The organism is Arthrobacter sp. GAS37 (assembly GCF_044908325.1).
Taxonomy (GTDB): domain Bacteria; phylum Actinomycetota; class Actinomycetes; order Actinomycetales; family Micrococcaceae; genus Arthrobacter; species Arthrobacter ramosus.
Window position 1 is genome coordinate 1 of sequence record NZ_JBIYDB010000035.1, and the last position, 46,687, is coordinate 46,687.

General features: G+C 64.1%; 46 protein-coding genes and 2 riboswitches. Of the genes, 24 read left to right on the top strand and 22 right to left on the bottom strand.

The window, feature by feature from the left end:
* Nucleotides 1-250: 250 nt before the first annotated feature.
* A riboswitch (glycine riboswitch) is annotated at nucleotides 251-349 on the bottom strand.
* A gap of 107 nt (nucleotides 350-456) precedes the next feature.
* Nucleotides 457-1,215, bottom strand: coding sequence for an IclR family transcriptional regulator (locus ABH924_RS19875; RefSeq protein ID WP_404501610.1), 759 nt, complete (start codon nucleotides 1,213-1,215; stop codon nucleotides 457-459).
* A gap of 169 nt (nucleotides 1,216-1,384) precedes the next feature.
* Between ABH924_RS19875 and ABH924_RS19880 the strand changes: the two genes are divergently transcribed.
* The 6 genes from ABH924_RS19880 (at nucleotide 1,385) to dhaL (ABH924_RS19905) (ending at nucleotide 6,310) form a co-directional block, all read left to right on the top strand.
* On the top strand, nucleotides 1,385-2,140 hold the full coding sequence (locus ABH924_RS19880; RefSeq protein WP_234754662.1) for an MIP/aquaporin family protein: 756 nt from the start codon (nucleotides 1,385-1,387) through the stop codon (nucleotides 2,138-2,140).
* Entirely contained in the window at nucleotides 2,137-3,129 is a 993-nt protein-coding gene (gene dhaK, locus ABH924_RS19885) for a dihydroxyacetone kinase subunit DhaK (protein ID WP_404501612.1), read from the top strand. Before ABH924_RS19880 ends, dhaK begins: the two co-directional genes overlap by 4 nt.
* Nucleotide 3,130: 1 nt before the next feature.
* Complete coding sequence (dhaL, locus tag ABH924_RS19890) at nucleotides 3,131-3,778, top strand: dihydroxyacetone kinase subunit DhaL (protein WP_404501614.1); 648 nt, start codon at nucleotides 3,131-3,133, stop codon at nucleotides 3,776-3,778.
* On the top strand, nucleotides 3,775-4,494 hold the full coding sequence (locus tag ABH924_RS19895) for an HPr family phosphocarrier protein (protein WP_404501616.1): 720 nt from the start codon (nucleotides 3,775-3,777) through the stop codon (nucleotides 4,492-4,494). Before dhaL (ABH924_RS19890) ends, ABH924_RS19895 begins: the two co-directional genes overlap by 4 nt.
* Before the next feature lie 65 nt (nucleotides 4,495-4,559).
* Entirely contained in the window at nucleotides 4,560-5,567 is a 1,008-nt protein-coding gene (locus ABH924_RS19900) for a dihydroxyacetone kinase subunit DhaK (protein WP_234754669.1), read from the top strand.
* Nucleotides 5,568-5,593: 26 nt separating this feature from the next.
* Nucleotides 5,594-6,310, top strand: a complete 717-nt coding sequence (gene dhaL / locus ABH924_RS19905) for a dihydroxyacetone kinase subunit DhaL (protein WP_404501618.1) — start codon at nucleotides 5,594-5,596, stop codon at nucleotides 6,308-6,310.
* On the opposite strand, the gene trmB is transcribed toward dhaL (ABH924_RS19905), so the two are convergent.
* Nucleotides 6,291-7,214 carry a tRNA (guanosine(46)-N7)-methyltransferase TrmB gene (gene trmB / locus ABH924_RS19910; RefSeq protein WP_404501620.1) on the bottom strand — a complete coding sequence of 308 codons (924 nt, stop codon included), beginning with the start codon at nucleotides 7,212-7,214 and terminating at the stop codon, nucleotides 6,291-6,293. The genes dhaL (ABH924_RS19905) and trmB overlap by 20 nt on opposite strands.
* Before the next feature lie 77 nt (nucleotides 7,215-7,291).
* Between trmB and ABH924_RS19915 the strand changes: the two genes are divergently transcribed.
* The 7 genes from ABH924_RS19915 (at nucleotide 7,292) to ABH924_RS19945 (ending at nucleotide 15,777) form a co-directional block, all read left to right on the top strand.
* Nucleotides 7,292-8,578, top strand: coding sequence for an MFS transporter (locus ABH924_RS19915; protein WP_404501622.1), 1,287 nt, complete (start codon nucleotides 7,292-7,294; stop codon nucleotides 8,576-8,578).
* Nucleotides 8,579-8,677: 99 nt separating this feature from the next.
* The gene (locus ABH924_RS19920; protein WP_234754676.1) at nucleotides 8,678-9,649 is read left to right on the top strand and encodes an Lrp/AsnC family transcriptional regulator; all 972 of its coding nucleotides are present in this window, start codon (nucleotides 8,678-8,680) and stop codon (nucleotides 9,647-9,649) included.
* 183 nt (nucleotides 9,650-9,832) lie between these two features.
* On the top strand, nucleotides 9,833-11,272 hold the full coding sequence (locus ABH924_RS19925) for an amidase family protein (RefSeq protein WP_404501624.1): 1,440 nt from the start codon (nucleotides 9,833-9,835) through the stop codon (nucleotides 11,270-11,272).
* Nucleotides 11,269-11,586, top strand: a complete 318-nt coding sequence (locus ABH924_RS19930; RefSeq protein ID WP_404501626.1) for a hypothetical protein — start codon at nucleotides 11,269-11,271, stop codon at nucleotides 11,584-11,586. The genes ABH924_RS19925 and ABH924_RS19930 overlap by 4 nt, the downstream gene beginning before the upstream one ends.
* Entirely contained in the window at nucleotides 11,586-13,073 is a 1,488-nt protein-coding gene (locus ABH924_RS19935) for a sodium:solute symporter (RefSeq protein ID WP_404501628.1), read from the top strand. The genes ABH924_RS19930 and ABH924_RS19935 overlap by 1 nt, the downstream gene beginning before the upstream one ends.
* Nucleotides 13,070-14,314, top strand: coding sequence for a CaiB/BaiF CoA transferase family protein (locus ABH924_RS19940; protein ID WP_404501630.1), 1,245 nt, complete (start codon nucleotides 13,070-13,072; stop codon nucleotides 14,312-14,314). Before ABH924_RS19935 ends, ABH924_RS19940 begins: the two co-directional genes overlap by 4 nt.
* Nucleotides 14,311-15,777, top strand: a complete 1,467-nt coding sequence (locus ABH924_RS19945; protein WP_404501632.1) for a carboxyl transferase domain-containing protein — start codon at nucleotides 14,311-14,313, stop codon at nucleotides 15,775-15,777. Before ABH924_RS19940 ends, ABH924_RS19945 begins: the two co-directional genes overlap by 4 nt.
* Nucleotides 15,778-15,857: 80 nt before the next feature.
* On the opposite strand, the gene ABH924_RS19950 is transcribed toward ABH924_RS19945, so the two are convergent.
* Nucleotides 15,858-17,150 (bottom strand): MFS transporter, encoded by a 1,293-nt coding sequence (locus ABH924_RS19950; RefSeq protein ID WP_404501634.1) that lies wholly within the window; start codon nucleotides 17,148-17,150, stop codon nucleotides 15,858-15,860.
* A 26-nt stretch (nucleotides 17,151-17,176) separates the two neighbouring features.
* Complete coding sequence (locus tag ABH924_RS19955; RefSeq protein ID WP_404501636.1) at nucleotides 17,177-18,397, bottom strand: M20 family metallopeptidase; 1,221 nt, start codon at nucleotides 18,395-18,397, stop codon at nucleotides 17,177-17,179.
* Between the two features lie 143 nt (nucleotides 18,398-18,540).
* Here ABH924_RS19955 and ABH924_RS19960 point away from each other — a divergent pair, with 143 nt between their 5' ends.
* Entirely contained in the window at nucleotides 18,541-19,596 is a 1,056-nt protein-coding gene (locus tag ABH924_RS19960; RefSeq protein WP_404501638.1) for an Lrp/AsnC family transcriptional regulator, read from the top strand.
* A gap of 35 nt (nucleotides 19,597-19,631) precedes the next feature.
* Here ABH924_RS19960 and ABH924_RS19965 read toward each other — a convergent pair whose 3' ends face one another.
* From ABH924_RS19965 to ABH924_RS19980, 4 genes are read right to left on the bottom strand one after another with little or no spacing between them, the layout of a single operon-like run.
* The gene (locus tag ABH924_RS19965) at nucleotides 19,632-21,062 is read right to left on the bottom strand and encodes an amidase (protein WP_404501640.1); all 1,431 of its coding nucleotides are present in this window, start codon (nucleotides 21,060-21,062) and stop codon (nucleotides 19,632-19,634) included.
* Nucleotides 21,059-22,465: a dihydroorotase family protein gene (locus ABH924_RS19970; protein ID WP_404501642.1), complete on the bottom strand. Its 1,407-nt coding sequence runs from the start codon at nucleotides 22,463-22,465 to the stop codon at nucleotides 21,059-21,061. The genes ABH924_RS19965 and ABH924_RS19970 overlap by 4 nt, the downstream gene beginning before the upstream one ends.
* A gap of 8 nt (nucleotides 22,466-22,473) precedes the next feature.
* Nucleotides 22,474-24,105, bottom strand: a complete 1,632-nt coding sequence (locus tag ABH924_RS19975; RefSeq protein ID WP_404501644.1) for an amidase — start codon at nucleotides 24,103-24,105, stop codon at nucleotides 22,474-22,476.
* 40 nt (nucleotides 24,106-24,145) lie between these two features.
* Nucleotides 24,146-25,558 (bottom strand): MFS transporter, encoded by a 1,413-nt coding sequence (locus ABH924_RS19980; protein WP_234754708.1) that lies wholly within the window; start codon nucleotides 25,556-25,558, stop codon nucleotides 24,146-24,148.
* A gap of 133 nt (nucleotides 25,559-25,691) precedes the next feature.
* On the opposite strand from ABH924_RS19980, the gene ABH924_RS19985 reads away from it, so the two are divergent.
* Together ABH924_RS19985 and ABH924_RS19990 are read left to right on the top strand one after the other, a co-directional pair.
* Complete coding sequence (locus ABH924_RS19985; protein WP_404501646.1) at nucleotides 25,692-26,594, top strand: LysR family transcriptional regulator; 903 nt, start codon at nucleotides 25,692-25,694, stop codon at nucleotides 26,592-26,594.
* Nucleotides 26,595-26,818: 224 nt separating this feature from the next.
* Nucleotides 26,819-28,318 (top strand): MFS transporter, encoded by a 1,500-nt coding sequence (locus ABH924_RS19990; protein WP_404501648.1) that lies wholly within the window; start codon nucleotides 26,819-26,821, stop codon nucleotides 28,316-28,318.
* Here ABH924_RS19990 and ABH924_RS19995 read toward each other — a convergent pair.
* Nucleotides 28,315-28,989, bottom strand: coding sequence for an SAM-dependent methyltransferase (locus ABH924_RS19995; protein WP_404501650.1), 675 nt, complete (start codon nucleotides 28,987-28,989; stop codon nucleotides 28,315-28,317). The two genes, ABH924_RS19990 and ABH924_RS19995, sit on opposite strands and share 4 nt — an antisense overlap.
* A 329-nt stretch (nucleotides 28,990-29,318) precedes the next feature.
* Here ABH924_RS19995 and ABH924_RS20000 point away from each other — a divergent pair, with 329 nt between their 5' ends.
* The gene (locus tag ABH924_RS20000; RefSeq protein WP_404501652.1) at nucleotides 29,319-31,043 is read left to right on the top strand and encodes a DEAD/DEAH box helicase; all 1,725 of its coding nucleotides are present in this window, start codon (nucleotides 29,319-29,321) and stop codon (nucleotides 31,041-31,043) included.
* Nucleotides 31,044-31,260: 217 nt separating this feature from the next.
* Here the strand turns inward: ABH924_RS20000 and ABH924_RS20005 are convergent, their stop codons facing one another.
* From ABH924_RS20005 to ABH924_RS20025, 5 genes are all read right to left on the bottom strand, one after another.
* Nucleotides 31,261-31,911: an MBL fold metallo-hydrolase gene (locus tag ABH924_RS20005; protein WP_404501654.1), complete on the bottom strand. Its 651-nt coding sequence runs from the start codon at nucleotides 31,909-31,911 to the stop codon at nucleotides 31,261-31,263.
* A gap of 36 nt (nucleotides 31,912-31,947) precedes the next feature.
* Nucleotides 31,948-32,967, bottom strand: coding sequence for an aldo/keto reductase (locus ABH924_RS20010; protein WP_404501656.1), 1,020 nt, complete (start codon nucleotides 32,965-32,967; stop codon nucleotides 31,948-31,950).
* Nucleotides 32,968-33,036: 69 nt separating this feature from the next.
* A complete protein-coding gene (locus tag ABH924_RS20015; RefSeq protein ID WP_404501658.1) occupies nucleotides 33,037-33,399 on the bottom strand; it encodes a DMT family transporter in 363 nt (120 codons plus the stop codon).
* Nucleotides 33,400-33,401: 2 nt separating this feature from the next.
* Nucleotides 33,402-33,716: a multidrug efflux SMR transporter gene (locus ABH924_RS20020; RefSeq protein WP_234754723.1), complete on the bottom strand. Its 315-nt coding sequence runs from the start codon at nucleotides 33,714-33,716 to the stop codon at nucleotides 33,402-33,404.
* Nucleotides 33,717-33,725: 9 nt separating this feature from the next.
* Nucleotides 33,726-33,791: riboswitch (guanidine-III (ykkC-III) riboswitch) on the bottom strand.
* A 147-nt stretch (nucleotides 33,792-33,938) separates the two neighbouring features.
* Nucleotides 33,939-34,583, bottom strand: a complete 645-nt coding sequence (locus ABH924_RS20025; RefSeq protein WP_234754724.1) for a HutD family protein — start codon at nucleotides 34,581-34,583, stop codon at nucleotides 33,939-33,941.
* Nucleotides 34,584-34,716: 133 nt separating this feature from the next.
* Between ABH924_RS20025 and ABH924_RS20030 the strand changes: the two genes are divergently transcribed.
* From ABH924_RS20030 to poxB, 7 genes are all read left to right on the top strand, one after another.
* The gene (locus ABH924_RS20030) at nucleotides 34,717-35,313 is read left to right on the top strand and encodes a phosphoribosylanthranilate isomerase (protein ID WP_404501661.1); all 597 of its coding nucleotides are present in this window, start codon (nucleotides 34,717-34,719) and stop codon (nucleotides 35,311-35,313) included.
* A 151-nt stretch (nucleotides 35,314-35,464) separates the two neighbouring features.
* The gene (locus ABH924_RS20035) at nucleotides 35,465-35,791 is read left to right on the top strand and encodes an ArsR/SmtB family transcription factor (RefSeq protein ID WP_404501685.1); all 327 of its coding nucleotides are present in this window, start codon (nucleotides 35,465-35,467) and stop codon (nucleotides 35,789-35,791) included.
* The gene (locus tag ABH924_RS20040; protein ID WP_404501663.1) at nucleotides 35,788-36,249 is read left to right on the top strand and encodes an SRPBCC domain-containing protein; all 462 of its coding nucleotides are present in this window, start codon (nucleotides 35,788-35,790) and stop codon (nucleotides 36,247-36,249) included. Before ABH924_RS20035 ends, ABH924_RS20040 begins: the two co-directional genes overlap by 4 nt.
* Nucleotides 36,250-36,387: 138 nt before the next feature.
* Nucleotides 36,388-36,864 carry a hypothetical protein gene (locus tag ABH924_RS20045; RefSeq protein ID WP_404501665.1) on the top strand — a complete coding sequence of 159 codons (477 nt, stop codon included), beginning with the start codon at nucleotides 36,388-36,390 and terminating at the stop codon, nucleotides 36,862-36,864.
* 64 nt (nucleotides 36,865-36,928) lie between these two features.
* On the top strand, nucleotides 36,929-38,005 hold the full coding sequence (locus ABH924_RS20050) for an ATP-dependent DNA ligase (protein WP_404501667.1): 1,077 nt from the start codon (nucleotides 36,929-36,931) through the stop codon (nucleotides 38,003-38,005).
* A 64-nt stretch (nucleotides 38,006-38,069) separates the two neighbouring features.
* A complete protein-coding gene (locus tag ABH924_RS20055) occupies nucleotides 38,070-38,471 on the top strand; it encodes a YccF domain-containing protein (protein WP_404501669.1) in 402 nt (133 codons plus the stop codon).
* A gap of 89 nt (nucleotides 38,472-38,560) precedes the next feature.
* Nucleotides 38,561-40,297 carry a ubiquinone-dependent pyruvate dehydrogenase gene (gene poxB / locus ABH924_RS20060; RefSeq protein ID WP_404501671.1) on the top strand — a complete coding sequence of 579 codons (1,737 nt, stop codon included), beginning with the start codon at nucleotides 38,561-38,563 and terminating at the stop codon, nucleotides 40,295-40,297.
* Between the two features lie 22 nt (nucleotides 40,298-40,319).
* Here poxB and ABH924_RS20065 read toward each other — a convergent pair whose 3' ends face one another.
* From ABH924_RS20065 to ABH924_RS20100, 8 genes are all read right to left on the bottom strand, one after another.
* On the bottom strand, nucleotides 40,320-42,029 hold the full coding sequence (locus ABH924_RS20065; RefSeq protein WP_404501673.1) for an exo-alpha-sialidase: 1,710 nt from the start codon (nucleotides 42,027-42,029) through the stop codon (nucleotides 40,320-40,322).
* Between the two features lie 31 nt (nucleotides 42,030-42,060).
* Complete coding sequence (locus ABH924_RS20070; RefSeq protein WP_404501675.1) at nucleotides 42,061-42,822, bottom strand: ABC transporter permease; 762 nt, start codon at nucleotides 42,820-42,822, stop codon at nucleotides 42,061-42,063.
* Nucleotides 42,819-43,619, bottom strand: a complete 801-nt coding sequence (locus tag ABH924_RS20075) for an ABC transporter ATP-binding protein (RefSeq protein ID WP_404501677.1) — start codon at nucleotides 43,617-43,619, stop codon at nucleotides 42,819-42,821. Before ABH924_RS20075 ends, ABH924_RS20070 begins: the two co-directional genes overlap by 4 nt.
* A 2-nt stretch (nucleotides 43,620-43,621) precedes the next feature.
* Nucleotides 43,622-43,996: a DUF1048 domain-containing protein gene (locus ABH924_RS20080; protein ID WP_404501679.1), complete on the bottom strand. Its 375-nt coding sequence runs from the start codon at nucleotides 43,994-43,996 to the stop codon at nucleotides 43,622-43,624.
* A gap of 2 nt (nucleotides 43,997-43,998) precedes the next feature.
* A complete protein-coding gene (locus tag ABH924_RS20085) occupies nucleotides 43,999-44,328 on the bottom strand; it encodes a PadR family transcriptional regulator (RefSeq protein WP_345448401.1) in 330 nt (109 codons plus the stop codon).
* Nucleotides 44,329-44,429: 101 nt separating this feature from the next.
* The gene (locus ABH924_RS20090) at nucleotides 44,430-45,209 is read right to left on the bottom strand and encodes a 2-phosphosulfolactate phosphatase (protein WP_404501681.1); all 780 of its coding nucleotides are present in this window, start codon (nucleotides 45,207-45,209) and stop codon (nucleotides 44,430-44,432) included.
* Nucleotides 45,206-46,075: a DUF4031 domain-containing protein gene (locus ABH924_RS20095; protein WP_404501683.1), complete on the bottom strand. Its 870-nt coding sequence runs from the start codon at nucleotides 46,073-46,075 to the stop codon at nucleotides 45,206-45,208. The genes ABH924_RS20090 and ABH924_RS20095 overlap by 4 nt, the downstream gene beginning before the upstream one ends.
* A gap of 17 nt (nucleotides 46,076-46,092) precedes the next feature.
* Entirely contained in the window at nucleotides 46,093-46,560 is a 468-nt protein-coding gene (locus tag ABH924_RS20100; RefSeq protein WP_234754758.1) for an SRPBCC family protein, read from the bottom strand.
* Nucleotides 46,561-46,687: the final 127 nt, after the last annotated feature.

The window sequence follows — 46,687 nt, forward strand, 5'->3', positions numbered from 1 at the left end:
CTTGGCCTTGATCCACTCGGGCTTGCGTTCGACCGGGACGGCTTTGTTGCGTTGTTCAACGCGCAGCAGCTTACGGCCTTCAGGTGCCAGGGTCATGAGGAACTCCATAATTCAGGTGGCGCGGACGCACCACGATGATTCGGTTCCTCCCCGCTCTGTATTGGACCTGAGAGTTTCCGCGTCTCCGCCTCTCGGCTGGACGCTTGCACCGTCGGTGAGTCCGGTTGCCCGGGCTGCTTTCCAGAGTTGCCTTGCCGCGGCGGTACATGGGCCTGAGAGATTCCTGGGGAGGATTTGCTCCTACGGCGCCTGCTGAAACGTACCGGCAGGGCTCTCCCGCCGCAGATCATAAGCACGTGCCGCCTTTCGGTGACACGTCTCACATGGTATCCGGTGCCTGTGCGGCACGCAAAGGGTGGCTGTCGCAATTGTCGCGGGTTCTGGTTGGCGCAAGGTCTAGCGGGCGCCTTGGGAGGACCATACGGAAGCTCCGAGTTCCCGTGAAATTGTCCACGCGGCGTCGCGGAGTTCGCGGACGGTGGCCTCGCTTGCCGGCCACTCGCTCGCGGGGAGCACAACCGACAAAACGGCGATGACGGTCCCGCTTTCATCGTAGACGGGGGCCGCGATGGAAGCCTCGCCAATCACCGCTTCCTCGTATTCCAACCCGAGCGCGTTTTTGCGCACTTCCTCAAGCTGGGATCGGAGGACGGCAGGGTTGGTGATCGTTTCGCCGGTAAATTCGGCCAGCGGTTTGCTGAGCACGTCATTTTCGAACTCGGGGTTGTAGGCGAGTAGTACTTTTCCGAGAGCAGAGGCGTGGGCGGGTAGGTTGAGTCCTGTTTCCGGCATTTGCTCTGTGCCGTCGGGGCGGCGGTCGTGATGAATGATCAAAACCTCGCCGAGAAGGTTCACACCCAGTCGCGTCGCGTAACCGGTCCGTCGAGACAACTCGTGCATCCACCGCATCGCGCGAGCCCGGACGTCAAGCGTGTCGAGGTACACGCTGGAAAGTTTCAACAGCGCGGGCCCGAGCATGTAACGGTTTCCGGAACTTTCCTGAGCGACCAGCCCGTGTGCCTGCAGCGACTTCACCAGACCGTGGACGGTGGACGGCGGAAGCTCCAACGCGGCGGCCAATTCGGAAATTCCAAGGCGCCTGGCGCCTTGAAGGAGCCCGAGGATCTTCGCGGCACGGTCAATCGACTGGATCACAGCCCCACTCTCCCATCATCAATTGGCTTCTCCGTTCGACATGTCAATTTAACCCCTTGACAACCAGGGATCCTAAACGGCATGATTCGATAATACCGAATCAGAGTCGACAATGTCGAATCCGACTCTTCGGCTAATTTCATCCACCGTTCAAAGGAGAACTTTCGTCATGGACGAAAACCGCATGTGGCAGCGCGTCGCTGCCGAGTTCCTGGGGACCGCGTTCCTCGTGTTCGTAGGAGTAGGATCCGTCCCGGCCCTCGCCATCGCCCGCGGCAATGCGCCGTTTACCGGTTCGGAGCTGGGCTTCATCTCCCTGTCGTTTGGTGCAGTCGTCATTGGCACCGTCTACGTCTTCGGTTACATCTCGGGAAACCACATCAACCCCGCAGTGACCGTGGCGCTGGCCGCCACAGGGAAGTTCCCGTGGCGTGACGTGCCGGGATACCTCGCAGCCCAGGTACTGGGTGCTGTTGCAGGTTCCCTCGCGATCATTGCGGTCCTCGGCCAGAAGGCCAGTGAGCTGGGCCTCGGGGTGGCCGCCTATGGTGACATCCCCGTCTGGCAGGCTTTCACCGCTGAATTCATCGGCACGTTCATTCTGGTCTTCACGGTCTTCGGCGTGATCCACCGCAAGGCCGCACCGGGTTTCGCCGGGATTGTCATCGGCTTCATCGTGTTCGCCGCAATCATCCCCGTCGCGCCCGCCACGGGGGCATCGATCAACCCCGCCAGGACCACCGGGCCGATGCTCGTACAGTTCCTGATGGGCGGAACCGTTCACTGGGAGCAATGGCCTGTTTATGTTGTCGCCGAACTTGCCGCGGGCGTCGCCGCGGGATTGTTGTTCGGGCTCATCTCGCGCACCCAGGCTGACCGCACCTCGCTCACCGAGGCGCTGACCGAGCAGGAGTCCCGGGCGTGAACAAGCTGATCAACTCCCCGCAGACTCTGCTGGCAGACGCCCTGCGCGGTGTCGCCGCCGCGCACGGCCAACTTTCCGTTGATTTCGAGAACCGCATCGTTTTCAGCACCGCACCACGGGAGGGACGCGTCGCACTGGTCTCTGGAGGTGGCTCGGGCCATGAACCGCTGCACAGCGGGTTCGTCGGCGCCGGGATGCTGGATGCCGCGTGCGCCGGTGAGATCTTTACATCACCGACGCCCGACCAGATTCTGGCCGCCGCCACCCGGGTGGACACCGGGGCGGGGGTGCTCTTCGTGGTGAAAAACTACACCGGCGACCTGCTCAACTTTGAAATGGCCGCCGAACTCGCCCGGGAGCAGGGAATCGAGGTGGCCACCGTTGTCGTCGCAGACGACGTCGCGGTGGAGGACTCCACCTGGACAGCGGGCCGGCGCGGTGTCGGCACCACGCTGATTCTGGAAAAAGTTGCCGGCGCAGCAGCTGCCCGCGGCTGGTCCCTTGAGAAAGTACACGGGCTCGCCGAACGGACCGCCCATGCCGGGCGTTCCATGGGGGCAGCACTCACCAGCTGCACTGTTCCTGCCGTCGGCAGGCCCAGCTTCGACCTCCCCGAGGGCGAAATGGAACTCGGCGTCGGCATCCACGGCGAGCCAGGACGCAAGCGTGTGCCGGTGATGTCGGCCGCGGAACTCTCGCACGCGTTTGTCGAGTCGATCACCACCGACTATGACCTCGGCGGCAAACCGGTCATCGCTTTGCTGACCGGCCTGGGAGGAACCCCGCTGATCGAGCTCTACGCAATGTTCGCCGAGGTCTCCGACCGACTCAACGAACGCAATATAAAGGTAGCGCGCTCGTTGGTCGGCAATTACGTCACCAGTCTCGATATGGCGGGCTGCTCGCTGACTCTGGTCGGCGTAGACGACGAAATTCTCGATCTATGGGACGCGCCGGTGAACACCCCTGCCCTCCGCTGGCAGGATTGACATGTCTGAAGCACTTACGATCGGTGCGCTGCAGCAGTGGCTGTACCGCTTCGCGTCCGAAATCACGAGAGAAGCAGACTGGCTGACCGAGCTGGACTCGGCGATTGGAGATGCTGACCACGGGACCAACATGGTCCGCGGCACAGCCGCAGTGGTCACCAAGCTCGATGGCGGGGCGACAGGCACCGTACAGGAACTGCTTAAGGCCGTCGGCATGACCCTGGTGGCCACCGTCGGTGGGGCCAGCGGGTCCTTGTACGGCACCTTCTTCATTGAAATGGCCCGAAACAGCCCCGCGGACGTGCAATTGAACGGATCTGAATTGGAGAACGCACTGCATGCCGGCGTCAACGGCGTGATTGCACGGGGACATGCAACGGTTGGCGACAAGACCATGATTGACGCCCTCGAACCGGCCGTCACGGCACTGTCCCAGTCCCTGGCTGACGGCCAGCAACTGCAGTGCTCAATTGCGGCCGCCGCCGCTGCGGCGACGACCGGCCGGGACTCCACCAAACCGCTCGTCGCACGCAAAGGCCGGGCGTCCTACCTCGGTGAGCGCAGCGCCGGACACATCGATCCGGGAGCCGCGTCAGCGGCCATCCTGCTTGCAGCGCTGGCCGCCAGCATCGGGGAAGGAACCGCATGATCGGCATCGTACTCGTCTCACACAGTGAAGCCCTCGCAAACGCCGCGATGGATCTCGCCCTGCAAATGGTTCACGGCGCGCAACCTCCCATCCGGATCGCCGCGGGCGTGGCCGGAGGTTTCGGCACCGACGCAACAGCAATCGCGTCCGCAATCGATGACCTCGCCACCATTGAGGGTGTGCTCGTGATCACCGACCTGGGATCAGCGATCCTTAGCTCATCCCTGGCCTTGGAGATCCGCAGCAGCACCTACGAGGTCTTGATCAGCGACGGCCCCTTCGTCGAAGCAACTACGGCTGCAGTGGTCAGCGCAACGGCAGGAAGTTCGCTGGCCGACGTTGCCGCTGAAGCGAGCAACGCCCTCAGCGCAAAGAAGACCCAGACCGTCACCGGAGCAGGCGCTTCAGTCGCGGAAGACACCGATCCGGAGAACCCCGCCGCCAGCGCAGAGGAACGTCTGATCAATCCGATGGGCCTGCACACCCGCCCGGCAGCCCTACTCGTGCAGACGGCCGGGGAGTTCAGTGCCGACATCGAACTCACAAACACCACCGCCGGGCGAGGACCGGTCAGCGCATCCAGTGTGATCGGTCTGCTCTCCCTCGCGGCGAGCAAGAACGATCAGCTCCGCATTGATGCCAACGGCCCCGACGCCAGTCGGGCCGTGAACGCCTTAAAGCAACTCGTCCTCCAAGGGTTCGGCGAGCTGTCCTAGCCTCCTTCCCCAACGCCTTCATCCCTCTCTTTCCGCTGTCCTATTTACAGAACCGGAGTACTTCCATGCCCACATCCGTGCGTCGACACATCGTCAACAACCCCCACCGCGTCATCGACGAAGCCCTGGACGGTTTCGCCCTGACCTATCCGGAGCTGGTGACGTTCAACAACGAACACAACCTGATCTCCCGCAAAACCCTGACACCCGGCAAGGCCGGACTTGTCTCAGGAGGAGGCTCCGGCCACGAGCCACTGCACGCCGGATTCGTCGGGAGCGGCATGCTCGACGTCGCCGTCTGCGGCGCAGTGTTTGCCAGCCCCACCGCAGACCAGGTGCATGCGGGCACCAAACTCGCCAACACCGGCGCAGGTGTCGTGCAGATCGTGAAGAACTACACCGGCGACGTCCTCAACTTCCAGATCGCCGCGTCCCTGGCCGATGACGACGGCGTTCCCGTGGAGCAGGTCCTGGTTGACGACGACCTCGCCTCCGACAACGGCAACGACGGTCCCGGACGCCGCGGCACTGCCGCAGTGGTCACCGTCGAAAAGGTATGCGGCGCTCTCGCCGAGCGGGGCGCCGACGTGTCCACGATCGCCGCCCGCGGCCGCGACGTCGTAACCCGTTCACGCAGCCTGGCGATCGCCCTGGACGCAGGTGCGCACCCCGGTGAGTCCGCTGCGGCGTTTGAGCTGGAACCGCACGAGGTCGAATTCGGGGTGGGCATCCACGGTGAACGCGGCACCGGCCGCATCGCCTATGCGCCTGCCGATGATCTGGTCGAACAGCTCGTCACCCCTTTGGTGAACAGTCTGCAGGTCAAGCGCGGCCAGTCGGTGATTGCGATCGTGAACGGCCTCGGCGGGGCCTACCCGCTCGAGCTGTCCATCGCAGCCCGCCACGTACACAACCTTCTGAACGGTCGTGGCATCAGCGTCGCGCGCTCCTTGACCGGCACGTACGTCTCTTCCCTGAACATGCACGGCCTCTCCGTGACCCTGACCGTTGCCGACGACGAACTGATCAGCCTGTGGGACGACACCGTCCGCACACCAGCCCTCACTTGGTAACAACACAACAAACCGAAGGAAACACCATGACCAACTTCATCAACGGCACCGCTGCACTGACGTGGATCACCTCGTTCAGCGAACGATTCGACTCGACACAGGCCTACCTGACAGAGCTGGACAGGCTCGCCGGTGATGGCGACTTCGGCGTGAACATCGCGTCGGCCCTGGAACGCACACGAGCAGGTTTGCCGCCCGCCACGGAGGCGACCTTTACCACCGTGTTCCAAGCCGCAAGCCGTGGCTTCTTGGCCACCGGAGGCACCAGCGGACCGCTGTTCGGGATGTGGTTCCGCGACATCGCCAAAGGGACCAAGAATGACGCAGCAGCCGTCACTGACATCGCCCAAGGCATCGCCGCGGGTCTGTCGACCATCCAGAAACTCGGCGGTGCCCGGGTCGGTGACAACACAATGATCGACGCGCTCGAACCGGCATCCGCTGCCCTCACCGCGGCCGCCGAGCGCGGCAGCATGCCAGGCGAGGCGCTTCTGGAAGCAGCCCTGGCTGCCCGGGCCGGCGCTGAGTCCACCGCCGACCTCATCGCCGCCCGCGGCAGGGCCACCTACGTGGGGGAACTCGCGCGGGGGGTGCTCGATCCCGGCGCGGTCACCATCGCTTTGTTCTTTGAGGCCGGCGCGGACACCGTCGGCGCCGGCGGCGGCCCACCAGCTAACCATCGCAGGGATGATGCGCGCGGGATGTCCCCCGAGCTTACAGCTGCTAGATCCTGCGATAGCTGAGGTCGAAGATCATACGTCCGGCCTCGTGGGCCTTGTTTTCGAAGCTCGTGCGGATGCGGCCATCGAAGCGCGGAGCCCAACCGCCCACGTGGTCCACTCCCTCGTTGGGGCCTGTGTGCTCGGTGCTGACCGGGGCGCGGCCTTCCTTGACAGGTGCCCCGCCAACCATGGTTTCGACTCCGGATTCCCACACCTGGGTGAGGGGGCTGTCAGCGCCGGTCCGTTCGCCGTCGTGCACGTTCTCGAACTCGGTGGAGCCGGCCAGGACCTCGCGGACGTGTATGGCGTAGTTGGACCAGTCGGTGGCGATCCGCCACAGGCCACCCTTCTTGAGGGACCGTGCTGCGAGTTCGGCGAACGCGGGCTGGATGAGGCGGCGTTTGTGGTGCCGGGATTTGTGCCACGGGTCGGGGAAGAAGACCCAGAGCTCGCTCACCGAACCCGCGGGGAGCATGGTGGCCAGGACCTCGGGGGCGTTGGCCTCCACCACGCGGACGTTGCTGAGCTCGCGGCTGTTGATCTTGATCATGGTGTTGGCCAGGCCCGGGGTATATACCTCCACGGCGAGGAAGTCCCTGTCCGGGTTCTCCTCTGCCGCGTGGCATACGGCGTCGCCGAGTCCCGAACCGATTTCAACGATCAGCGGCGCCTTGCGCCCAAACTCCGCTTCGGCGTCGAACACGTAGTCCGGGTGCACGGACGTGTTGGCGACATGCCGCGGAACCTGGATGGCCCAGCGGTCCGAGTGCTCTTCCCACGCGGCCTGGCGGCGGCCCTGAAGGCGTGTCCCGCGGCGCACAAAACTGACCGGCCGGCCGCCATACGTGCCGAAGGAGGCCTGGCTGCCTGGGGTCACGGGGCGCGAAGACTGCGGTGTTTCGGGGGATTCTGGGGTTTCACTCATCCCCTCCAGAATACCGTTGCAGGACCTAACGCCCGCGGCGGAGCTGGCGTATGTGGACAAACTGCCAGAATGGGTTGGTGACCCGTGCCTCAAGCTCCCCCGAGAACACCAAGCCGCACTCCGGCATCCCGGAGACCCTCGTCGACGCCGAGATCGACGAGGTTCCCGCCGCCGAGCCTACCCAGGTCAAGACGCGCGCCGGACTCGTTTTCCTGGGGATCTGCCTGGTGCTCATCGGCCTGAACCTGCGGACGGTGTTTTCGAGCTTTTCGGCGGTTCTTCCGGAAGTCACCGCCGACGCCGGGCTGCCGGGCTGGGCAGTGGTTGTCCTCACCACTGTGCCAGTGACCTTGTTGGGTGTCTTTGCGCCGCTGGCGCCGGTCCTGGCGCGCCGTTTCGGTGCCGAGAGAGTATTGCTTGGCGCGATGGCAGTGCTAACGGCTGGGCTGCTGCTCCGTCCCGTGGACCTCGCCGGCGCCGGGCACTTGCCGGCCCTCCTTGCCGGTACCGCGGCGTGCGGCGCCGCGATCGCGCTGTGCAATGTGCTCCTGCCCGGGGTGGTGAAGCGCGACTTCCCGCATCGGCTTGGGCTCATGGGCGGGCTATATACGACGGCGATTTGCGCGTCCGCCGCGCTTGGCGCCGGTTTCACCTATCCCGTCTTCGCGGCGGCCGGGCACTGGACCTCGGCGCTGTGGTTCTGGGCGCTGCCCGCCGCCGTCGTACTTTTGCTTTTCTTGCCGCTCGCGATCCGCCAGCATCCCGTCCGGCACAACGCCGCCGACGGCGGTGCGAACGTCTGGCGTTCCGCCGTCGCCTGGCAGGTCACCATCTTTATGGCGTTGCAGGCGATGATGTCCTTCAGCGTGTTCGCCTGGTTGGCGCCGATTCTCCGCGATCGCGGGATCGACGGCGGGACGGCCGGCTTCATCGTGTCCGTGTCGATTGTGCTGCAGATGCTTGGTTCTTTCATTGCTCCGGGGCTCGCGGCCCGTTTCAAGGATCAGCGCGTCATCAACGCCGTGGTGGCGCTCATGACCGGCGGCGGCTTCGCCTTGAGCATCTTCGGCCCCACGGATCTGATTTGGGTGTGGACCGGGCTGTTGGGCCTTGGCCAGGGGAGCCTCACGGCCGTGGCGTTGACCATGATCATGCTGCGTACGCGCGATTCGCACACCGCGGCGCATCTTTCCGGCATGATGCAGGGCGTCGGCTATGGCTTGGGCTCCACGGGAACCCTGATGGTCGGCCAGTTGCACCAAGCGACCGGTGGCTTCGCGGCTGCCGGCATCCTGTTCCTCATAGTGGGATCCCTGGCGGCCTTCTTCGGCTTCCGCGCCGGCCGGAACCGGTATGTCGGCTAGCCCAACTGACTCGCAGTTGTTGTCGTTTTCGGGCCTCTAAACGACGTTAACTGCGAGCCAGTTGGGGAGGGAACGCAGCGAGGCGGCATAATCGGGTACATGGTCATGCTGGCACCCTCGCGCGAGCTGGACGGGCTCGATCGGCGGATTGTCGGCGCTCTCCAGGTCAATGGCCGCGCCTCCTGGCGGCGGATCGCCGAAGTTCTGGGCGAGCCGTTCAGCACGGTGACCCGCCGCGGCATCGCCCTGCTGGATTCGAGTATCGTGCGGGTGGCCGGCCTGGTGACCCTTGGCCCCACCCATCTTGTGGAAGTGCACTGTGAACCCTCGCGGTTGGTCGCCATCGCGGAGGAGCTTTCAGGCGATCCGGACGCTATTTTCGTCTATGCGCTCACCGGCCCCACTCGAATCCTGTTCGAGGTTCAAGCCCGTCCGGGACGCCTCTCGAGCCTTGTGCTGGAGGAACTACCAGCCCTCGACGGCGTGGTGCAGGTGAGCGCGTCGCCCGTCATGGAGTACTTCCGCACGGTGGCTGAATGGCACCCGGGCCCGGTCACCGCAGAGGAAACTGCCGCGCTCCAGGAAGTGCCGCCTCCGCCGTCCCGTCCGAGTGCGAGTGGAGTGCTCGACGACGTCGACTCCCACCTCGTGCGGATCCTCGTGGCTGACGGCCGCGTTCCGGTCGCCGAGCTGGGGGAAGCCGTGGGGCTTTCCGCCCCGGCCGTGCGCCGACGGCTCAACACCCTCCTCGAGGACGGCACGCTGAGTGTCCGGGCGATCGTTGAGCCCGCGGACATCGGCCTTCCGATCGAAGCCGTGGTCTGGGTCCGCACTGCCCCCGCCGACGCCGTCGAGGTTGGCAGGCTGCTCGCTGAAGCGCCCGGAGTCCGCTACGCGGTCATGGCGATGGGCGAATTCCAGCTCATGGCCAACGTCACCCTCGCCAGCTTGAACGAACTGCGCGATTTCCTCACGTCATCTCCATGGGCCGAGCGTGCCCTGGCTGTGCGCAGTTCCCTCGTGGTGCGGGCGTACAAGCGCGGCGGCTTGCGCATGCCCGCCCTCGACTGAGTCAGTTAGAAACCAGCTTCCTCCCGTCTGGGTTCGCTCCTGCCCAGAAAAGGGTGCCTTGCGCGCCAAAAATCTCATGCGCACCCCTAGCCAAATGTGATTCACCACACTATCGTGGTTCATTAATTCTACTTTAGGCAAAGAAGTGACTCAAAAGGAAACTAAATGAAAGCAATATGAATCATGACAAACGACTTGATTTACCGTGGGGCAGTGGAGCTCGCCGGGCTCCTGCGTTCCCGGGAGGTGTCTGCCACCGAGGTCCTCGAGGCGCACCTGGAACAGATCGACAAGCTCAACCCGTTGATCAACGCGGTCGTTACCCTCGACGAAGAGGGCGCCAGGGCGGCCGCAGCGGAAGCCGACCGCAAGATCGTGGCCGGAGAGCCAGTGGGACCGCTCCACGGCTTGCCCATCAGCTTCAAGGACACCGCGAATACCGCGGGGATGCGCACCACGTTCGGGCACCCGCACTTCCGGGACCACGTTCCGGAGGAAAATGATCTGCACGTCCAGCGCATCCTCGACGCCGGAGCAATTCGAGTGGGCAAGACCAATGTCCCCGAGTTCGCCGCTGGTTCCCACACCTTCAACCGTGTTTTCGGTGCAACGCGCAACCCCTATGACCCCGGCAAGTCCGCCGGCGGCAGCAGCGGTGGTGCGGCAGCTGCCCTGGCAGCGGGCTTCCAGCCGATCGCCGATGGAAGCGACATGGGCGGCTCCCTCCGCAACCCGGCGTCGTTTTGCAATGTGGTCGGCCTGCGTCCCACCCCCGGCATGGTCCCCAACACGGACGGCAACAACGTCTTTTTCCCGTTGGGCGTGGCCGGACCCATGGGCCGCACGGCGGCGGACGCTGCGCTTTTGTTCGAGGTCATGACCGGCGCTTCGCCTGACGATCCCCATTCCGTTTTCCCGACCGGTCCCGAACGCCGCGATGCCCCCGCCACCGAACTGTCCCCAGCCGATTTTGCCGGCCTGCGTATCGCGTTCGCTCCGAGCCTCGGCGGCCGGATCCCTGTGAGCCGCGAGGTTCTCGACGTCATTGAACCGCAGGCAGCGGCCCTCGCGGCCCTGGGCGCACACGTCGAGCTGGACTGCCCGGACCTCGACGGTTCCGAGCAAGTGTTCCGCGTACTGCGCGCAGCCTCTTTCGACTCGATGTGGGGCGAGCAGCTTGCCACAGAACCCGATGCCTTCAACCATTTCCTGGCCGGCAACATCCGCGAAGGTGGCCTGCTCAGTGGCCGCGACGTAGTTCGCGCCGAGGAAGGAATGACCCGCCTGATTCGCAAGGCGGCCGGATTCTTTGAGCGTTACGACCTGGTTATTGCCCCTGCGTCCCAGGTTGTCCCGTTCGACGTCGATCTCGAATACCCCACCGAGATCGAGGGGCAACGGCTCCAGAACTATCTCGACTGGATGCGTGCCCCGTACCTGTTCACCCCGCTTGGCCTCCCCGCCCTGTCGGTTCCGGCCGGTTTCACCCCCGCCGGACTTCCCGTAGGCCTCCAGATGGTCGGAGCGCGCGGCAGCGACGCCCGTCTCCTCCGCCTGGCTTCCGCCTTCGAGAAGATCTCTTCCTGCTCATCCGTTCGCCCCCAAGGAGCTGCAGTTCTATGAGCACTACCCTGGCATCCCCCAAGAGATTGACCATTGCCTCAGTCCCCATCGTGGGCATGATCATCACACCGTTCCTGCCTTTCGTTTCCACACCAACGCTATGGCTTGGCCTCCCGTCGGCGATCGTCTGGATGGGCCTCATGATCGTCGCCACGATCGTCGCACTGCAGATTATCGAGCGCACGTACCTCCGAGAAGGCGGTGCCGAACTCGACCGTCTTGAAGCCGAGCAAAGCGCCTTGGCAGGCGCCGCTACAACGAATGGCGCCGCTACCTATAGGCCGGCCACCATCACCGAAAGAGAGGCCTACTGATGCTTACAGTCGCCATCATCATCGGAATTGTCGGCATCGGCGCCCTCGGTATCGTGGGCCGCCGACGCCAGACAGAACTCTCCAGCTGGACCGTCGGCAAGCGGGATTTGCCCCGCTGGACCAGCTGGTTCCTCCAGGCGGGCGAGTCGCTGACCACGTTCAGCTTCCTCGGCCTCGCCGGAATCGCGTTCGGTGGCGGCGTCGCCGCACTCTTCGCCGTCGCCTATCTGACCATCAACTGCATCGTCCAGTATTTCGTGATTCCCCGGCAGCGAGCTCTCGGCGCGAACCGCGGCTACCTGACCATGGCGGACTTCTTCCAGGACCGATTCAACAGCAAGGCCCTGGGCAAGACCGTGGCCCTCGTCGGTGCGGTGTTCCTCATCCCGTACCTGCAACTGCAAATCACCGGGCTTGGATTGATCGTCCAGCTCGCTACCGGGAGCGAATCGGCGCGTGGTTACAGCATGGCCGTGGCCAGCGTGCTGGTGGTCGTCTTCGTCATCTGGGCGGGCATCCGGGGACTCGCCAAGGTGGCTGTTTTCAAGGACTTCGCCATGCTGGCCGCCCTGGTCATCGTGTTGGCCGGTGTGGTCGCCGGCATTGGCGGCATCCCGGATATCTTCGCCAAAGTCATGGATACCGCCCCGAGCTACCTCACCATCAGCCGTCCGGGCTTTGACGCCACCTTCTGGGTGACCTCGGTGATCGTGACAAGCATCGGCGCCGGGCTCAACACCTTCCCGCACTTGTGGCCGCCGGTTCTTGCCGCGAAAAGCGGTGCCGTGCTGCGGGACAACGTCAAATGGCTTGCGGTCTACCAGTTCCTCCTGCTCATCCCGATCACAGCCGGAATTGCGGCCACCCTGGTCCTCGATCCGAAGACCAAGAGCAACTTCGTCCTCTTGGGCATCGCCCAGCACACCTTGCCGGAGCCACTGATCGCGATCATTGCCATCGGCGGCGCAGCGGCTGCCATGGTTCCGGCGGGCGCCATCGCGATGGGCATTTCCTCGCTTGTCTCGAACAACCTGCTGTCCGTGAAGAACCCCAAGCTGCGGTTCCGGATCAACCACGTGGTGGTCGCCATCGCCGTCGGACTGGCTCTGGCTTTCGGGCTCGCAAAATCGGACATCGGAGCGCTGCTCCTGCTCACGTACGGGGGCCTCACCCAGCTCGCTCCCGCCGTCGCCATCGCGATCGGCCGCAAGGTGCGCATCGGCGCCGTTCCGGTCAACCTGGGGATCATCGTCGGCACGCTCACAGTAGCTGTCATCACCTTCGGCAACGTCCCCACGGGCGGCGCCGATTCGGGCCTGATCGCCCTCGCCCCGAACCTTGTGGTGCTCGCCGTCGCTGAACTTATCCGCCGTCGTCGCGCGGACGACGTCGGGCCAGTTCCGGAGCATCTTGCGGTTGATGGACACAGTGCGGTTAATGGACATAGCGCGGTTGAAGGGCACAGCACCGTAGGAGTCGAAGCATGACGCAGCCCGGATTCCGCGACCACAAGCAACACCACGAGGGACCGCTCGTCGGCAAGCTCGTCGTCGACCTTTCCCGCGCCCTTGCGGGTCCGCACGCCGGCATGATGCTCGGCGACCTCGGCGCCCGCGTCATCAAGGTGGAGAATCCCGACGTCGGTGATGACAGCCGCGGCTGGGGGCCGCCGTTCGTCGATACTCCTGAGGGTCGCGAGTCCACGTACTTCCTTTCGTGCAACCGGAATAAGGAGTCCATCCGGCTTGACCTCAAGGCGGCAGGCGGCAAGGCCGCGTTGCGGGAACTGCTGCGGCGGGCCGACGTCCTCGTGGAGAACTTCCGTCCGGGAACCCTGGACCGGCTGGGTTTTGATCCCAAGAGCCTCGAAGAGTTGAATCCGAGGCTGGTGGTCCTCGCGATCAGCGGCTTCGGCCACGACGGTCCGGAGGGGCACCGTGCCGGCTACGACCAGATTGCCCAGGGCGAAGCGGGGCTGATGTCCCTCACGGGTTCAGGTCCCGGGGACCCGCAGCGCGTTGGCGTACCGATTGGCGATGTCCTGGCTGGAATCCACGGCGCCTACGGTGTGCTGGCGGCTCTCCTGGAACGTGAGCGGACGGGCCGTGGCCAAGTGGTCCGCACGTCCCTGTTGTCCTCGATCGTCAGCGTTCTTGCTTTCCAGGGCACGCGTTGGACGGTGGGCGGCGAGGTTCCGCAGGCCCAAGGCAACCACCATCCTTCGATCGCGCCATATGGGCTGTTCCGCTGCGCGGGAGGCTCGGTGCAGATTGCCGTGGGATCCGAAGGTTTGTGGCGCCGCTTCGCGGAAGAATTCGGACTGTCCGTTCAGGACGAACGCTGGCGCGACAATCAGTCCCGCGTGGCCCACCGGGACGAGCTGGCCGAAGCCATCGAAGCCGCGTTCTCGGAGTCCGACGCCGAAGAGCTGCTCGCGCGGCTTGAAGCGGCCGGGGTGCCCGGAGGCCGGGTCCGTTCCCTGGACGAAGTCTTTGCCTGGGAACAGGCGCGGAGCCAGCACTTGGCGCTTGAACTCCAGCACCCCACGCTGGGACGCATCGAGGTCCCGGGATCGCCGCTGCGCTTCTTCCAACCGGACGGCACCGAGACCACCAGGTTGCGGCACTCTGCGCCGCCGAGGCTCGGAGAGCACGACGACGCCGTCCGGGCGTGGCTTGACGGCGCAGGGTTGCCCGGCGACGCATTAATTGGTTCGGGGGCGTCGTGACGGCGGTCGCGGAGGCCACGCGCCCGGAACCGGCTTCCATCGGACACCGGCAGCGCCGCCTTAGCGGGGCCGAGTTTCTTGAGCAGCTCCTCGACGCCGGCAGTTTCCGGAGTTGGGGCCGGCCTGCTCCGGCGCCGCCGGGGGCGGATTCTGCCTACCTCGCGGATCTGGCCCGGGCCCGCGATCGTAGCGGTACCGACGAGTCCGTGCTCACGGGCGAAGGGACGCTGGATGGGCAGCCCGTGGCCGTCCTGGCCAGCGAGTTCGCCTTCCTCGGCGGCTCGATCGGGCGGTCCGCCGCCGAGCGGATCGTCGCAGCAATTGAAGAGGCGGGCCGACGTCGGCTGCCCCTCGTGGCCGCTCCTGCGTCAGGCGGCACCCGAATGCAGGAAGGTACCCTAGCCTTCCTGCAGATGGTGCGGATTACCGAGGCGCTCGCGGCATACAAGCGTCTAGGGCTGCCCTATCTGGCATATCTCCGGCACCCCACCACAGGCGGCGTCTTCGCCTCGTGGGGATCGTTGGGGCACATCACCGTCGCGGAACCAGGTGGGCTGGTTGGCTTCCTGGGTCCCAAGGTCTACGCCGGACTCACTGGGCAGGAGTTTCCGGTGGGAATCCAGAGCAGCGAGCATCTTCTCGCTCGTGGAACGGTCGACGCCGTGTTGGACGCACCGGGTTTCAGGAACCTTGCCGCTGAGGTGCTGGGCATCCTCGCTGGCTGCGGGTCCTGGATCGATGCGGGAACCCCGACGGTCACAGCTAACAGCAGCGACGACGCTTCCGCGTGGGATTCGGTCGTACTGACTCGCGACGCCGGGCGTCCCGGGCTGGCGGAACTGCTCGACGCCGGGTTCGGCCGCCTCGTGCGCTTGCACGGCACGGGCCGTGGGGCAGCTTCGGCGAGCACCGCCGTCGTGCTGGCCGAACTCGAGGGGCGGCCCGTCGTCGTCGTTGGCCAGGACCGCGCAGCCCAGCGGGCGGGGAGCGTCCTCGACGCCGCGGGTTTGGCGCAGGCCCGCCGGGGGATGCGCCTCGCGGAGGAACTAGGGCTGCCGCTCGTGACGGTGGTGGATACTCCGGGGGCCGAGCTTTCGGTCCGGGCCGAGGAATCCGCAATCGCGGGCGGAATCGCTGATTGCATCGCGGGAATGCTCGGACTTACGGTGCCAAGCGTTGCCGTGCTCCTCGGCGAGGGGGCCGGTGGGGGTGCGCTCGCTCTTGCGGCTGCCCGCCGCACGGTGGCGGCCGAGCACGCCTGGCTCGCGCCGCTGCCGCCGGAAGGTGCCAGCATCATTGTGCACGGTGACACGTCCCTGGCGGCCGAGCTGAGTGAGCGGCAACGGATCGGAGCACGCGCACTCTTCGAAGGTGGTGCCGTGGACGAGGTGGTAAGCGAGGGCGAGGGTTTCATCAAGCGCCTGGTGGAAGCCGCCTCCCGGCACCTCGCCGCCCAGCTTTAACCCAACTGGCTCGCAGTTGTTGTCGTTTTCAGCGCTCTAAACGACGTTAACTGCGAGTCAGTTGGGTCCGGGCGTGGGAGTCAGTGCGTCAGGTCCTTGCCCTTGGTTTCCGGGATCATGAAGGCGAACGCGATTCCGATGGCCAGCAGGATCACGGCGTAGACGTTGAACATGTTGGCCTGGCCGATGCTGCCGAGCCAGGTCTGCAAGTACGGGGCCGTCCCGCCGAAGACCGCTACGCAGATGGAGTACGGGACGCCGACGCCCACAGTGCGGATCTTGGTCGGGAACAGCTCGGCGTACACGGCAGGGACAATCGAGGCGCTGCCGGCGATGAAGAACAACATCACGGACATCGAAACGGCCAGCTGCCACGGGGAATCCTTCAGGAGCCAGGTCATGGGGAAGTGCAGCAACGCCGCACCTGCAGAACTCATGATCAGCACGGGCTTGCGGCCGATACGGTCGGACAGCTTGCCCCAGAACGGCAGCGACGCGATGAACGCAATGTTGCCGATGACGCCGGCCCACAGGGCTGCGCCGCGGTCCATCTTGAGGGTGCTTGCCGCATAACTCGGCGCAACGACGCCCCAGATGTAGTAGACAACGGTGAGGCCGACGGTCAGCCCGATAACCTGCAGGGCCTGTTTGCGGTACTTGACGATCTGCGGCCACATGGGCTCGCGCTTTTCCTTGGGCACCTCGGCTTCGAATGCCTCGGTCTCCTTCATTTTGGCCCGCATGACCAAGGCGTAGATGCCCAGGGCGCCGCCCACCAGGAACGGCACGCGCCAGCCCCAGGCGTTCATGTCGGCCTTGCTCAGCACGCCGGTCAGGATGGCGCCCAGCAAGGTTCCGGCAAGGATGCCGGCGGTTCCGGAGGTGTAGATGAGGGTCGCCCAGAATCCGCGCTTTTCCTTGGGCGCCATTTCGGACAGGTACGTTTGCGACGACGGCAGCTCGCCACCGTGGGCGAGGCCCTGGATGAGGCGGGCCACCAGCAGCATGACGGATGCCAAGGCCCCGACAGCGTGGAAGGTCGGGGCGATACCGATCAGCAGGCTGCCGACAGCGGCGAGGCCGACGGCGAAGGTCATGGACGTCTTGCGGCCGATCCTGTCGCCGATCCAGCCGAAGACGAAGCCGCCGAACGGTCGGGCCACGAATCCGACGGCGAAGATCGCCAGGGTGGAGAGGACGGCGGACGTGGGGTCGGCACTGCTGAAGAGCGCGCTGGCAATGAAAGGCGAGAACGTGGCGTAGATGGCCCAGTCGTACCATTCGACGGCGTTGCCGATGCCGGTGCCGATGAGGGTTCGCAGATGGGACTTGTGAACCTGGACTGTAGCTGAAGTGCCAACGGTGGCGGTCATGTCTTGCTCCAAGATTGGGGTGGGGGCTAGTTGCCGGCGGCGAGGGTGGCGATGCGGGAGACCGCGAGCTCTGCGTAGAGCGCCGCGCCGTCGGACAGGACGCCGTCGTCGAACGTGGCGTAGGGGGAGTGGTTGAACGGTGAGGTGGTGTGGTCCACGCCCCGCGGTACGGCGCTGAGGCCCACGAAGGTTCCCGGAACTTCGGCCAGGACCCGGGAGAAATCCTCCGAGCCACTGATCGGCGTGGCCCAGCGGGAGAGCCGGGAATCGCCGAACATGTCCGAGATGACGTTCTCGGCGGTGTGGGTCTCGTCCTCGTCAGTGACGGTCATGGGGTATTCGCCGCGGTAATCGACGTCTACTTCCAGGCCATGCGCGGAGGCAATGCCTTTGAGGAGCTGCGGAATCGCGGTCATCATCCGGTCGCGGGAGGCTTCCGAGAACGTGCGGATGGTGGCTTCGAAACGCGCGGACTCGGGGATGACGTTGCGCTTGGTACCTGCCTGCAGTACGCCCACGGTCAGGACTACGGGATCGAACATGTTGAACTGCCGAGTGATCATGACCTGCAGGGCGGTCACCATTTCCGCGGCCGCAGTCACGGGGTCCTTGGCCGCATGCGGCGCTGAGCCGTGACCGCCGGCACCGAGGACCGTGACGAAGAGTCCGTCGGAGGCGCTCATCATGACGCCCGGCTTGGTGCAGAACTGGCCATACGGCTCCAGGGAGGAGAAGACATGCATGCCGTAGGCGGCGTCAACACGGCGGCCGGGGGCGTCGAGGACGCCTTCGCGGATCATGTGGCCCGCGCCGTCGAAGCCTTCTTCGCCCGGCTGGAACATCAGGACGACGTCGCCGGCCAGCTGATCGCGCCGCTCGGCCAACAGGGTTGCGGCTCCGGCGAGCATGGACGTGTGGAGGTCATGGCCGCAGGCGTGCATAGCGCCGTCGATCTTCGAGGAGAACTCGACGCCGGTGCGCTCCTGGACGGGAAGGCCGTCCATGTCGGCGCGGAGCAAGACAGCTGGCTTCCGGGCTGAGGCGTGCGGCGCGCCGCCGCGCAAGACTGCGGTGACCGACGTCGTGCTCTCGCCAAGGGTGATTTCGTACGGGAGCCCGTCGAGCGCCTTGAGCACCTTTTCCTGGGTGCGTGGGAGATCCAGGCCGATTTCCGGTTCCTGGTGGAGCTCGTGACGGAACCGGGCGATTTCTCCCTGCATCTCTTTGGCGTCTGAGGCGATCGACATCTGTTCTCCTGTTTCCTGAACGTTTGGTAGGTATCCATAGCCATTGTGGAGTGATTAGTCTCACAATCTTCTAAAGCCCTGAAAAAATTCAAGATCATGCCAGAATTAACAAGAATCATGCATCACCGAGGAGAGGATCGCTGATGGAACTCAGTGAAGAGGACCTCCGGCTGATCAATGCCCTCCAGATCTCGCCGCGGATCAGTTGGTCCGACGCCGCCGAGGTCCTGGACGTCCACGCAACCACGTTGGCCTCCCGATGGGACCGCCTGCGCGAGTCCGGAGCTGCCTGGACCACGGCGCACCTCATGGGCGACCCCAAGCATGCTTGCCTTGCCCTGTTGGACGTGGACTGCGAAATGCACCTCAGGCCCGAGGTCACGGCCGCGCTCGCGGCGATTCCGGAGATCATCACGGTTGAGGAGGCAGCCAGCAACCGGGACCTCATGCTCACCGTGATCACTCAAGACCTGGGCGAATTCAGCAGCCGGCTATTGCCCCAGCTCAAGGAAATCCGGGGACTCACCAAGTACCGGACCTCGCTCTGCACCCGCATCCACACAAGCGGCTATGCGTGGCGGCTCAACGTCCTGAGCCGGGCCGAGCAGCAGGCCCTGCGCGCCCTCGCCGGGCCGGAAGCGCTCAATCCGTCCGCCCCCTACGCACAGGTCACCCCGCTGCCCGAGAGCCATATGGCACTCTTTCCGTTCCTCGCCCGGGATGGAAGGGCGTCCGCCGCGGAAATCGCACGTGCATTGGGACGTCACCCTGCCACGGTCCAGCGGCAGCTCGGCAGGGTGCTCGCGAGCCGGATGCTGTCCTTCCGCTGCGAAATCGCCCAGCAATTCTCCGGCTATCCCATGACGTGCCAGTGGTTCGCGAATGTTCCAGCAGGCCAGCATGAAGCCGCGGCCGCCGAGCTGCGGGCCGTCAGGAACGTCAGGTTCACCGCCTCCACCACGGGCAGCACCAACTTTGTGATCATCATGTGGCTGCGCTCGCTGGCCGAGGTACTGGAGATGGAACTTGCCATCCAGCAGCGCATTCCCGGCATCGAACTCGTCGAAAGCGTCGTGATGCTGAGCACGGCCAAACGGGTCGGCTGGATGCTGAACCCGGACTCGACGGCGACTGGCGCCGTTGTGCCGACCGCCGCCGGTGAGATGCTGCCCGCAATCGAATGGACGACGACGGCGTGACTCACCGGGCCGGGTAGGTGTGCGGCGTCGGAGCGCTATTCAGGGGCTCCATATTGGAAGCTGTGATCCCAGGGATGCACTTGCTCAAATGCCTGCGCGACGTCCAGCAATGTATCGTCAGCAAAATGCCGGCCACTGACTTGCACACCCACTGGAAGCCCGCTGCGGGTACGTCCCACCGGGATGCTGACCGAAGGCTGCCCTGTGAGGTTGGAGAGAAATGCGAACGGTGACCATTGGCGTCCGTCAGCAATTCCACAGTCTCCATCCTCGGGAAATCGCATCCCGACAGGAAATGCCGGAGTGGCTGTGGTAGGCGTTAGGAGAACGTCGTGGAGTTCACCAAACCTTCGCATGGTGTCATAGACGATCTGTCGATTCCTCCGCGCCCGTGTCAGCTCATCACCGGTCCACTGTCGATCAACAAGCTCCCGGATATCCGGAGAAACAGTCACATGATCTGCGAGTTTGCGAAGTTCCTCAAGGTCCGTGTCCATCGCCACTGTTGCCGCAAATATTTCCCGGAGATCCGGCAATGCCGGCAACTGAGGGGACGCTTCCCGGACGATCCATGACTGCCGCGAAGCCACCGCCCTAACGGCCGCCTCGACTATCTCGGCCACTTCGGAGTCAACCTCCGCCCCGGCAAGACTTGGGCTGTACCCAAGGACGAGATCTCTTTGCCGGGATGTTCCGTGTCCCATGTCCAGCGGTACGGAATGCCGATCCCGAACATCCACCCCGGCAATAACCGACATGACCAGTGCGCTGTCAGCGACTGTGCGCGTGATCGGCCCGATGCATTCAAGCGATTCCCAGCTATTTAGACCAGTTCTGAGTGGCAGGCGCGACGACGGGTACAACGGGACCACGCCGAATGTGGGCTTTAGTGCAAAAACGCCACATATGGCTGCCGGAACCCTCAAAGATCCGCCGCCATCACTACCCAGCGCTATCGATCCCATGCCCGCGGCGACGGCGGCTGCGGCACCCCCCGATGAGCCCGCCGCCGTCATGCCAACATCCCACGGGTTGCGTGTCGGGCCGAACAGCTCGTTATCTGTGACGACGCCGTATCCCAACTCTCGAGTATTCGTCTTGCCGATCAGTATGCCTCCGGCCTCGCGGAGCCTTGCCACCGAGATTTCGTCCTGATCCGGAACCCAGTCCTGATGGGCCAAACTTCCCAGTGTTGTACGCAACCCCTTTGTGGGGATGAGGTCCTTCACCGAAAATGGTACGCCGTGCAGTGGACCGGTCGGCTCCCCCGCCGCTTGCCTGCGGTCTGCGGCCCGGGCCTCATCCAATGCTTGATCATTCATGGTGACATAGGCGTTCAGCCTCGGGTTGACGTCAGCGATCCGCTCCAGGACGGCGGTGGTCAGCATTTCTGCGGACCACCGGCCTTCCCGGACTCCTTCAGCCTGTTCAACCGCCGAGAGCTGCCAAAGGATGGCTTTTCTCACGTGGCCTTCTGCCCCGGAGCCAGCTGCATGAGATTCTCGGCCTTCCTCGGCAGGTAACTGCCGTAGCCAGGTTCCTGAGCCAAAGAACCGTCCACCAAGAGCGCACGCCCACGGAGGAAGGAGTGTGTAGGCCATCCCGTAACTGAGCGGTTCTCGTAAAGGCTGTACGTCGCACCCGTGTGCTGCGTACGAGTCTGAATTGTCTCCGTCCGCTTGGGATCGATAATGACCAAATCAGCGTCGGATCCTACTTGGATTGCCCCCTTCTTGGGGTAGAGCCCATAGATTTTCGCAGGATTACTGCTCAGAACGGCAGCAAGCTCCGCCGGATCCAGGCCCCGGCGACTGACCATCTCATCAAACATGATGGGCAGCAGGGTCTCAGTTCCAGGCGCACCGTAGGGTTCTGCGAAAATGTCTGTCGTCTCCGTCAGGCTTTCACGATCACGCGGTGCATGATCGCTTGCGACCACAGAAAGCGTTGCGTCAGAAAGTGCTTGCCAAAGACTGTCGTTGTCGAAGGCCGTCCGCAAAGGCGGCCCAACTTTCGCCAAAGGACCCCGGGCGATGAGGTCGTCATTAGTCAGGGTGAGATACTTCGGACAAGTCTCCCCCCACGCCCTCTGCCCGGCCTTCTGTGCCTCCCGCAGTGCCCGGATGGCGCCGCTCGTTGTCATATGAAGAACGTAGAGCGGGCAATCCATCACCGCGGCGTAAGTCAACGCCCTGATGGTTCCCAGATCCTCTGCTGCTGCCGGTTCCGCTGCCGCGAAATCGCTGATGGCGGTCTTGCCTGCTGCGCGGCTTCCCGCAATAAGGTGGCCGATCATCTCCCCGTCTTCAGCGTGCACCATGGCAAGGCCACCGGCGTCGCGGATCAAACCCAAGCCGCGGAGCAAAAGATTGTCGGGCATCATGATTCCCATGTCCTTATAGGACATAAAGAACTTGACCGAGGCGCTTCCCAGCACCATCAGCTTGGGAATTTCCTTGTCCAGGTCATGCTCAGGTCGCACAATCGTGTGAAGTCCGAAATCTATAACCGATGTACGGCTGCCTAGGTCGATAAAATGCTCGATGGCATCCGACGGAGCCATGTCGATTGGTGCCCGAATTTGGGTAATGGCCGTTGTTACGCCTCCAAAGGCCGCGGAACGATGACTGTCCCCGATTTCATCTGAGTGATCCGTCCAGGTCCTACAATGCACATGCGAATCAATAGCGCCGGGAAGAACGATTCGATCTACGGCTGACACAACATTCTTCGCTGCCATCTGGCTTAGATCCGGTTCCACCGCGGCGATCGTTTCGCCTCGGATTCCGATATCGGCCCGTCGGGTGCCTTCAGGGGTAACGACAGTTCCGCCGACAATGACGACGTCGAAGGGTTCGATGTTGTTCACGAGCTTGTTCACTTTCCGCCGGGAGTTACAGGGTGGTTCGGATGACGCAGATGCCAAGGCGTCTTGCTTTCGTACGCAGCACCAACGTAGAAGAGCATCGGTTCACTGTGCGGCGGTCCACACAACTGCAGCCCGACAGGGAGCCCTTCCTTCGTGAACCCGCACGGCACCGAGAGCGCAGGTAATCCCAAAGTATTTAGAGGAGCCGCATAGCGCGTGTAAACAGTGTGAGCCGCTTCTTCGCCCCTGGATCCAGTACTGATGGAAAGGGTATCCACCGGAGCTGCGGGGACCGGCGTCGTCGGCGTTACGATGACATCCACGTCCTTCCAGACTTCCGAGAATTGGCGGGCAAAGAACCCTCGCAGCCGAGCGGCCTTGAGATACTCACTTGCCATGACCCCTCTGCCTGCTTCCTGTCGCTGTCGGATGTCCTGGCCATACTCAGTCGCTCGATCCCTGATGAGCTCCTCATGAATACTGGACGCTTCCGAAAAGGCAATAGCGCGGTGAACTGGCGCTATGGCAGCTGCGTCCGGCAATACCACCTCATGAACGGTCGCGCCTAAGCTGGCCAGCTCCGTTAGGGCCTGAAGATAAGCGCGCTGTACCCCGTCGTCCAAGCCCATCTCAAGCCAGTTAGTCGGCACGCCAATGCGTAGATCAATCCGATCCCGGGCAGACCCACGGGCCGACGCTTCTTGACAGGACATTCCATACCTCTGCCGTGCCCGACCATCCAGAAGCATGTCCGCGATACTCGCTGTACCGCTGATTGTCTGTGCCAAAACGCCCATGGTTTCGGTAGTCCACGTAAGGGGAACTACCCCGCTTCGATCCATGACACCAAATGTCGGCTTGAGACCCACGATTCCGCAGTGTGCTGCCGGAACCCTGATTGATCCTCCCGGATCAGTGCCAACCGCAGAAGAGACGAGGCCCGCAGCAACAGCGGCTCCGGCACCGCCCGCTGCCCCTCCGGCCGTGCGTGCCAGGTCCCAGGGGTTGCGCATGCTGCCATAGTGATCGTTCGTTCCGGTCGTTCCTGCTGCGAACTCCTGAGTATTGAGCTTGCCGGCGAGCATCGCTCCCTCGCCTTTCAACCGCTTCCAAGCCGCCGCATCTCTGTCAGGAACGAAATCACGCAGAATACTCGATCCCGCAGTCGTAGGGATCCCGGACGTGCAGACCATGTCCTGCAGTCCTATGGGGATGCCTTTCAAAAGACCGCCCGAATCACCGAAATCAGTCTGGGGATCAAGGGTTACGCGGATAAAGGCGTTGAGGGAAGAGTCCCACGTGTCTATCTGGTAGGAGAAGGCCTTTATCACCTCGGAGCGCGTCAGGACACCCCGCGCCGTAAGGTCGGCCAGCACATGTCCGGGAATCCAGGGAAGGCCGTCGAGATCTGGTTCCCGGGCTTCGTCGGTCCGGGAACCGGGGAGCTCAACCGGATCGGGCCGATAAGCCGATGCTTTCACAGGATCGAAGATCAGCGGTGGCGGGTCATCAAAGAGATTGGTAGGACCATGGCCCTGCAGGCTGGCCGCGACCGCATCCATCAAGTCCCCGGCACCCTCTGCGGTGACGTAGTCGAGATTTGGGTTGAGCCATTGAAGTAATTCCGCTCGTGGTTTCAAGGGTCCTCGTAGTTGTTGGTTTGGCTGCTTCACGGCTGCCTCAGTGCATCGGGACAAGGGACTCCTCGACCTCCTCCTCCGTGTTCTTACCGATCGGCTCCCACTTGACGATCGCAAGAGCAATCAGACCCACCACGGGGGCGATAACAAGAGTGAACAGTGTTCCGTAAAGACCAAACGTTGCGAGAAGAATGGGTACCAGGAACAGTGCGGTAAGGCTTCCCGTGCGGTTGGCCGCTTGGGAAAGACCAGCGCCTGCACCGCGGATTTGCGTGGGGTACGACAAAGCCGAGAAGGATTGGGCAGTCGAGCCGGGGCCGAAGGTGTGGAAGCCAATGAAGAGCGCCAGGAGTGCAACCCCGAGCAGAGCCGGCAGCGACTGACCCCAGATTCCGAGAATGACGAGGATAACGCCGACAGCGCCGAAGCCAACGATAGAGAGCCTCCGCAAGCCCAGACGGTTGACCATCGAGCCGGCGAGTAGCGCTCCTACCAATCCGCATGCGTTGGCAGCAATTGACGCCGTGAGAGAAACGTCGACGCTCTTGGAGATGAAAGAGAAAACGATCAATGGCAGGTAAAAGCCGACAGAGGAGAACTGAACGCTTTGGGCCGCGCTGATGAGGACGATGAGGATACTGCGGTTCCGGTACTGCTTGGCGAACAGCATCTTCATGACCTTGAAGAATCCGGGTGAGTCCTTAGCTTCGATGATGTTGAGTGCAGCATTCTTATCCACGGAATAAGGGCGGTTGTTCATTTTGCTCAGAATTCGTGCCGCCTCGGGAAGATCGCCGCGGTTTGCTGCCCACATGGGGCTTTCCGACATGTACTTGAACCGCAGGGCAAGGATAACGATGGCGGGTACAGCGCCCAGGCCAACTGCCCAGCGCCAGAGTTCAGTTCCGACGCCGGCGTGGTTCATGCCGAGTGCGACGAGGAGCCCGACGATGGTGGCGGCGGACCACATGGCCGCTGCCGATTCAACCCATTTGCCCTTCTTCTTCACGGCCATGAATTCAGCGAGGAATGCCATCGCGACGGGCACGTCCAGCCCGACGCCTATGCCGATGAGGAGGCGGAAAAACACGAGCGTCCCGTAGTTGGGCGATAGAGCTGCACCGATCGTGGCGACGACGAACAGCAGTATATTCACCATGAACATCTTCAGCCGGCCGAAGCGATCGACAAAGTAGCCGCCTGAGAAGGCTCCCAGGATGGCTCCAAAGGCCATGACTGCAGTAACTAGGCCCAAAGTCTGGGCATCGAGATGGAACTCCTGCTGAAGTTGGACAGAACCTGCGCTCAGGCTGGTGAAGTCGTAGGCGTCGATAAAGAAACCGCCAAGTGCGATGGTGCCGATCATCCGCGTTCGGCCTCCCAGCCGGGGGGTCTCATTGACTTCGCGGACAACATCGTCCTTCGAGCGAATGATTGTTGCTTCAGTGGGCATAGCCTCTCCTATGTTGGGCCGGGCACCGTGATCAAAGGGGGAATCTGAACGGTGGCGGCTGTTTGATCTACTGAACCGCATTACTTGCCCTCGTGGTAGCCTATTTTTCTTTCGATACCCATAGGATTTGTCTATGGACCTCCGAGGGCTTCAATACTTCGTCTCCTCAGCAGATGCGGGGAGTTTCACCGCCGCGGCGGAGGCGCTGTACGTCAGCCAACCGTCTCTCTCGGAGGGCATCCGGCGATTGGAACGCGAACTCGCAACGCCCCTTTTCCATCGTGTGGGCAAGGGAGTTGTGCTGACCGAGTCCGGTCTTGTTCTTCTTCCGATGGCCCGAAACCTTCTTCGGGACCTGGACGAAGCGCGCGAAGCGATGGTTGCCCTTAAGGGGCTCCAGGGCGGCCACGTTCGTCTAACCTCGCCTCCCGGTCTTAGTGTCGACCCGCTCGCCCAGATTGTTGGCAGATTTCGCGATAAGTACCCCGCCGTAACGTTGTCCATGCTGCCTGCAGAGGACGGCAACCTGGCGACTCAAGCCGTACTGTCCGCTGCATGCGAGATCGGAATTGTCGATCGTCAACCTCACTCCTCGGATCTGGTCGCGCACGTCATCGCCCGCAACGAGATCATGGTCATTTCACCACCAGGGACCGGACACGAGGAGCCCACGCAGATTCCTTTGGAAGCCCTCACTGGGCGCTCATTCATCAGCAGCCTCCCAGGAACCCGTACCCGAACAGTTCTGAATGAAGCGAGGGAGAGCGGGATCGATCTCAGGATCGTCGTTGAAACTCCACACCGTGAAGCCGTTGTGCCCTTGGTCCTGGAAGGGGTCGGAAGCGCGTTTGTTACCAGCTCTGTAGCCCGGGAAGCCCAGAAACAAGGAGCCGTCGCGTCCGCGTTGCAACCACAGATCAGTTACGACGTTTACCTCATCCACCGCTCAAAGCCACTCACACGAGCGGCCGCCGCGTTCGTTAGCCATGCCCTTCTCTTAAGCTCCACCACAATGCCTCAAACACCGGAAACCTAGCGCTAACTCCTGACCCATGCCTTCAATTCTCCGCTGCCGCACTCGGGCTTTCCATAGGGAAGGTGGGTCGCTCAGTCCTAGGAAAACCAGGGAGCGGATGCCCGGGTTATCGCTCCACGACCCGCCGAACGCACCCGCACATGGCTTGCCCTCCTGCAGGCATGGCCGCCCGCCGCGCGCCGGCTCTGTGGCCCCAAACTCGTTTGGGCTTCTAGGCTGGGATGATGACAAGCCACGACTCAACAGCCGGCATACTGCAACGCCCCTATCTCCTGGCGACGGCGGGTGCCTGCGCGTTGGTCTTCCTTGCAGCTTTCGAATCCATGGCGGTCACCACCATCATGCCGCTGGTGAGCCGCGAGCTGGACGGTGCCGGACTCTATGCATTGGCGTTCGCCGGACCGCTCGCCACTGGCGTGATCGGGATGGTGGCCGCAGGAAACTGGGCGGACAGGCGTGGTCCGTCCGCCCCGCTGTACGCATCCGTGGCGCTGTTCGCGGCGGGGCTGCTCATCGCCGGTACGGCCGTTTCCATGCCGATGCTCGTGGCCGGCCGGATGGTCCAAGGCCTTGGCGGCGGCGCAATGACCGTGGCGCTGTATGTGGTGATCGCCCGGGTTTACCCCGCGAGGTTGCACGCCCAAGTTTTTGCCGCGTTCTCGGCGGCCTGGGTCATTCCCTCGATGATCGGTCCCTTCGCCGCCGGCGTGGTTGCCCAGTTGAGCAGCTGGCACTGGGTGTTCCTCGGCGTCGTCGGCCTCGTGGTTCCGGCCTTGGCAATGATCCTCCCCGCCATGCGGGGCGTGCAGTCCACGCCGGACGCGCGGGAGGCGGCCCCGCGGGAGGCAGGCTCCCCGAAGACGGGCTCCCCGAAGACTGCCGCCGGCGAGACGAAGCCCGAAGGCGCCGACGTTCCCTGGGCCTTCGGCCGCATGGGATGGGCAGCGCTCGCGGCCCTTGCGGTTCTCGGCCTGAACCTCTCCGGCCAGGTGCCCGGCGTCGGCTGGGTGATTGCCGCCGTCGCGCTCGTCACGGCGATGCTCGCAGTACGGCCGCTGGTTCCCGGCGGCACGCTCGGCGCGCACCGCGGACTGCCGAGCGTCATTTTGATGCGCGGAGTCGCTTCGGCCGCATTCTTCGGTACCGAGGTTTACGTGCCGTACCTCCTCACGGAGCGATACACCTTCACCCCGGCATTTGCCGGGCTCGCGCTGACTGGATCGGCAATCGCCTGGGCAGCGGCGTCCGCTGTGCAGGGCCGCATGGGTTCCAGGCTTGGCAATGCCCTGGCAGTCCGGATCGGGTCTGCGCTGGTGCTCGGTTCGGTGGTAATTGTCCTCGTGACCACGGTGTTTTCGTGGCCCGCCGCGGTGGCGATTGCTGGTTGGCTGTTCGCGGGCGCCGGGATGGGCCTGATGTACCCGCGCTTGAGTGTCATGACCCTGGCCCTTTCCAAACATGAGGACCAAGGCTTCAACAGTTCGGCAATGTCGATCGCCGATTCCCTCGGCGGCGCCCTCTCGCTCGCCGTGACGGGACTCGTCTTCAGTGCGCTGACGACGACGGCGGCTTCCTTCGCGGGAGTGTTCGCGCTGACGTCGACCATCGCCGTCGTCGGACTCATCATTGCGCCGCGCGTTGCGGTCCGGCAGCCCTTGGGTGCTGAAAGTGCGGGGGACTCCGAGGCGCACCGCGCCGCCGAGGCGGACGACGTGCGGGCCTAGGACGTTCGGGTGGCCCGGAGCACGCTGTCGATGGTGGTGGCGTGTTGGCCATCCGGCCCCGTCACCGCGCGTTCCCGGGAATCGGCAACATTGATCCTCCACGAGCCCGGGCCGCGCGTGAGCGCCTCGACCAAGTCCTCGGGAGTGAAGAACTTGTCCTTCATATCCTTGTGCCCGCTCCAAGGAGTCAGGCCATCAGGATGATGCCCGACCACGAGCAAAGCGCCGCCGGGAGCCACCGCGGACGCGGCCGAGACGAGCGAATCGCGCCACGGAAGAAGCGGAGAATGAAGGAATTGCGAAGACACGAGGTCGAAGCCCTTGTCAGGGCGCCAGGAGCCGAAGTTCCGTTGCAGCCACGTGATGCGGTCCTGCAGACCGACGTCGGCGGCATGGGCTTCTGCCCGTTCAAGCGCGACGGCGGAGACATCCACCGCGGTCACCGTCCAGCCATGCTGGGCGAGCCAGATGGCGTCCGCGCCCTCGCCGCAGCCGAGATCCAGGGCGGTTCCGGGAGCCAGGCCCTTGGCTTCCGCGATCAGCTGGGGATTGGGATTCCCGCTCCACCTCTTCGCCTTTTCCCGGTACACCCCGTCCCAAAACTGCGCCGCGTCGGCGTCGAGTTGGGGTTCGCTGTGAAGGTGGGCTCCGCCGTCGTGCTGGTGCGTCATGGCTCAAGCCTGCCCTGACGTGCCCAGGCGACGCAACGGCCGCCCAAAGGCCCCTGTGGAAAGGCCGGCGACCCACAGATGCTAGAATGGGTTTACTTGATGTGCAGTGATGCCCGCTAGTCCTCGAATTTGGCTTGGTTCCAAACTTGGGAAGTGGGCTTTTTTCATGTGAGAGGCACATCCTGCGTCGATGAACGCGTTTTCTCTGGTCCCGGCCACGGCATATTGCCTACCGGTCGATCACTGACTTTTTCCTCGGCGAACCCTTGGCCCAACCGGCGTCGGGGGACGATGTCCGTTGGACACCGCCAGAAAGACCCTTGAAACACATGACTACTTTTGCTGCCCTTGGCACGCCCAAGGCCATCGCCGAGTCCCTCGCTGCAGATGGCATCGAAGAAGCTTTCCCCATCCAGGTCAAGACCCTCCCGGATACGCTCGCGGGCCGCGACGTCCTGGGCCGTGGCCGCACCGGCTCCGGTAAGACCATCGCTTTCGCTATCCCGCTTGTGGCACGTCTCGCCGAGCGCGAAGCCAAGCACTTCCGCAAGCCCGGCCGCCCGATGGGACTGGTCCTCGCACCGACCCGCGAGCTGGCCACCCAGATCAACGCCACCATCGAGCCGCTGGCCAAGGCCATGGGCCTGAACACCACGGTCATCTACGGTGGCATCTCCCAGGCCCGCCAGGAAAAGGCGCTGCGCGCCGGCGTCGATATTGTCATCGCCTGCCCGGGCCGCCTTGAGGACCTCATCCGCCAGCGCATCCTGACTCTCGAAGCTGTCGAGATCACAGTCCTGGACGAGGCCGACCACATGGCCGATCTCGGCTTCCTCCCGGTGGTCAAGAAGCTCATGGACATGACTCCTACCCAGGGTCAGCGCCTTCTCTTCTCCGCGACGTTGGACAACGGTGTTGACAAACTGGTCAACCGTTACCTGTCCAACCCGCTGACCCACTCGGTGGATGACCCCCAGGCCGCCGTCACCACCATGGAGCACCACGTCCTGGTGGTCAACGACCAGACCGTCAAGAAGCAGCTGATCGTGGAGCTGGCCTCCGGCGCCGGCCGCCGCCTCCTCTTCATGCGGACCAAGCACCACGCACGCAAGTTGGCCAAGACCCTGACCGATTGCGGCATCCCCGCCGTCGATCTCCACGGCAACCTGTCGCAGAATGCCCGTGACCGTAACCTCGCCGAGTTTGCCAGTGGCGAGGTCCGGGTCCTGGTGGCCACCGACGTCGCGGCCCGCGGCGTGCACGTCGACGACGTCGAACTCGTCATCCACGTCGACCCGCCCACAGAGCACAAGGCTTACCTGCACCGCTCCGGCCGTACGGCCCGCGCAGGTTCCGACGGCACCGTGGTCACGCTGACGCTTCCCGAGCAGCAGTCCGACGTCAAGAAGCTCATGAAGGCTGCCGGCGTCGACGTCTCATTCGAGCGCGTCACGGCCAACTCCCCGTTGATAGCCGAGCTGGTGGGCCAGGTTGCCGACAAGGTTGATCCCCGCACCCGTGCGGCATTGCTCGCAGCGAAGACCCAGCAGCCGGGCGGCGGCACCTCCACTGGTGCCAACGCCCAGCGCAAGCGCAACCGCCGTTCCACCCAGGCTGCACCCACTGCGGGTGGCCGTGGTGGTCGCGGTGGCCGTGGCAAGGTTGCGGCCGAGCCCGTGCGCACCGACATCAACCGCGCCGATCGCCGCGCAGCAGCGAACGACGACGTCGCCCGCAGCTCACGTGGACGCGGCAACGCTGCTTCCGGTCACCGCAACGACGTTCCAGGCGCACAGGGCCAGGGTGGTCGCAGCGGACGTCCGGCAACCGGTCAGCGTGCTGCCGCCGGCAACCGCTCGGCTTCGGCTCCGCGCACCGAATCCGCTACTTCCACGCGTACCAGCGGCAACAAGTCCGTATGGTCCTCGAACACGGGTGGCAACTCCGGTGGCTCCTATGGCTCCGGCTCAGGCAACTCGGGTTCCGGCCGTCCGGCCCGCAGCGGCCCGCGCCGTGCCTCTGCTCCGGCGTCGAACGAGCGCCGCGGCCGCTAAGCCACTTTTGGTCTAGTCACTCCACTGGACATGCTCAGCGTGGGCAACGAGGAGTGGGCATATTCCTGATATGTCCACTCTCTGACCCAAGAGCAGGGCATGCTCATTGTCCGTTCGCCAGGTTCTCCGCTGGACATGCTCAACGTGGGCAACAAGGAGTGGACATATTCCTGATATGTCCGTTCCTAGGCCCGAAGAATGAGCATGTCCCTAGGGATTACCAGCCGCGCTCGCGCCATTCCGCAAGGTGTGGCCGCTCTGCACCGAGCGTGGTCGGATCTCCATGGCCAGGATGCACCACGGTGTCATCCGGGTAGGCCTCGAACAGCCGTTCGCTCACGTCGTTCAACAGCGAAGTGAAGCGTGCGGCATCGTTCTGGGTGTTGCCAACCCCTCCCGGGAACAACGAGTCGCCGCTGAAAATGTGCGCGGGCCCTTCAGGGTCCAGGTACACGTAGGCGATTGAACCCGGAGTGTGGCCGCGCAAGTGCACCGCGGTGATGTCGAAACCGTCGAAGTTTCCCACGTCGCCATGGCGCAGCGGCACGTCCACGGGCACAGGCAGCGCGTCGGCGTCGTCCACTCCGGCCGAGGTCTTCGCGCCCGTAACTTCCACCAACCCGGGAAGCGCGCGGACGTGGTCCCAGTGCTGGTGCGTTGTGGCGATCAGGGCCAGTTTCGGCGTGGCCGTGGTGTCCGCGGCCGAGTCTTCGATCATCTGTTGGATGGCCGGAAGGTCGTCCGCGGCATCGATCAGGAGTTGCGCGCCGCTTGCCTTGGCAGTGAGCAGATACACGTTGTTGTTCATCTCGCTGACCGAGATTCGCCGGATGGTGATGTCGCGCAGTGAATGAATGAGTGAGTCCATTCGTCCACTCTACGGAAGCTGCCTGGGGCTTACCGCCTATTCGCGGCCCTGCGAAACCCAGGTGGGATCCGCGGACCGTGAGCCGACGACGGCGTCCGCGGCGCCGTCGAGCACGTCCAGTTGGGCGGCGCTCAACTCGAGCGACAGGGCGCCCAGGTTCTCATCGATCCGATTCGCTTTGCGCGTGCCGGGGATGGGGACCACGCTGAGCTGGAGGCGGCGGCCCTGGGCGAAAAGCCAGGCCAAAGCCACCTGGGCGGGAGTTGCACCCCGGCCGGTGCTCCCGGACAGCTCGGTGGCCACGGCACGCACCGCGGCAACAACCGCCTGGTTGGCGTCGAGTGCGCCGTCGGCAAAACGGGGGATGCGGTGCCGGAAATCGTTCTCGCCGAGTTGATCGGCGCTGACGGTTCCGGTGAGGAAGCCCCGGCCAAGCGGCGAATAGGGCACGAAGCCCACACCCAGCTCTGCCGCAGTCGGGACGACGTTGCGCTCAACGTCCCGGCTCCAGATGGACCACTCGCTCTGCACGGCGGCGATCGGGTGCACGGCGTTGGCTTCCCTCAGCTCCTCGGCTGTCACTTCAGACAGGCCAAGGTGCCGGACTTTGCCTGCCCGGACAAGCTCTGCCATGGCCTCCACGGTTTCCACAATCGGAACGCGGAGGTCGCGGCGGTGCATGTAGTAGAGGTCGATGACGTCGGTGCCCAGGCGGCGGAGGCTCGCTTCCGCCGCCTGGGCCACGTACGCGGTATCTCCCCGGACATCGGTGTAGCCCTCGCGTGGGTTGCCCACGATTCCGAACTTGGTGGCCAACTGGACCTCGTCGCGGCGATCCTTCAGCAGCTTCGCGATCAGTTCCTCGTTGTCGCCCGCGCCGTAAATATCCGCGGTGTCAATGAAGCTGATGCCGGCATCCACGGCGTGATGCAGCGTCTTGAGGGATTCGGCGGGATCCACCTCGCCGTAAACGGGCGTCAGTGCCATCCCGCCGAAACCTAGGGGGCTCACGGTCAGGCCATCGCCGAGCTGTACGTTCGTGGTTTCCGGGCTCATGGTAGTTCTCCTTCGCCGAGTGTTCGTCTCATCGCTGGCAACTCCGTGGGGCGGGGGAGTATTCCGCGCTTATGGCCGGGCCGGCTCGGCCACTTCCAACGCTTCAGTGGGAAGGGCCTTCAGCCCGGCCGCGCAACCAACGATTCCCGCAATGAACAGCAGCTTGAGCGGGCTGGCCGGTTCGACGCCGGTGGCCATGGCCCAGCCGACCGTCAGTGCTGCTCCGATCCCGACCCAGACGGCGTAGGCCGTTCCCAGGGGAATCCGCTTCACTGCGATGCCGAGGCCGATCATGCTGAGGCTTGCAGTGACGGCGAAGACCACGGTGGGGGGGGCTTGGCTGAAGCCGTCGGATAGTCCGAGGGCCGTCGCCCACACAGCTTCGAGCACGGCGGAGGCCAGCAGAATGGCCCATGCAAACTTGGCGGTCATGGCTACGCCACCACCTTTAAACCGACCACGCACACACCGATCCCGGCGAGCAGGAGCAGCCGGGCCGCCGTCGGGCGCTCAACTTTGGTGATCATCGCGTAAGCGGCTGTGAGGACGACGCCGACTCCCACCCACACCGCATACGCGGTTCCGGTGGGAATGGACTGCATCGCGAAGGCCAGGCCCGCGGTGCTCGCAATCACGGTGACCAGGAAGATCGCGGAGGGGACCGGTTTGCGGAAGCCGTTGGAACGGTGGAGCGCTGCGGCCCAGACGGCCTCAAGCGCGCCGGACAGAATGAGGATTAACCACGACATGACAGATCCTTTGGCCAGTCTTGTCGCGTGCCGGGTACTGAACCGTCGTCCGGAGGTCCCTGTGCGGGCCTTGCTTCGAGGCTAGCAAAGCCCGACGCCGGGTGGCCAGCTTTGGTGGCGAGCCTCACCAAGGGACATACGCGGTCGCGGGCCTAATCGAGGGACATGTCCAGTGCTGGGGTGAGCGTGTGGGCATATTGCTGTTATGTCCAGTGCTGGGACCTAGGAGTGCGCATGCTCCACGCGGTCGATGGAGATGACGGCGATGAATCCACGGCCCAGGATTTCCGGGCTGCGGGTGTCGGAACCTACTACTGCGTCGTAGCGGGCGAGTTCGACGGATTCGGCGGTCGGTGCGGCAGCCTCCCCGTCCGAGCTGTCCGCAGGAACAGCCGTTTCCGCAGCTTCCGCGCCGGGACTAACTGAAGCCTTGCCCTCCAAAAGGAGGGCCAACTGGCCTTCGAACACGGGGTGTGCGCGCTTCTTGGAGAGCTCGACGATGGACGTGTAGCCCTTGAATTCGCCTGCCCGGGCGATCACGTTGAGGTCCCGGATGTCGCCAGTCGGGAGTGCGCTGGCAGAGGCCGCCTCGCCGGAAAACCGGAACGGCCGATACTTTTCCAAGGGGTGTTCTTCGCCGTCCACCGTGAGCAGCAGCAATTCGCCGTCGATCACTGTGATGACGCGCTCCATGCCCGGGAACGTCGAGAAATCGCCGGCCGATCCGACGTCGGCGATGCTGACCCGCCAGTCCCACGCTCCGTCTTGCGCCGACGCCGCTTTCGGATGGCTTGCGAGTTCGCGGGTCACCCCGCCTCCGTTGCGCCACGGTTCGGGTTTGAGCTCGGCAAAGCGGATGATCTCCATGCGCTCCAGCCTAGCCCGAGCCAGCCTTTGGCTGATTGAACGCTCGCGTAACATCGGTGCAACCTTGGCACGGTTCAACAATCCCGGACGCCCTTGCTAACGTCGTAGGGAGATAAACGGTTGGAGGCGCGGAATGTTCGTCAAAGTGTGTGGCTTGAGCACGCCTGAATCCGTGCAGGCCGCCGTCGAGTCCGGTGCAGACGCCGTGGGTTTCGTGCTGACGAAGAGTCCCCGCGAGGTATCGCCCGACCGTGCCCGAGACTTGCTGGTCCATGTACCGGAAGGTGTCACTGCCGTCGGGGTCTTCCGTCACGAGGCAGCCGCCGACGCCGTCGCAACCGCCCGCGAGGCCGGCCTCGAATGGGTCCAGCTGCACGGAAGCCGCTCGCCGGAAGACGTTAAGACCGTGCACGACGGCGGCATGCGGCTCATCCGGGCCGTCACCATGGGTGCCGCTCCGGACGAGTTCGGGGAGTGGGGCGAGGAACTTCTGCTGATCGACGCCGCTGTGCCGGGTTCGGGTGAGGCGTGGGACTATGCCTCGGTCCGGAAACTGGGCCTGGGTGCGCGCCACTGGTTGTTGGCTGGCGGGTTGACCCCGTCCAACGTCGGAGCCGTCGTGCTCGAAGCCGAGGCCTGGGGCGTCGACGTGTCCAGCGGCGTGGAGTCCTCGCGTGGGGTGAAGGACCTCGACCTCGTGCGCGCCTTCGTCCAAGCCGCAAAATCCTGAGCCCCCTCCAAATCGCTCGCTCACCTTTAACGCCCTTTCGCCAAACGCTCGCTCAGATGATGTGAGCGAGGGTCCGCGGTTTTGCCCCCAAAAGCGAGCGAGCGTCGCAAGAAACCCTTGACAGCCGCCGTCCGCAGACCGGCTCAGTCTCATCTTCTCGGCTCTTGCCGACCCCACCCGAAGGGCCATTCTGGCCCGGCTTTCGGAGGGCGAGGCCACCGTGAACGAACTTGCCGAACCGTTCGACATCAGCCTTCCCGCCGTCTCGCGGCATCTCAAGGTCCTGGAAAACGCGGGGCTGATCAGCCGGAGCCGGAATGCGCAATGGCGGTCTTCCAAGCTGGAAGCGGAACCACTGCGCGAAGCCACCGAATGGATGGACAAATACAGGCGTTTCTGGGATGCCAGCTTTATCCGCCTCGACGCCCACCTACGCAAGATTCAGAACGATTCAAAGGATCCAGGAGTCAAGCAATGAACACGGAACAGCACATCCTCACCATGACCCGCGAATTCGATGCCCCGCGCGAGCTCGTCTTCGAAGCTTTCGTGGACCCCGACCAGCTCGCCGCATGGTTCGGGCCGGTGGGCGTGGATTCGCCGCGCGACCGGATAGTCGTCGACCCCCGGGTGGGCGGAGTCTGGCAGCTCGTCATGAGCTGGGAGGAGGACGGCGTTGCCAAGGAATCACCCATCGACGCCGTCATCACCGCGTACGATCCGCCGGCCCTGCTGGTCGCCACCCAGAAAGCAGAGCCCGACGCCGGGATCACACTTTTGCTGGAAATGCGCCTTGAGTTCGAGGTACTGGATGGCGGCCGTACGCGGCTTCATCTCACGCAGGGTCCCTTCGACTCCGACGAATGGGTGGACATGACCCGCGAGGGATGGGGCACCTCGTTCACCAAACTGGACATCTTGCTGGTGCGGGAATAGGGAAGCGGTCTAAATGGGACCGGAAGTCAACTTGGAAGGCCAGGGCCCATCCGGGCTAGACTCCACGGCGGGGACAGAATGCCATTGCTCTGGAGGCCGAACGGTTCCGGAGACAGACGATCAAGCAGAATGCGACCTTTGAAAATCCTTCAGAAACGTCTCAACAGTCCTATCCGACACCTGACAGTCGCCCTCTTCGCCGCACTGGCGCTGTCCGGCTGCTCCACACAGGGAGGGGGCTCGGCCGCGGCGGGCACGCCGTCGTCCTCTTCTGCGGGCGACTCCGCAACCGCAAGCGCAAGCCCAACTCCTTCATCGGGGCCATTCGGGGGCTTCGCCTCGGCAGCCGAAATGTGCTCCACCATCTCTAAAGAAGCGACGGGAGCTTCGTTGCTGCCAATGTCTGCGGCGCAGGGAAAGACCGCCGAGCTGGAGCAATACAAGGCAGAACTCGCCGCCACGGCGGATCGCGTCCCGGACGCGCTCAAGGCTGATTTCACCAATCTCAAGGACACTGCGATCGCAGGTCTGAAAGACCAGACTGTCTACTCGAGCGGCAAGTTCGAAAAGGCGATGGCTCCCGTTACCACTTGGCTGAGCGCCAACTGCAAGTAGTCCTTTATCCACTTAAGCGAATGAACAGGTAGCGCGGTCCCGGCGCCGCGGCAAGAATGGCTTTATGCAGCTGCCAGTCATGCCCCCTGTCGCACCCATGCTTGCCAAGGCGGTTGGCGCCATCCCGGACGGCGCCATGAGCTACGAGCCTAAATGGGATGGTTTCCGCTCCGTCGTTTTTCGTGACGGTGACGACGTCGAAATCGGTAGTCGCAACGAGAAGCCCATGAACCGGTACTTCCCGGAGCTCATCGAGGCGTTGAAGGCAAACCTGCCGGAACGCTGCGTCCTCGACGGTGAGATCATCCTGGTCGGCAGCTCCGGTGACCGCTTGGACTTTGAAGCCCTCCAGCAACGCATCCATCCGGCAGCCAGCAGGGTCAAGCTGTTGTCCGAGCAGACGCCGGCGAAATTCGTGGCCTTCGACCTGCTCGCCCTTGGCGATGAGGACTTCACGGGACGGCCCTTCGCCGAACGGCGGGCAGCGCTTGAACAAGCACTTGCAGGCGCCGCCGCTCCCATCCACCTCACCGCGGCAACCCGGGACAAGGGAACGGCAGAGCAGTGGTTCAACCAGTTCGAGGGCGCAGGCCTGGACGGCCTGCTCGCCAAGCCGCTGGATGGTACCTACCAACCGGACAAGCGCGTGATGTTCAAGGTCAAACACCAGCGGACCGCCGACTGCGTTGTGGCCGGCTACCGGGTTCATAAGACCGGTGACGACCTTATTGGTTCACTATTGTTGGGGCTTTATGACGACGGCGGCCGGCTATCCAACGTCGGCGTGGTGGGATCCTTCTCGATGCACAGACGCAAGGAACTGTTCGACGAACTCCAACCCCTCGTGACTGCGTTCGATGGGCATCCCTGGGCATGGGCCAAGCAGGAGGAAGGCAGCCGGACACCCCGCAACGCCGAAGGCAGCCGCTGGAGCGCAGGGAAGGACCTGTCGTTCACGCCCCTGCGGCCCCAACTCGTTGTGGAAGTGGCTTACGACCATATGGAAGGGGAGCGGTTCAGACACACCACGCAGTTCGTGCGGTGGCGGCCGGACAGGGATCCGGGGTCGTGCACCTATGAGCAGCTTGAGGAACCCGTGAAGTTCGATTTGTCAGCGGTCCTGGACACCGGGAAACGATAAATCAGGGGGATTTCAGGGCGAACCCCTAGGCCCAGTCCGCGTTCCGCAGGGGACAATGGGAGATATGAAAACGCTGCTCAACATCATCTGGCTCGTCTGCGGCGGCTTCGTTCTGGCCTTGGGTTATTTCATGGCCGGAATTGTCTGCTGCTTGTTGATCGTCACCATCCCGTGGGGCATCGCGTCGTTCCGGATTGCCTCGTACACGCTCTGGCCGTTTGGGCGCATGGTCGTGGACAAGCCCGGAGGCGGGGGAGTCTTCCCCCTCATCGGCAATGTCATTTGGTTGCTGGTTGCGGGCATTTGGATCGCGATCGGCCACGTGGTCACGGCCTTCGCCATGGCCATCACTATCATCGGGATCCCCCTGGCCATCGCCAACCTGAAGCTCATTCCGGTATCGCTCATGCCGCTGGGCAAGCAAATCGTGCCTAGCAACCGCCCGTTCGTCAGCACCTACCACTAGCTCTTCCCGCGTCGGGCATCCGGCGCCATGGACTGTTCCGGAGTAGCGTAGGCCGTGTCTGCACTGCCTCCCCTCGAAAGGAACAGTCCATGTCCGCCGCCAGGAACACCGTTGCCAAGAACATCGTCGCCACCCTCAAAGCCAACAACGTCCAGCGCGTCTACGGGATCCCCGGGGATTCGCTGAACGGATTCACGGACGCACTGAGGGAGGAAGAGAGCATCCGTTGGGTGCATGTCCGCCACGAGGAAGCCGCGGCGTTGGCGGCCGCAGCCGAGGCGGGCCTCACGGATGAATTGGCGGTGTGCGCCGGATCCTGCGGCCCTGGCAACCTGCACCTGATCAACGGCCTCTACGACGCCAACAAGTCCAGGGTTCCCGTGTTGGCCATCGCCGCCCACATTCCCAGCGAAGAGATCGGCAGCCAGTACTTCCAGGAGACCCATCCCCAGGAGTTGTTCCGGGAGTGCAGCGTTTACGTCGAGCACGTCGCCCATCCTTCGCAGATGCCCAGGGTCTTGGAAATCGCCATGCGGACGGCGATCGAGAAGCGCGGTGTCGCCGTCGTCGTGATTCCCGGAGACGTCGCCCTCGCGGAGGCGCAAAGCAACCGGACAGCGGTGATCCGGGCCGCCCGTCCGGAGATCCGGCCCAACCCGCAGGAGCTCGCCGAGGCAGCGGACATTCTCAACGCTGCCGGCAAAGTCACCATCTTGGCCGGCGCCGGCACTGCGGGTGCGCACCCCGAGGTCATGGCCTTGGCGGACGCGCTGGGCGCGCCGATCGTCCACGCAATGCGCGGCAAGGAGCACATCGAATACGACAACCCGTTCGACGTCGGCATGACGGGCCTTTTGGGGTTCAGTTCGGGCTATCGCGCGATGGAGAGCTGCGAGGCCTTGCTCATGCTGGGCACCGATTTTCCGTACCAGCAGTTCTACCCGGAGAGCGCCAAGATCATCCAGGTGGATATCCGGGGCGAGCAGCTTGGCAGGCGGGCCAGGATCGATCTTGGCCTTGTGGGCACGGTCAAGGACACCGCGGCTTCGCTGCTGCCGTTGATCGAACGCAAGGGGAAACGAACACACTTGAGTACTTCGCTCAAGCATTACGCCAAGTCCCGCGCCAAACTCGACGACCTCGCCTCTCCGGCAAAGGACGGCCAGCCCATCCATCCGCAGTTCGTGGGAAGGCTAGTGGACGAGTTGGCGGCACCGGATGCGGTTTTCACGTGCGACGTCGGGTCCCCCACTGTGTGGGCGGCCCGGTACCTGGGTATGAACGGCCGACGCCGGCTGCTCGGCTCGTTCAACCACGGAACCATGGCCAATGCACTGTCGCACGGAATCGGCGCGGCGGCCGCGTACCCCGGGCGCCAAGTGGTGGCACTGGCCGGCGACGGCGGCCTGACCATGCTGCTCGGCGAGCTGATCACCTTGGTGCAGAACAAGCTCCCGGTCAAAGTGGTGGTCTTCAACAACTCCTCGCTGAACTTCGTGGAGCTCGAAATGAAGGCCGCGGGGTTCGTCAATTTCGGCACGGAGCTCGAGAATCCGGACTTCGCCAAACTAGCAGAAGCTCTGGGCATCCGCGGTATCCGGGTGGACAACTCCTCCGGGCTGAAGGCGGGACTGGCTGAAGCCTTCGCCCACGACGGCCCGGCCCTCATCGACGTCCGCACGGCCCGGCAGGAACTGTCCATTCCGCCGGCAATCAGCGCCGAACAGGTCAAGGGCTTCACTCTCTACGCGATCCGGACGGTCCTCTCCGGCCGCGGCGACCAGCTCATCGACCTCGCGAAGACCAACATCCGCCAGATTTTCTAGTCGGAGCTGACCGAGCCCCGCCCTAGTTAGCCGTCACGGCTCCCGTGCGCAGATCGAAACTGAAGCTGCGCTCCACGGCCCGTGCGCCTCCGTCGTACGCCACCGCAAAAGCCAGTTCGAGCGAGTCCCGCGCCAGATCCTCCTCGGTGACCGTGTACACCGGCGTGAAGTACAGCGCTTCCGCGCCCGGTGCCAGATCGGCGGGCCGGAAGTCCGCCGGATTGGCGTGCGGTCCCAAGAGCACGACGCCGGTGGCTGGCTGGGTGCCCACGTTGCGGGCGCGTCCGGTGAAGGCGAGGATGTCCCCGGCTTTGTAGCCCGGAATGATCGGCCCGTAGTTGAGGTCCTGGGCTTCGCGGGTTCCGAGGACCTGCGCCTGCTCCGCGGAGTAGCCTTGGCCCACTTCCTTCCAGGTCTGCACGTCCCAATCGCAGTCGTTCTCCGGGGAGATGACATGGAATTCGCCGGCGTTCTGCCACACAGCGGGTCGGCCGGGCGTGATGGAGCGCAGTTCCATGTGAAACTCGAGATGGTCGGACCGGACCTGGGTTTCGGGTGCCCTGGCCGCACCCGCGGCCGCCCCGGGGAGTTGCCCTGTCAACTGCTCCGCTGGGACTGAAACGAAGACGATTTCGCGGTATCCCTGCCGCTCGTACAAGACGCCGATGTTGCCATCCGGAAGCCGCGCCGCCGTCGAGTACGCCGAGCTGCCCTCGCAAAGGACCAGCTTGGCGGGCCAGCTGGCCCCGTTGTCCGTGGACAGGCTGAGGACCGTGTTGCGCCGCAGGGAGGTGTCCTGGTTGTGGCTCGCGATCAGCCAGCTGTTCGTGGCCGGGGTGGCCAAGGAAATCACGCTTGGCAGGCCGTCGAAGCGGACAAGGGAGCCGTTGTCGCTTGGGTCGGGGAGGTCTTCCACGGGTTCCAGTTGGCTCCACGTCTCGCCGCCGTCATTGGAGACTGCTGCCAGGCGCCGGGGAGTGGCGCGCGAGTGCAGGAGGAGGCGGCCGTCGTCGAGGCACGCAACCTTGTTCTCGTTGGGGCCGACCCCGTCCGGGCCCTTTCCGATGAGCGAACCGAGCGTCCAGTTCTCGCCGTGGTCGTCGCTGTACGCGGAAGCCGCCATGATTTCGCCGTCCGCGAGCACGACGAACTGCTGCACCAGGCGCCCGGTGAACGGACCGGTGTGCAGCTGGATTCCCTGCCCGGCAGCGGCGAAGATCCCCGTGATGCCGCGGTCGTGAGCGCCCGCAGCACTGCCTGGCTTGAGCTGATCGGTGAGCCGCCGATGCTGCCAGGTGACGCCGTCGTCGTCGGAAAAGCTGACATCGCAATGCTGCACGTCGTCATCCGGTTCCAGGCCGCCTACCGCCTCGAAGAAACCGGCATGTGTCCCTGCGGCGTGGAACATGAAAATCCGCCCGGTCATGGCGTCCACCAGGAGGCTGGGATCGCCGTAGCCGTTGAGCCCCGAGCCGCTGCGGACCACCCGTTGTTCCTCCCAGCTGCGGCCATTGTCCGTGCTGCGCCGGAGCAGGAGATCGATCGGATTGGGCAGGTCGTCCAGGTTCGGCCGGCCGTCATAGGCGGCGAGCACTGTTCCCGCCGTGGAAACGGCCAGCGCGGGGATGCGGTACTGCCGGTAGCCACCCGTGCCGCGCACCGCCAGGACGTGCTCGACGTCGGGACGAGCTTGGGGGAGTGTGGCACCATTGCGCTGGAGGTAGGAGGTCACACCTCCATGATACGAGATGGCGCCTTGGGTGCTAGCTGATCTTGCGCCGGTAGGCCGCCGTGGCGAAGAAGTAGGCGAGAACGAGGATGCCGAGGTACCATGCGAGAGCGACCCATATGTCGCTGCCGATTGGCCGTTGTTCAAACAGATCCTGGATCGTGTTGACGATCGAAGTGACCGGCTGGTTCTCTGCGAAGGCGCGCACGGGACCCGGCATGGTGGCCGTGGGGACGAAAGCCGAGCTGATGAACGGCAGGAAGATCAGCGGGTAGGAGAACCCTCCGGCACCGTCCACGGACTTCGCTGTCAGGCCCGCAATAATTGCGAGCCAAGTGAGTGCCAGGGTGAACAGCGCCAGGATCCCGATGATGGCGAGCCATGCCAGCAGGCTTGCCGATGTGCGGAATCCCATGAGGAGGGCCACCACCATGATGATCACGAGTGAGAGCCCGTTGGCGACGAGGGAAGTCAGCACATGCGCCCACAGCACGGACGATCGTGCGATCGGCATGGAGTGGAACCGCTCGAAAATCCCGCTCTGCATGTCGTAGAACAAGCGAACGGCGGTGTACGCGATGCCCGATGCAATCGCGATCAGCATGATTCCCGGCAGCAGGTAGTTGACGTAGTTCTCGGTGCCTGTCCTGATGGCGCCGCCGAACACGTAGACGAACAGCAGCATGAGGGCGATCGGTGTGATCGCGGTGGTGATAATGGTGTCCGCGCTGCGGAAGATGTGACGCATGGAGCGGCCCAGCAAGACGGCCGTGTCTCCGAAGAAATGTGTGCTCATGACTGGTCCTTACTTGACGCGACCTTGCCCTCGTTGCCCACAAGCGCGAGGAAGATATCCTCCAGGGTGGGCTGCTTTTCGACGTACTCGACCTTCGCTGGCGGGAGTAGTTGCTTGAGCTCGCCGAGGGTGCCGTTCGCGATGATCCGACCGTGATGAAGGATGGCGATCCGGTCCGCGAGTTGTTCGGCCTCGTCGAGATACTGCGTGGTGAGCAGAACCGTGGTGCCGTGGTTGGCGAGCTCCTGGACCACCTGCCACACCTCGATGCGTGCTTCGGGGTCGAGCCCGGTGGTCGGCTCGTCGAGGAAGATCACCTCGGGCTGCCCGACCAGGCTCATGGCGATGTCAAGGCGACGGCGCATGCCTCCTGAATACGCTGACACCTTTCGCGATGCCGCCTCGGACAGGTTGAAGCGGGCGAGGAGATCATCCGCCGCTTGGCCGGGGTCCTTCAGGTGCCGCAACTTGGCAACGAGCACCAGGTTCTCCCGACCGGAGAGGATCTCGTCGACAGCTGCGAATTGTCCGGTGAGGCTGATGGATTCCCGAACCCGCAGCGGTTGGGTCACGACGTCGAATCCATTGACGGTGGCCGTGCCGGCGTCCGGACGCAGCAGCGTGGACAGGATTTTCACCATCGTGGTCTTTCCTGCTCCGTTGGAGCCGAGAAGGGCGAAGATGGTGCCCGGTGCCACCTCGAAGTCCACACCGCGCAGCACGTGCAACTCCTTGTAGGACTTTTCCATGCCCTGCACGCGGATCGCGGGTTCGCGGGTGGTGGATGCACTGGTCATGACTACCTCTCCTTCCCATCGTCTCCGGCGGCGGCGTCGATTGCCTTGACCAGGCGTTCCCGCTCCTTGTTGATCCACTGACCGCCCGTGTAGTTGCGCATGAACGTTTCGGCGAATTCCACCGGGTCGTCGCCGACGATCGAGCGGATCGGCGTTCCGTCCGCTGCGCTCTGTTCGAAGAGATCGGTGAGATCGCCGAGCATCCGCAGCAGCACGTCGCCCTTGGTGATGGCCCCGAAGTACACCAGGTACCGTTCCAGCGCGGTCGCCGCCGCGCGATAGTCCGCGGGAAGCTGCTCCACGCGTGCCTTGTTTTGCCGGTATTGCTTTTTCTGTTCGAGCGATCCCGTGAGCTGCTCGATCCACCCTGTGGCCATGTTCACTTTCCTCCCTTTCGGAGCTGTTCCAGTCGCTCGGACAGGAAACTCCACGTATTCCAGAATTCGTCCAGTTCCTTCTCGCCCTGCTCGTTGAGCGAATAGACCTTGCGCGGCGGGCCCTTCTCGGACGGCCGCTTCTCGACATCGACAAGGCCTTTTTGCTCGATCCTGACGAGAAGTGCATACACGGTGCCCTCGGCGATCTCGGTGAAGCCCTGTCCCCGGAGCAGCGTCGTGATTTCGTACCCGTACGCGGGATTCCCGGTCAGGAGGGCGAGAACGATGCCCTCCAGGGTCCCTTTGAGCATCTCCGTCATCTGCTTGCCCATTGGACACCTCCTTTTCACTACTCAGTGTTACTAGCTACTAGTACATAGTAGCGCTAGGTAGTGGAAACGCAAGCCCCTATGGAAACCGCACCGAAGCGCACTCAGGGCCGCTGGAACGCGCCGTCCCTCAACAGGGCCACGGTGGTCCCGGCGTCAAGTTCGCCGGCGATCTCGACGTCGTCCGCGTACCCTGCACCGATCAACTCACGGCCGCTGGAGCAGCCCCGCAGAACCTCATGGAGCCTGGGTTCAGCAGCGTTGTACACCGCCATCGCGGCATCAGCCTCCGGAGCGAAACCTTCCCTGCCGTCCTCCGGGGTGAAGCCGCCCCGCCCTGCAGCAGCGAGCCCGGCAATGAAGGCGCCGGCCCCGATCTGATCCTCCACGGCGGGCCGGAGCGAACCGCCGGGCCAAAGCTCGCCGGCCGCGATCACCGCCACCACCGCATCCGGGGGGAGTTCGGACGCCACCCAATCCGCGGTGGCGGCTGCATTACGCAGTGACACGGCCGCGATAAGGGGGATTTCCCGGGCGAGCTCGTGCGCGATGGATGAGCCGTTGGGCGAAGGCAGCACGACGCGGCTCAACGTCCGTGCGTCCCGCAAGCTCGACGGCGACAGGCTCAGTCCGCCTCCACCCCGCGGGCCAGCCAGTTGGGCATCATGTTGGGCGGCGAAATCCTCGGCCCCGGCGTCCTTCCACGGATACGGGAACACCATGGCGCCCCGGTCGACGGCGACACTGACGCATGTGGTGAAGGAGAGGACGTCAACCACGACGGCAAGGTCCGCTCCCGACGCGACCGCATGGGCGCCGTCGAGCCCCCATTCGAACCTCACCGTGAACGGAAGCTGCCGGTGCACCGTCCCCGCCATGGTCATGACAGTTCGGCCTCCAGGTTGCGGCGTGCGGCATCGAGCCACAGGGTCTTCGCGCGTTCGCTGTGGAAGAGCGGATCCAAGGCGAGCAGTTGGCGGACGACGGCGGTGCGGCCCGCCGCGAAGTCTGCATCGCCGACGTGGGCGTAGTCCTCGCGGACAGCAGCCAGGTAGCGCGCGTAAGCCGCGGGTTCCGCGCCGAGGATGGACAGATCGGCGTCGCACAAGAGGGCGCCGGCATGGTCTCCCGGTACGGGGTTGTGGGTGGAGGTCAGCCTGACCAGCCGGGCAACGTCGTCGATCACTGGCCCGGGAAGTCCCGCAATGGCCAGGCGGTCTTCAGCCAGCCTGGCCGACTGCTCTTCGTCCTGCCCTGCGATTCCCTCGTAGACGGCGTCGTGGAACCACGCGGCCAAAGTCACTGAGCGCGCAGGCGGCCCGGGTTCGGTGAGGAGATCCAAGGCTTCCAGGACCGCCAGCAAATGCGTGCGGCTGTGGTACTTCCGATGGTCCTCGCCCCAGCGTTCGAGCAGCTCGAAACCCAGCTCCTCATGTCCCGGAAGTATCGAATTCCAGCGCTCCAGCAAGGGCACGGTGAGGGCCTTGCTGCGTTGGCGGGCGGGGATCCGCAAGCCGCTCGCGATCAATTTCCGCACCAAAATCCGGGCCTCCACGGGGATGGCACCTGCGGACAGGAGGTCCTGGTAGCGGCGTTCCGGGACGTCGTAGTGGTCGCCGTCGAAGGCGCGCTCGGGAATCCCCGCGGCCTCGGCGAAGGCATGCAGCTCCTCGAGCGAGGTGTCCGAGACGAGGTGGGAGAACACGGTCCCGTGCGCGGGCCACAGCGGCGGATCAACGTAGACGGCCATGGCCTGCGCCCAAGAAACTACGGGTTTTTCCGGGTGGCTACCGCTGAGAGCGCGGTCAGGCCCTTTTCGAAGTCGCCGCCCACCATCTTCTCCATGTTCATGAACAAAGCGAAGATTTTGCCGAGGCCCTTGTTCTCGCCGGTCATAGTCCAGGTGACACGGGTGCCGTCCCCTTCGGGCACGAACGTGAACCCCGTGGGGTTGACGGCCTTCATCGGCTTGGTGAATTCAAGGCGGATGTCGATCTTGCCGGGCTCCTCCGAGCCGACGATTTCCATGGTTCCGGTGCCGGCCTTGTTGTTGCCGCTCCAGGCATACTTAGCTCCGACGCCGGACTCGTTGCCCGAGTAGCTCCGGCTCAGCTTGGGGTCAACGGCTTCCCATGGAGACCATTTGGTCCACTCGTGGAAGTTGTTGACGAAGGGGAAGATGTCGGAGGGCGCGGCGGGGATCAACGCATTGCGAGTGACTGTGAAGGGTGCCATGTGCATATCGTACGGTGCTTTGTCGGGATCGTGGGTGCGGGCCGGGGGGGGGGGGGGGGGGCCCCCCCCCCCCCCCCCCGCCCCCCCCGCCCCGCGGGGGGGGGGCCCCGGGGGGGGGGGGGATGGG

Excerpts from the sequence above, each read along its gene's own strand:
- ABH924_RS20010 (WP_404501656.1), bottom strand. The coding sequence starts at position 32,967 with ATGAGCCCGGAAACCACGAACGTACAGCTCGGCGATGGCCTGACCGTG.
- ABH924_RS19990 (WP_404501648.1), top strand. The coding sequence starts at position 26,819 with ATGACAAGCCACGACTCAACAGCCGGCATACTGCAACGCCCCTATCTC.
- ABH924_RS20080 (WP_404501679.1), bottom strand. The coding sequence starts at position 43,996 with ATGGCCACAGGGTGGATCGAGCAGCTCACGGGATCGCTCGAACAGAAA.
- ABH924_RS20100 (WP_234754758.1), bottom strand. The coding sequence starts at position 46,560 with ATGGCACCCTTCACAGTCACTCGCAATGCGTTGATCCCCGCCGCGCCC.
- ABH924_RS19950 (WP_404501634.1), bottom strand. The coding sequence starts at position 17,150 with ATGACCGCCACCGTTGGCACTTCAGCTACAGTCCAGGTTCACAAGTCC.
- ABH924_RS20030 (WP_404501661.1), top strand. The coding sequence starts at position 34,717 with ATGTTCGTCAAAGTGTGTGGCTTGAGCACGCCTGAATCCGTGCAGGCC.
- ABH924_RS19940 (WP_404501630.1), top strand. The coding sequence starts at position 13,070 with ATGACGCAGCCCGGATTCCGCGACCACAAGCAACACCACGAGGGACCG.
- ABH924_RS19960 (WP_404501638.1), top strand. The coding sequence starts at position 18,541 with ATGGAACTCAGTGAAGAGGACCTCCGGCTGATCAATGCCCTCCAGATC.
- ABH924_RS20070 (WP_404501675.1), bottom strand. The coding sequence starts at position 42,822 with ATGAGCACACATTTCTTCGGAGACACGGCCGTCTTGCTGGGCCGCTCC.
- ABH924_RS19985 (WP_404501646.1), top strand. The coding sequence starts at position 25,692 with ATGGACCTCCGAGGGCTTCAATACTTCGTCTCCTCAGCAGATGCGGGG.
- ABH924_RS20025 (WP_234754724.1), bottom strand. The coding sequence starts at position 34,583 with ATGGAGATCATCCGCTTTGCCGAGCTCAAACCCGAACCGTGGCGCAAC.
- ABH924_RS20055 (WP_404501669.1), top strand. The coding sequence starts at position 38,070 with ATGAAAACGCTGCTCAACATCATCTGGCTCGTCTGCGGCGGCTTCGTT.
- ABH924_RS20085 (WP_345448401.1), bottom strand. The coding sequence starts at position 44,328 with ATGGGCAAGCAGATGACGGAGATGCTCAAAGGGACCCTGGAGGGCATC.
- ABH924_RS20095 (WP_404501683.1), bottom strand. The coding sequence starts at position 46,075 with ATGGCCGTCTACGTTGATCCGCCGCTGTGGCCCGCGCACGGGACCGTG.
- trmB (WP_404501620.1), bottom strand. The coding sequence starts at position 7,214 with ATGAGTGAAACCCCAGAATCCCCCGAAACACCGCAGTCTTCGCGCCCC.
- dhaL (WP_404501614.1), top strand. The coding sequence starts at position 3,131 with ATGTCTGAAGCACTTACGATCGGTGCGCTGCAGCAGTGGCTGTACCGC.
- dhaL (WP_404501618.1), top strand. The coding sequence starts at position 5,594 with ATGACCAACTTCATCAACGGCACCGCTGCACTGACGTGGATCACCTCG.
- ABH924_RS20015 (WP_404501658.1), bottom strand. The coding sequence starts at position 33,399 with ATGACCGCCAAGTTTGCATGGGCCATTCTGCTGGCCTCCGCCGTGCTC.
- ABH924_RS20040 (WP_404501663.1), top strand. The coding sequence starts at position 35,788 with ATGAACACGGAACAGCACATCCTCACCATGACCCGCGAATTCGATGCC.
- ABH924_RS19920 (WP_234754676.1), top strand. The coding sequence starts at position 8,678 with ATGGTCATGCTGGCACCCTCGCGCGAGCTGGACGGGCTCGATCGGCGG.
- ABH924_RS20005 (WP_404501654.1), bottom strand. The coding sequence starts at position 31,911 with ATGGACTCACTCATTCATTCACTGCGCGACATCACCATCCGGCGAATC.
- ABH924_RS20050 (WP_404501667.1), top strand. The coding sequence starts at position 36,929 with ATGCAGCTGCCAGTCATGCCCCCTGTCGCACCCATGCTTGCCAAGGCG.
- ABH924_RS19935 (WP_404501628.1), top strand. The coding sequence starts at position 11,586 with ATGCTTACAGTCGCCATCATCATCGGAATTGTCGGCATCGGCGCCCTC.
- poxB (WP_404501671.1), top strand. The coding sequence starts at position 38,561 with ATGTCCGCCGCCAGGAACACCGTTGCCAAGAACATCGTCGCCACCCTC.
- ABH924_RS19895 (WP_404501616.1), top strand. The coding sequence starts at position 3,775 with ATGATCGGCATCGTACTCGTCTCACACAGTGAAGCCCTCGCAAACGCC.
- ABH924_RS19925 (WP_404501624.1), top strand. The coding sequence starts at position 9,833 with ATGACAAACGACTTGATTTACCGTGGGGCAGTGGAGCTCGCCGGGCTC.
- ABH924_RS19980 (WP_234754708.1), bottom strand. The coding sequence starts at position 25,558 with ATGCCCACTGAAGCAACAATCATTCGCTCGAAGGACGATGTTGTCCGC.
- ABH924_RS20090 (WP_404501681.1), bottom strand. The coding sequence starts at position 45,209 with ATGACCATGGCGGGGACGGTGCACCGGCAGCTTCCGTTCACGGTGAGG.
- ABH924_RS19995 (WP_404501650.1), bottom strand. The coding sequence starts at position 28,989 with ATGACGCACCAGCACGACGGCGGAGCCCACCTTCACAGCGAACCCCAA.
- ABH924_RS20020 (WP_234754723.1), bottom strand. The coding sequence starts at position 33,716 with ATGTCGTGGTTAATCCTCATTCTGTCCGGCGCGCTTGAGGCCGTCTGG.
- ABH924_RS19955 (WP_404501636.1), bottom strand. The coding sequence starts at position 18,397 with ATGTCGATCGCCTCAGACGCCAAAGAGATGCAGGGAGAAATCGCCCGG.
- ABH924_RS19880 (WP_234754662.1), top strand. The coding sequence starts at position 1,385 with ATGGACGAAAACCGCATGTGGCAGCGCGTCGCTGCCGAGTTCCTGGGG.
- ABH924_RS20075 (WP_404501677.1), bottom strand. The coding sequence starts at position 43,619 with ATGACCAGTGCATCCACCACCCGCGAACCCGCGATCCGCGTGCAGGGC.
- ABH924_RS20000 (WP_404501652.1), top strand. The coding sequence starts at position 29,319 with ATGACTACTTTTGCTGCCCTTGGCACGCCCAAGGCCATCGCCGAGTCC.
- ABH924_RS19930 (WP_404501626.1), top strand. The coding sequence starts at position 11,269 with ATGAGCACTACCCTGGCATCCCCCAAGAGATTGACCATTGCCTCAGTC.
- ABH924_RS19900 (WP_234754669.1), top strand. The coding sequence starts at position 4,560 with ATGCCCACATCCGTGCGTCGACACATCGTCAACAACCCCCACCGCGTC.